51 protein-coding genes and 3 pseudogenes are annotated in these 52,459 nt (G+C 71.5%); 32 read left to right on the top strand and 22 right to left on the bottom strand.

All coding sequences use genetic code 11. The features are described from left to right. Positions 1-115: 115 nt before the first annotated feature. The 5 genes and pseudogenes from ACWC5O_RS39945 to ACWC5O_RS39925 all read right to left on the bottom strand — a co-directional run bounded on the left by ACWC5O_RS39945 (position 116) and on the right by ACWC5O_RS39925 (position 4,261). On the bottom strand, positions 116-616 hold the full coding sequence (locus ACWC5O_RS39945; protein ID WP_450581408.1) for a hypothetical protein: 501 nt from the start codon (positions 614-616) through the stop codon (positions 116-118). Positions 617-918: 302 nt separating this feature from the next. Continuing rightward, a complete protein-coding gene (gene gap, locus ACWC5O_RS39940; RefSeq protein WP_450581406.1) occupies positions 919-1,917 on the bottom strand; it encodes a type I glyceraldehyde-3-phosphate dehydrogenase in 999 nt (332 codons plus the stop codon). 103 nt (positions 1,918-2,020) lie between these two features. Next, positions 2,021-2,977, bottom strand: a complete 957-nt coding sequence (locus tag ACWC5O_RS39935; protein WP_450581404.1) for a GlxA family transcriptional regulator — start codon at positions 2,975-2,977, stop codon at positions 2,021-2,023. A 52-nt stretch (positions 2,978-3,029) separates the two neighbouring features. Continuing rightward, positions 3,030-3,472, bottom strand: a pseudogene (locus ACWC5O_RS39930) (NPP1 family protein). Between the two features lie 45 nt (positions 3,473-3,517). Further along, positions 3,518-4,261 (bottom strand): AraC family transcriptional regulator, encoded by a 744-nt coding sequence (locus ACWC5O_RS39925; RefSeq protein WP_450581402.1) that lies wholly within the window; start codon positions 4,259-4,261, stop codon positions 3,518-3,520. A 54-nt stretch (positions 4,262-4,315) separates the two neighbouring features. On the opposite strand from ACWC5O_RS39925, the gene ACWC5O_RS39920 reads away from it, so the two are divergent. Continuing rightward, positions 4,316-5,524 carry an MFS transporter gene (locus ACWC5O_RS39920; protein ID WP_450581400.1) on the top strand — a complete coding sequence of 403 codons (1,209 nt, stop codon included), beginning with the start codon at positions 4,316-4,318 and terminating at the stop codon, positions 5,522-5,524. Positions 5,525-5,572: 48 nt separating this feature from the next. After that, positions 5,573-6,190, top strand: coding sequence for a phosphotransferase-like protein (locus tag ACWC5O_RS39915; protein WP_450581399.1), 618 nt, complete (start codon positions 5,573-5,575; stop codon positions 6,188-6,190). A gap of 25 nt (positions 6,191-6,215) precedes the next feature. Here the strand turns inward: ACWC5O_RS39915 and ACWC5O_RS39910 are convergent, their stop codons facing one another. After that, positions 6,216-7,055, bottom strand: a complete 840-nt coding sequence (locus ACWC5O_RS39910) for a helix-turn-helix domain-containing protein (protein WP_450581397.1) — start codon at positions 7,053-7,055, stop codon at positions 6,216-6,218. Positions 7,056-7,157: 102 nt separating this feature from the next. On the opposite strand from ACWC5O_RS39910, the gene ACWC5O_RS39905 reads away from it, so the two are divergent. Next, entirely contained in the window at positions 7,158-7,751 is a 594-nt protein-coding gene (locus ACWC5O_RS39905) for an NADPH-dependent FMN reductase (protein WP_450581395.1), read from the top strand. A 4-nt stretch (positions 7,752-7,755) separates the two neighbouring features. Here ACWC5O_RS39905 and ACWC5O_RS39900 read toward each other — a convergent pair whose 3' ends face one another. After that, positions 7,756-8,223, bottom strand: coding sequence for a MarR family winged helix-turn-helix transcriptional regulator (locus tag ACWC5O_RS39900; protein ID WP_450581394.1), 468 nt, complete (start codon positions 8,221-8,223; stop codon positions 7,756-7,758). A gap of 115 nt (positions 8,224-8,338) precedes the next feature. On the opposite strand from ACWC5O_RS39900, the gene ACWC5O_RS39895 reads away from it, so the two are divergent. From ACWC5O_RS39895 to pqqB, 9 genes are all read left to right on the top strand, one after another. Next, the gene (locus ACWC5O_RS39895) at positions 8,339-9,421 is read left to right on the top strand and encodes a substrate-binding domain-containing protein (protein WP_450581392.1); all 1,083 of its coding nucleotides are present in this window, start codon (positions 8,339-8,341) and stop codon (positions 9,419-9,421) included. Positions 9,422-9,582: 161 nt separating this feature from the next. Continuing rightward, positions 9,583-11,301, top strand: coding sequence for a purine-cytosine permease family protein (locus ACWC5O_RS39890; protein WP_450581390.1), 1,719 nt, complete (start codon positions 9,583-9,585; stop codon positions 11,299-11,301). A 163-nt stretch (positions 11,302-11,464) separates the two neighbouring features. After that, positions 11,465-12,970: a purine-cytosine permease family protein gene (locus ACWC5O_RS39885; RefSeq protein ID WP_450581388.1), complete on the top strand. Its 1,506-nt coding sequence runs from the start codon at positions 11,465-11,467 to the stop codon at positions 12,968-12,970. Continuing rightward, positions 12,967-13,524 carry a cysteine hydrolase family protein gene (locus ACWC5O_RS39880; protein ID WP_450581386.1) on the top strand — a complete coding sequence of 186 codons (558 nt, stop codon included), beginning with the start codon at positions 12,967-12,969 and terminating at the stop codon, positions 13,522-13,524. The genes ACWC5O_RS39885 and ACWC5O_RS39880 overlap by 4 nt, the downstream gene beginning before the upstream one ends. Further along, positions 13,521-13,727: a GntR family transcriptional regulator gene (locus tag ACWC5O_RS39875; protein ID WP_450581384.1), complete on the top strand. Its 207-nt coding sequence runs from the start codon at positions 13,521-13,523 to the stop codon at positions 13,725-13,727. Before ACWC5O_RS39880 ends, ACWC5O_RS39875 begins: the two co-directional genes overlap by 4 nt. A gap of 153 nt (positions 13,728-13,880) precedes the next feature. Beyond that, on the top strand, positions 13,881-14,249 hold the full coding sequence (locus tag ACWC5O_RS39870) for a hypothetical protein (RefSeq protein ID WP_450581382.1): 369 nt from the start codon (positions 13,881-13,883) through the stop codon (positions 14,247-14,249). Then, on the top strand, positions 14,183-14,578 hold the full coding sequence (locus ACWC5O_RS39865) for an SseB family protein (RefSeq protein ID WP_450581380.1): 396 nt from the start codon (positions 14,183-14,185) through the stop codon (positions 14,576-14,578). Before ACWC5O_RS39870 ends, ACWC5O_RS39865 begins: the two co-directional genes overlap by 67 nt. A gap of 106 nt (positions 14,579-14,684) precedes the next feature. Continuing rightward, positions 14,685-15,797 (top strand): hypothetical protein, encoded by a 1,113-nt coding sequence (locus ACWC5O_RS39860; protein ID WP_450581378.1) that lies wholly within the window; start codon positions 14,685-14,687, stop codon positions 15,795-15,797. 65 nt (positions 15,798-15,862) lie between these two features. After that, positions 15,863-16,753: a pyrroloquinoline quinone biosynthesis protein PqqB gene (gene pqqB / locus ACWC5O_RS39855; protein WP_450781192.1), complete on the top strand. Its 891-nt coding sequence runs from the start codon at positions 15,863-15,865 to the stop codon at positions 16,751-16,753. On the opposite strand, the gene ACWC5O_RS39850 is transcribed toward pqqB, so the two are convergent. The 4 genes from ACWC5O_RS39850 to ACWC5O_RS39835 all read right to left on the bottom strand — a co-directional run bounded on the left by ACWC5O_RS39850 (position 16,750) and on the right by ACWC5O_RS39835 (position 20,714). Next, the gene (locus ACWC5O_RS39850; protein WP_450581374.1) at positions 16,750-17,148 is read right to left on the bottom strand and encodes a MarR family winged helix-turn-helix transcriptional regulator; all 399 of its coding nucleotides are present in this window, start codon (positions 17,146-17,148) and stop codon (positions 16,750-16,752) included. The two genes, pqqB and ACWC5O_RS39850, sit on opposite strands and share 4 nt — an antisense overlap. 73 nt (positions 17,149-17,221) lie before the next feature. Next, positions 17,222-17,572, bottom strand: a complete 351-nt coding sequence (locus tag ACWC5O_RS39845; protein ID WP_450581373.1) for a VOC family protein — start codon at positions 17,570-17,572, stop codon at positions 17,222-17,224. Between the two features lie 128 nt (positions 17,573-17,700). Beyond that, positions 17,701-20,010 (bottom strand): ABC transporter permease, encoded by a 2,310-nt coding sequence (locus tag ACWC5O_RS39840; protein ID WP_450581371.1) that lies wholly within the window; start codon positions 20,008-20,010, stop codon positions 17,701-17,703. Continuing rightward, positions 20,007-20,714 (bottom strand): ABC transporter ATP-binding protein, encoded by a 708-nt coding sequence (locus ACWC5O_RS39835; RefSeq protein ID WP_450581369.1) that lies wholly within the window; start codon positions 20,712-20,714, stop codon positions 20,007-20,009. The genes ACWC5O_RS39840 and ACWC5O_RS39835 overlap by 4 nt, the downstream gene beginning before the upstream one ends. Positions 20,715-20,853: 139 nt before the next feature. Here ACWC5O_RS39835 and ACWC5O_RS39830 point away from each other — a divergent pair, with 139 nt between their 5' ends. Beyond that, complete coding sequence (locus ACWC5O_RS39830) at positions 20,854-21,702, top strand: sensor histidine kinase (protein ID WP_450581367.1); 849 nt, start codon at positions 20,854-20,856, stop codon at positions 21,700-21,702. Then, positions 21,699-22,382, top strand: coding sequence for a response regulator (locus ACWC5O_RS39825; RefSeq protein WP_450581365.1), 684 nt, complete (start codon positions 21,699-21,701; stop codon positions 22,380-22,382). The genes ACWC5O_RS39830 and ACWC5O_RS39825 overlap by 4 nt, the downstream gene beginning before the upstream one ends. A gap of 95 nt (positions 22,383-22,477) precedes the next feature. Here the strand turns inward: ACWC5O_RS39825 and ACWC5O_RS39820 are convergent, their stop codons facing one another. Genes ACWC5O_RS39820 through ACWC5O_RS39805 form a run of 4 tightly spaced genes read right to left on the bottom strand, consistent with a single transcriptional unit; the run spans position 22,478 to position 26,710 of the window. Continuing rightward, positions 22,478-23,509, bottom strand: coding sequence for a LacI family DNA-binding transcriptional regulator (locus tag ACWC5O_RS39820; RefSeq protein ID WP_450581363.1), 1,032 nt, complete (start codon positions 23,507-23,509; stop codon positions 22,478-22,480). Further along, positions 23,506-24,411 (bottom strand): carbohydrate ABC transporter permease, encoded by a 906-nt coding sequence (locus tag ACWC5O_RS39815; RefSeq protein ID WP_450581361.1) that lies wholly within the window; start codon positions 24,409-24,411, stop codon positions 23,506-23,508. The genes ACWC5O_RS39820 and ACWC5O_RS39815 overlap by 4 nt, the downstream gene beginning before the upstream one ends. Further along, positions 24,408-25,397, bottom strand: coding sequence for a carbohydrate ABC transporter permease (locus ACWC5O_RS39810; protein WP_450581359.1), 990 nt, complete (start codon positions 25,395-25,397; stop codon positions 24,408-24,410). The genes ACWC5O_RS39815 and ACWC5O_RS39810 overlap by 4 nt, the downstream gene beginning before the upstream one ends. Further along, a complete protein-coding gene (locus ACWC5O_RS39805) occupies positions 25,394-26,710 on the bottom strand; it encodes an ABC transporter substrate-binding protein (RefSeq protein ID WP_450581357.1) in 1,317 nt (438 codons plus the stop codon). The genes ACWC5O_RS39810 and ACWC5O_RS39805 overlap by 4 nt, the downstream gene beginning before the upstream one ends. A 240-nt stretch (positions 26,711-26,950) precedes the next feature. On the opposite strand from ACWC5O_RS39805, the gene ACWC5O_RS39800 reads away from it, so the two are divergent. From ACWC5O_RS39800 to ACWC5O_RS39730, 15 genes and pseudogenes are all read left to right on the top strand, one after another. Beyond that, entirely contained in the window at positions 26,951-28,972 is a 2,022-nt protein-coding gene (locus ACWC5O_RS39800; protein ID WP_450581355.1) for a beta-galactosidase, read from the top strand. A gap of 114 nt (positions 28,973-29,086) precedes the next feature. Continuing rightward, positions 29,087-30,652, top strand: coding sequence for a glycoside hydrolase family 53 protein (locus tag ACWC5O_RS39795; RefSeq protein WP_450581353.1), 1,566 nt, complete (start codon positions 29,087-29,089; stop codon positions 30,650-30,652). Between the two features lie 184 nt (positions 30,653-30,836). Continuing rightward, a complete protein-coding gene (locus ACWC5O_RS39790) occupies positions 30,837-31,127 on the top strand; it encodes an ArsR family transcriptional regulator (protein WP_450581351.1) in 291 nt (96 codons plus the stop codon). Between the two features lie 100 nt (positions 31,128-31,227). Continuing rightward, positions 31,228-32,193 (top strand): SMP-30/gluconolactonase/LRE family protein, encoded by a 966-nt coding sequence (locus ACWC5O_RS39785; RefSeq protein ID WP_450581602.1) that lies wholly within the window; start codon positions 31,228-31,230, stop codon positions 32,191-32,193. 215 nt (positions 32,194-32,408) lie between these two features. Next, positions 32,409-32,870 (top strand): fluoride efflux transporter CrcB, encoded by a 462-nt coding sequence (gene crcB / locus ACWC5O_RS39780; protein WP_450581349.1) that lies wholly within the window; start codon positions 32,409-32,411, stop codon positions 32,868-32,870. Next, complete coding sequence (locus ACWC5O_RS39775) at positions 32,867-33,247, top strand: DUF190 domain-containing protein (RefSeq protein ID WP_450581347.1); 381 nt, start codon at positions 32,867-32,869, stop codon at positions 33,245-33,247. Before crcB (ACWC5O_RS39780) ends, ACWC5O_RS39775 begins: the two co-directional genes overlap by 4 nt. Further along, entirely contained in the window at positions 33,244-33,618 is a 375-nt protein-coding gene (crcB, locus tag ACWC5O_RS39770; protein WP_450581345.1) for a fluoride efflux transporter CrcB, read from the top strand. The genes ACWC5O_RS39775 and crcB (ACWC5O_RS39770) overlap by 4 nt, the downstream gene beginning before the upstream one ends. 75 nt (positions 33,619-33,693) lie before the next feature. Then, positions 33,694-34,530, top strand: a complete 837-nt coding sequence (locus tag ACWC5O_RS39765; RefSeq protein WP_450581344.1) for an undecaprenyl-diphosphate phosphatase — start codon at positions 33,694-33,696, stop codon at positions 34,528-34,530. Between the two features lie 170 nt (positions 34,531-34,700). Beyond that, positions 34,701-35,378, top strand: a complete 678-nt coding sequence (locus ACWC5O_RS39760) for a FadR/GntR family transcriptional regulator (protein WP_450581600.1) — start codon at positions 34,701-34,703, stop codon at positions 35,376-35,378. After that, entirely contained in the window at positions 35,375-36,817 is a 1,443-nt protein-coding gene (locus ACWC5O_RS39755; protein WP_450581342.1) for an amino acid permease, read from the top strand. The genes ACWC5O_RS39760 and ACWC5O_RS39755 overlap by 4 nt, the downstream gene beginning before the upstream one ends. Before the next feature lie 32 nt (positions 36,818-36,849). Beyond that, positions 36,850-37,866 (top strand): asparaginase, encoded by a 1,017-nt coding sequence (locus ACWC5O_RS39750; protein WP_450581340.1) that lies wholly within the window; start codon positions 36,850-36,852, stop codon positions 37,864-37,866. A gap of 72 nt (positions 37,867-37,938) precedes the next feature. Further along, positions 37,939-39,348 (top strand): aspartate ammonia-lyase, encoded by a 1,410-nt coding sequence (aspA, locus tag ACWC5O_RS39745; protein WP_450581338.1) that lies wholly within the window; start codon positions 37,939-37,941, stop codon positions 39,346-39,348. A 50-nt stretch (positions 39,349-39,398) separates the two neighbouring features. Continuing rightward, complete coding sequence (locus ACWC5O_RS39740) at positions 39,399-40,337, top strand: glutaminase (RefSeq protein ID WP_450581336.1); 939 nt, start codon at positions 39,399-39,401, stop codon at positions 40,335-40,337. Positions 40,338-40,468: 131 nt separating this feature from the next. Beyond that, the gene (gene mptB / locus ACWC5O_RS39735) at positions 40,469-41,863 is read left to right on the top strand and encodes a polyprenol phosphomannose-dependent alpha 1,6 mannosyltransferase MptB (protein WP_450581334.1); all 1,395 of its coding nucleotides are present in this window, start codon (positions 40,469-40,471) and stop codon (positions 41,861-41,863) included. Next, positions 41,860-42,696: pseudogene (locus tag ACWC5O_RS39730) on the top strand (glycosyltransferase family 87 protein); the annotation flags it as partial. The gene mptB and the pseudogene ACWC5O_RS39730, both read left to right, overlap by 4 nt. Positions 42,697-42,968: 272 nt before the next feature. Here ACWC5O_RS39730 and ACWC5O_RS39725 read toward each other — a convergent pair. Then, a complete protein-coding gene (locus ACWC5O_RS39725; protein ID WP_450581332.1) occupies positions 42,969-44,135 on the bottom strand; it encodes a D-alanyl-D-alanine carboxypeptidase family protein in 1,167 nt (388 codons plus the stop codon). 91 nt (positions 44,136-44,226) lie between these two features. Next, positions 44,227-45,375 (bottom strand): transcription termination factor Rho, encoded by a 1,149-nt coding sequence (rho, locus tag ACWC5O_RS39720; protein ID WP_450581330.1) that lies wholly within the window; start codon positions 45,373-45,375, stop codon positions 44,227-44,229. 361 nt (positions 45,376-45,736) lie between these two features. On the opposite strand from rho, the pseudogene ACWC5O_RS39715 reads away from it, so the two are divergent. Continuing rightward, positions 45,737-46,860, top strand: a pseudogene (locus tag ACWC5O_RS39715) (cytochrome P450 family protein). Positions 46,861-47,035: 175 nt separating this feature from the next. Then, positions 47,036-47,920 (top strand): hypothetical protein, encoded by an 885-nt coding sequence (locus ACWC5O_RS39710; protein ID WP_450581328.1) that lies wholly within the window; start codon positions 47,036-47,038, stop codon positions 47,918-47,920. A gap of 41 nt (positions 47,921-47,961) precedes the next feature. Here the strand turns inward: ACWC5O_RS39710 and ACWC5O_RS39705 are convergent, their stop codons facing one another. Next, positions 47,962-48,360 (bottom strand): nuclear transport factor 2 family protein, encoded by a 399-nt coding sequence (locus tag ACWC5O_RS39705; RefSeq protein ID WP_450581326.1) that lies wholly within the window; start codon positions 48,358-48,360, stop codon positions 47,962-47,964. A 99-nt stretch (positions 48,361-48,459) separates the two neighbouring features. Between ACWC5O_RS39705 and ACWC5O_RS39700 the strand changes: the two genes are divergently transcribed. Then, on the top strand, positions 48,460-49,230 hold the full coding sequence (locus ACWC5O_RS39700) for a class I SAM-dependent methyltransferase (RefSeq protein WP_450581324.1): 771 nt from the start codon (positions 48,460-48,462) through the stop codon (positions 49,228-49,230). Here the strand turns inward: ACWC5O_RS39700 and ACWC5O_RS39695 are convergent. The 4 genes from ACWC5O_RS39695 to ACWC5O_RS39680 form a co-directional block, all read right to left on the bottom strand. Further along, on the bottom strand, positions 49,208-49,951 hold the full coding sequence (locus ACWC5O_RS39695) for a GntR family transcriptional regulator (RefSeq protein ID WP_450581322.1): 744 nt from the start codon (positions 49,949-49,951) through the stop codon (positions 49,208-49,210). The genes ACWC5O_RS39700 and ACWC5O_RS39695 overlap by 23 nt on opposite strands. A 203-nt stretch (positions 49,952-50,154) precedes the next feature. Continuing rightward, positions 50,155-50,334: a hypothetical protein gene (locus ACWC5O_RS39690; RefSeq protein WP_450581320.1), complete on the bottom strand. Its 180-nt coding sequence runs from the start codon at positions 50,332-50,334 to the stop codon at positions 50,155-50,157. 23 nt (positions 50,335-50,357) lie between these two features. Further along, entirely contained in the window at positions 50,358-51,326 is a 969-nt protein-coding gene (locus ACWC5O_RS39685; protein WP_450581318.1) for an acetylxylan esterase, read from the bottom strand. Between the two features lie 212 nt (positions 51,327-51,538). After that, positions 51,539-52,123, bottom strand: coding sequence for an Rv1733c family protein (locus ACWC5O_RS39680; RefSeq protein WP_450581316.1), 585 nt, complete (start codon positions 52,121-52,123; stop codon positions 51,539-51,541). Between the last annotated feature and the right edge of the window lie 336 nt (positions 52,124-52,459).

Here is a 52,459-nt window from a genome sequence, read left to right as displayed (position 1 = left end):
GTGACCGGCGAGTGTCCCAAGGCCCTGTGGCACCACCCTGTGCCCTGACAACCGGCGCCCGTCGGAGACGGTCTCGAAGCAGTCCGCGCCCTCGGGCCGTGCATGTGGCAATTCGTCAGCGGGGCTTGCACACAAACCTGAGGTGTAGCTTGACGAGGATGGGGGAGTCATCGCCACCGCCCTCCGCGGTGCCGGAGCCCGTGGCGCAGTCGAATACTCCACTGCCCCCTGTGACGATGAGGGGTGTTGTCTGCTGGTTGTTGCCCGGCTGAGCGAACTGAACGCCCACCTGCCCTTGCCCATTGGACAGTCGAAAGGTGTAGATTCCTTCACCTGGCCCTGCGGTGAAGTTCGACATAATTCCGGTCACGGTTCCGATCGCGGCCCCGTTCTGAGACGCGTCCAGGCTCTGGATCGTTACCGAGCCGGTCTTCCCCGGAAGGGAATCTTCCTGTGCGGCCCGAAGCTCGAACTGCAGGAGGCAGTCCTGCTCATTCGACCGATTGGAAATATCGCAGGGGCGATCATTGTCCGGGTGACGTTGCGCGGCAGCCGCGGGGGTAGCGAGAGAGAAAGCGGCAGCCAGCGTGGCAGCCCAGACGACTGTCTTTCGCACCTTTGAGATCCTTTCCTGAGCGGCGAAATCATGCAGGATTACGTGATGCGGCATACCCGCTGCCGACCCGCCGCATCGGCCTCGGACAAGGAGTTCACCCGCACGTCGCTACTGCAGGCTGTTTCGTCGGTCGGAACTTTCGGAGCGGACCGGCCTGCCGAAGCCGACGGTGCAGCTGCCCTCCCGTATCGGCGGCAGCCTCCCGCTGACCTGCACCGGCGTGGGGCAAGGCCCTGCTGGCCTTCTCCGGCTCCGCACTGAAAAGGGGGCGGTCCCAGATGTGGGACCGCCCCGTGGCCGGGTCAGCGGGTGGCGAGCAGTTCGAGGGTGTCGATCACCCGGTTCGAGAAGCCCCACTCGTTGTCGTACCAGGCGACCACCTTGATGTGGCGGCCGTCGACGCGGGTGAGGGCCGAGTCGAAGATCGACGAGGCCGGGTTGCCCACGATGTCGGCCGACACCAGCGGGTCGTCCGAGTACTCGAGGACGCCGGCGAGCGGGCCCTCGGCCGCGGTGCGGTACGCCGCCAGCACGTCGTCGAGGGTCACGTCACGGGAGACCGTCGTGTTGAGCTCGACGATCGAGCCGACCGGAACCGGCACGCGGATCGAGTCGCCCGACAGCTTGCCGTCGAGGTTCGGCAGCACCAGGCCGATCGCCTTCGCGGCACCCGTCGTGGTCGGCACGATGTTGACCGCGGCGGCACGGGCACGGCGCGCGTCGCGGTGCGGACCGTCCTGCAGGTTCTGCTCCTGCGTGTAGGCGTGCACCGTGGTCATGAACCCGTGCTCGATGCCGGCGAGTACGTCGAGCACCGCGGCCAGCGGGGCGAGCGCGTTGGTCGTGCACGAGGCGTTCGAGACGATCGTGTGCAGGGCCGGGTCGTACGCGTCGGTGTTGACGCCGAACGCGAGCGTGACGTCGGCGCCGTCCGACGGCGCGCTGACGAGCACCTTCTTCGCGCCCGCGTCGAGGTGGGCGCGGGCGGCCTTCGCCGAGGTGAAACGGCCGGTCGACTCCAGGGCGATGTCGACACCGAGTTCGGCCCACGGCAGCCGACCCGGGTCGCGCTCGGCGAGCACCTTGATGCGACGGCCGTCCACGACGAGGGTGTCCCCGTCGACGGTCACCGGGCGGCCGAGCCGGCCGGCCGTCGTGTCGTAGGCGAGGAGCCGGGCGAGGGTGGCGGGCTCCGTGAGGTCGTTGACGGCGACGACCTCGAGATCGCTGTCGCGCTCCAGCAGCGCGCGCAGCACGTTGCGTCCGATGCGGCCGAATCCGTTGATGGCGATGCGAGTCATCAGTCATGTCCCTTCGGTTCGCCACCAGGGTCTCGGTACGCGGCCGACCGGGACAGCGGCGCGATCGCCATGGTTCGAAAGGATCGCGCCAGGTGGTGATCGACTACTCGCCCTTGGTGAAGGTGCGCCGGTACTCGCTCGGCGTGGTGCCGAGGATGCGCTGGAAGTGCAGCCGCAGATTCGCGCCGGTGCCGAGACCGACATCGGCGGCGATCTTCTCCACGCTCCGCTCCGAACGTTCCAGCAGCTCACGGGCCAGGTCGATCCGGGCGCGCATGACCCACTGCATGGGCGTGTACCCGGTGTCCTCGGCGAAGCGCCGGGAGAAGGTGCGCGGCGAGACCGCCGCGTGCCGGGCGAGCGCCTCCAGGGTGAGCGGCTCGGCGAGCCGGTGCAGCGCCCACTCGCGGGTGGCGGCGAACCGCTCGCCGAGGGGCTCGGGCACACTGCGCGGCACGTACTGCGCCTGACCGCCGCTGCGGTAGGGGGCCGCGACCAGGCGCCGGGCCGCGTGGTTCGAGGCGGCCACACCGAGGTCGCCGCGCAGCATGTGCAGGCACAGGTCGATCCCGGAGGCGGCCCCGGCCGACGTGAGTACGCTGCCCTCGTCGACGAACAGCACGTTCTCGTCGACCCGGACGAGCGGATGCCTCGCCGCGAGCGCCCGTGCGTAGTGCCAGTGCGTCGTGGCGCGCTTGCCGTCGAGCAGGCCCGTGGCGGCGAGCGCGAAGGCTCCCGTCGAGATGGCGGCGAGCCGCGCGCCGCGCTCGTGGGCGGCGATCAGCCCCTCGACGACCGTCCGCGGGGGGTCTTCGCGGTCCGGGAACCGGTAGCCGGGGATGAACACGATGTCGGCCCACCCGAGCGCGTCGAGGCCGTGGGCGGCGTGGTACGACAGACCGTCGCCGCCGGCCACCAGACCCGGCGCCGCGCCGCACACCCGCACCTCGTACGGCATGCTCGCGCGGGTCGTGAACACCTGCGCCGGAATGCCGACGTCGAGCGGCTTCGCACCCTCGAGGACGAGGACGGCGACGCGACGCAGGCGGGAGACAGGCACGATGACCAGGGTAATCGCTCGCGCGCCACCGGTTCCCGGAGCGAAGGAGTCGTCAGGCGTCGGGGGCGAAGGGGATTCCGGACGGCATGGAGTGCGCCAGCGCGTACGGGAAGTCGCCGTCCTTGATCTTGATGGTGGCGGTGCCGAAGTCGGCGCTCAATAGCTTGTCGCGGTAGCCCGCCGGGCGGGGGAGGAACCAGCCGCCGGTCACGTTCTCCGGAGGCTCGTCGCCGGTGTTGGCGAAGCGGAAGTCGTGGGTGGACGCTCCGTCCTTGTGGTAGACGATCTTCGGGTGCGTCGCCTGGTCCTTCTCGAAGTAGCTGGCGTACATCACCGCGCACCAGCCTTTGTTGCACTTCTCGCGTGAGTAGGTGTTGGCGTCGGCCAGTTGGGCGTAGGTCGTAGGCGGGGGAGAAGGTCTGTTCCAGGCCGTCGGCGTTCTGCGGCGCTCGCCGGCACCGCCACGACGAGCCTCAGCGCGCCGAGTGCGCCCACGCGAGTTGACGAACACTCGGCTGCGGCTGAGCCGGGACGTGTCCGTCAGCCCGTCGGGTGGGAACCCGGCGTGTGGCCGAACGTGCGCCGGAAGACGTCGATGAACGCGCTGGCCGACGACCAGCCGCACAGATGCGCCACCGTGGTCACCGGCGTCTTCTCGGCCAGCAGGACCAGCGCGTGGTGCAGCCGCAGCTGGGTGCGCCACTGCGGGAACGTCATGCCGAGGTCGCTGCGGAACAGCCGGGACAGGGTGCGGTCGCTCGCCCCGACCTCCCGCCCCAGCTCGGTGAGGGTGCGGCTGTCGGACGGGTCGGCGCGCAGAAGGTCGCAGAGCGTCCGCAGCACCGGCGAGGCCGGCGCCGGCAGGTGCAGCGGCTGCTGGGGCGAAGCGCGCAGCTGGTCGAGCAACACCGCGCGCAGCCGGGCCCGTTCGGGGCTGTCGTCGTCCGGGGTGCGGGTGTAGGCGACGATCAGTTCGCGCAGCAGCGGGCCCACGGCGAGCACGGTCGGGGTGTCCAGGGCGAGCGGGTTCTCGGTCGCGGGCAGTCCCACCAGGTGCAGTTCGAGTTCGCCGTGGGCCTGGTGGGCGTGCACGGTACCGGCCGGCACCCAGATGGCGCGGGTGCCCGGGGCGATCCAGGAACCGGCGCCGGTGGTGACGGCCAGTACTCCCCGTCCGGCGTAGACGATCTGGTGGTCGTCGTGCCGGTGGGCGTCTATGGCGGCGCCGGGCGCCAGCCGCCGGGTGCGGGTGGGGGCGATCGGCTCGTGGCGGATCTTCGTCATCGGTTGGCAGGTTATCGGAAGCCCGACACGGCACCGGTCGCGGATCCTGACTCGGTGCCAAGGAATGCATCGATCACTCTGCTGTCCGTCGGGCACGCCTGCGTCGACATCTACCAGGGCGCGGTGGCCTCCCTCGTCCCGTTCTTCGTCGCCGAGCGCGCCTACGGCTATGCCGCCGTCTCCGGCATCGTGTTGGCGGCGTCCCTGCTGTCGTCGGTGGCGCAGCCGCTGTTCGGTCTCCTCACCGACCGCTGGGCGGTGCCCTGGCTGCTGCCGGTCAGCACGCTGCTGGGCGGACTGGGCATCGCCGTGAGCGGACCGGTCGGCTCGTACGGGCTCACCCTGATGTTCATGGCGGTGTCCGGTATCGGCGTGGCCGCCTACCACCCCGAGTCCGCCCGCATCGCGCGGCTCGCGAGCCGGGGCAGCCACAGCGCCATGAGCTGGTTCTCGCTGGGCGGCAACCTCGGTTTCGCGCTGGCTCCGCTCCTGGTCTCCGCCGTCGTTGCCGCCGGCGGACTGCGTCTGACGCCGTTGCTGGTGCTGCCGGCACTCGTCGGCACCCTGCTGTGCCTGCCCGTGCTGCGCGCACTGCGGCAGCAGCCGTACGCCGGCACCGGTACGGCGCTCGCGGCCCGGGGTGACGACAGGGCGGCGTTCGTCAAGTTGTCCCTGGCTGTGGTGTGCCGCTCGATCGTCTTCGTCGGACTGAGCACCTTCATCTCGCTGTACGCCAAGGAGCGCCTGGGCGGCAGCACCGCGGCGGGCACCGCGGCGCTGTTCGTGCTCTACCTCGGCGGCGCGGTGGGCTCCGTGCTCGGCGGCGCGCTGGCCAACCGCTGGGGTCGGGTGACGGCCGCCCGCCGGTCGTACCTGGTCTCGGCCGCGGCGGTCGCGGGCGTGGTGTTCGTGCCGGGCCCGGCCCTGTACCTGTTCGTGGCGCTGACCTCGGCCGGCCTGTACGTACCGTTCTCGCTCCAGGTGACGCTCGGCCAGGACTACCTTCCCTCGCGGGTGGGCACCGCCAGCGGGATCACCCTCGGCCTGACGGTCAGCATCGGCGGCCTGGCCAGCCCCCTCATCGGCCACCTCGCCGATGCGACCTCCCTGCGGACCGCGCTGGCACCCCTGATCCTCATGCCGGCGCTGAGCTGGGTCCTGTTCCGCGCCCTGCCCGAACCCGACTCCGTGCCGCCCGGCCCAACCACCGCCGACCGGGGGCGACTTGCTCGCAGGGCACGACGGAGTGACCCCATGCGATGATCACGGAGCACACCGGCTGAGGATCCCTGCGTACGGAAGGAGCACATCATGGCGACCGAGGCGGCCCAGGCCACGGCCGACCCGGAGCACGCCCGCATCCCCGGCACCCCCGCCGGGGGCACGGTCATCCTGCTCAACGGCACGTCCAGCTCCGGCAAGTCCAGCATCGCCCGGGCGCTCCTCGACCTGCTCGACGGCACGTGGTTCCACATGCCCGTCGACGCGTTCCACTCCATGCGCTGCGACAAGCCCATAGCCGACGGGGACCTCCAGGCCGAGATCGACCGCACCGCCAAGGGCTTCCACCGTGCCGTCGCCGGGATGGCCGCGGGCGGCAACAACGTGGTCGTGGACCATCCGCTCTCCCGCCGCTGGCGGCTGCTCGACCTCCTCGATCTGCTGGTGCCCGAGGAGACCGTCCTGATCGGGGTCCGCTGCCCGCTGCCCGAACTGGAACGCCGCGAGCGCGAACGGGGCGACCGGCAGCCGGGGCTGGCCGCCATGCAGTACGACCAGGTGCACTCGCACGGCGTCCACGACCTCGACGTGGACACCAGCCTGCTCTCCCCGGAGGAATGCGCCCTGCGCATCCGCGACTTCCTGCCGGCCCGACCGCGGCCCACCGCCTTCGAGCAGCTCCGCACGACCCTGCGGGATCCGGCCTGACACGGGCCGGAGTCACGGCGGGGCGTCAGGAGATGGCCCGGAGCCGGCCGTGCGCCCGCTCGCGGAGGCGGTCGACGGCCTGGGTCGTCGCCTCGTCCGCGGGAAGGAAGACGACCAGTTGCTGTGCGTCCGAGGAGAGGTCGAGCGTCTCGCGGAACAGTCGGAGTGCGCACCCGGAGGGGTGGCGGAGCCGGAGGACCCCTCGTTCCGGGACCACGTGGCGGTTCAGCCGCCGGGTGAAGTCGGGGCCCGCGACGGGCGCGAGTTCCGCGGTGAGCCACTCGGTGGTCTCGATGCCCGGACCGAGCCACAGGTCGAAGGCCTGCTCGTCCGCGACGTCGTCCCAGTCCACGAAGAACGACCGGGCGCGGGAGTCGGTGAAGACGTAGCGGGTGAGGTTCGGCGCCTCGGCGTCGAGCAGCCCGCCCGCGCTCGTCACCGCCTCGAACGCGCTGGTGTGGGCGAGGATGTCGCCGAGCCGGTTGGTCACCATGGCGATGCCCGGCTCGAGCAGACGGAGCGTCTGAAGGACGGCCGCTCGTACGTCCCGGCACGCCGGAGCGGGCCGTAGGGCGTGGGCGGAGCACTCGCCGCCGGTGATCTTCGCGAGGTAGCGCAGGTGGCTGCGCTCGGCGGGGTCGAGGCTGAGGGCGTCGGCGAGAGCGTTCACCACCGCCACCGAGGGATTGCGGTCGCGGCCCTGCTCGATGCGGGTCAGGTACTCGACGCTGATCCCGGCCCGCGTGGCGAGATCCAGCCGCCGCAGCCCCGGTGACCTGCGGCGGCCGCGGTCCGGCAGCCCCAGTGACTCCGGTTGGATGCTGTCGCGCTTGGCCCGGACGAAGTCCCCCAGTGGCGTTCCCATGCCCCGAGGATAGGGCGCGCCCCGCTGCTCAGCGTGGCCCTGCGGGGGCCAGCCTGAGCAGGGTCTGGCTGCGGTGGTGAGGCCGGGCCGATCGTGGTGGGCATGGAGAACACACACAAGCTCGTGATCATCGTCGGCAGCGTCCGCGACGGACGCTTCGGTCCGGTCGCGGCGTCCTGGGTCGCCGAACAGGCGCGTCAGCACGGGGGTTTCGACGTGGACGTCGTCGATCTCGCCGAGATCGACATCCCGCTGTCCCTGCCCGCGGCATCGCCGAAGCACGCCGGCGACGACTACCCCCGTCCGGCCGGGATGGCGGCGCTCACCTCGGCGCTGGCGGACGCCGACGCGTTCCTCGTGGTCACGCCGGAGTACAACCACAGCTACCCCGCCTCGCTGAAGGCGGCCATCGACTGGCACTTCTCCCAGTGGACGGCCAAGCCCGTCGCCTTCGTCAGCTACGGCGGCGCGGCAGGCGGCCGGCACGCGGTCCTGCACCTGGAGAACGTCCTGACCGAGCTGCACGCGGTGACGATCCGCGACGGTCTCGCCTTCCCGAACTACTTCACCGCCTGGGAGGAGGGCCGTCCACTCGACCCCGAGGCCCCCGGGTACGCCAAGACGCTGCTCGACCAGCTGGCCTGGTGGGCGGGCGCGCTCCGGTCGGCACGCGAGGCGGCGCCCTACCCGGCGTGATACCTCAGCTCGTCACCTGGCGCTCCGTCATATTCACCTGTGCCACGACGCCTTGGTCCAGCGCGGCTGTGAGCCGGAACAGGGCGCCGGCGAGAGTTCCGTCGTCGTCGATGGCGGTGAGCAGGCGGGCCTCCTCCGTGGCGACCCGGTGGGCCGCGCGGTCATGAAGGATGCGACCGCGGGCCGAGAGGTGCAGCAGGACGCGCCGGCGGTCGGCCGGGTCGGGGCGGCGGTGGACGAGGTTGTCGGCGACCATACGATCCACAAGCTTGGTGAGGCTCGGGGCCGGCATGAGTGCGTGGTCGGCGATCTCCGTCATCGGGTGGCCCCGGCCGTCGGCCGTCAGGGACAGCACGCGCCACCGCTCCAGGGAACAGCCCTCCTCGGCGAGCAGGGCGGCCAGGCGCCGGGCCAGCCGCCGCTCGGCGTGGCTCAGCAGGTGGGCGAGGTCCGGCGACGGGTCCGAAGGCATTGCCGGTGTCCTTCCGGTCGGTCTACTGTGCGGGCAGATTACGGGCCTCCGCGAGGGTGCCGGGGCCGGGGGAGGCGATGTGCGTCCTCCACCAGCCCTCGGGGAGGTCGATGTCATGGGTTCCAGGCCGTCGTGGCGCACCGGGAGCGCGGAGGACACGCTCACCGTCTGCCTCGTCGTGCCGCTGCGCGGCCCCGCGGGCATCTTCGGGCCGTCGTGCGAGACGTCGGCGCTGCTGGCCGTCGACGAACTCAACGCGGCGGGCGGCATCCTGGGCCGGGAGGTTCGGCTCCTCGTGGTGGACGGCGGGGCACCGCCACGGCACGTGGCGGCCGAGGTCGAGGCGTTGGTGTCGCTGGGCGCGGTCGACGCGGTGGTGGGCTGGCACATCTCCGCGGTCCGCCGCGCACTCGCGCCCCGCATCGCCGACCGGGTCCCCTACGTCTACACCGCGCAGTACGAGGGCGGCGAGCACACGCCCGGGGTGTTCCTGACGGGGGAGACCGACACCGCCCAACTGCTGCCGTCCATGCGGCTGTTGGCCGAGGCGACGGGCGCGCGGCGCTGGTGCACCGTGGGCAACGACTACGTCTGGCCCCGGGTGACGGCGCGCGCGGCACGGCGCTGTGCCCGCGCCGTCGGAGGCCGGGTGCTCGCGGAGGCCTTCGTACCGCTGGGCACCGAGGAGTTCGGGCCGGTGCTGCGCCGCATCGAGCGGTGCGCGGCGGACGCGGTACTGATGCTGCTGGTCGGAGAGGACGCGGTGCGCTTCAGCCGGGCCTTCGCCTCCTACGGGCTTCCCGCCCGCTGCCAGCGGCTCAGCACGCACCTGGACGAGAACATGCTCCTGGCGGCGGGCGCCGACGCCACCGAGGGGCTGTGGGCGGCGGCCGGCTTCTTCGAGACGCTGGCCACCGCGGAGAGCCTGGACTTCGGGCGGCGCTACGCACGGCGGTTCGGGGTGGAGGCGCCGGTGGTCGGCAGCCTCGGCGAGTCGTGCTTCGAGGGGCTCCGACTGCTCGCCGCCCTGGCGGCACGGGCCCGGACGCTGGACGTACGGGCGATGCGCGCGGCAGCTGACGAGGTCGCCTACGAGGGCCCGCGCGGTCCCGTGCGGCTGCGCGGCAACCACCTCGAGCAGCGGCTCTACCTGGCCAGAGCGGACGCCTTCGCCTTCGACGTCGTCGCCCAACTCTGACTCCCCTCGGCTGTCCGTGGACACTACCCCGAGCAGAAATACTTTCGTCAGGAAGTATCAAGGCTTTTAAAGGCCTCGAAACTGGCGGGAAACACGTCGGCGCCAACCTTCCCTCGAACCGCCCCAGCGGAAGAACTGCCCCTGCGGAAGAGGGAAGAGCCGTGACGGAGACCATCGACAAGCAGGCACCACCAGCCCCGCCCGGCAGCCGTACCTACAACGGCTGGACCCAGAACGACACGCTCGAGGACTACTCGCTGCGCTACGCGCCCAAGTCCTTCCGCCGCTGGACGCCGTACGTGGTGGCCACGACAGCACTGGGCGGCATCGCCTATCTCGCGGACTTCGCCATCGGCGGCTCCATCGCCCTCTCCCACGGCTTCTCCAGCGCCATGGTGGCGATCCTGGCGGCGGCCGTGGTCATCTTCCTCACCGGCATACCGATCTCGTACTACTCGGCCAAGTACTCCATCGACATGGACCTGTTGACCCGCGGTGCGGGCTTCGGCTACCTGGGCTCGACCCTCACCTCGGTGATCTACGCCAGCTTCACCTTCATCTTCTTCGCCCTCGAAGGGTCGATCATGGCGCAGGCCCTGGAGCTGGGCCTGCACATCCCGCTGGCCGTCGGGTACGTCATCTGCTCGCTGATCATCCTGCCGCTGGTCGTCTACGGCATGACCGCGCTGTCCAGGATGCAGGTGTGGACCCAGCCGGTCTGGCTGGTGCTGATGGTCGCGCCGTTCGTGTCCATCGCGATCCAGGAGCCCGGAAAGTTCTCGGAGTTCACCCACTTCGCGGGCGACTCGCCCACCGGGTCGAGCATCAGCATGCTCGGTGTCGGGGCGGGTGCGGGTGTCGCGCTGTCGCTGATCGCGCAGATCGGTGAACAGGTCGACTACCTGCGCTTCATGCCCGACAAGACGCCTGAGAACGGCAAGCGGTGGTGGGCCGCGGTGCTGGGCGCCGGGCCCGGGTGGGTGGTCCTGGGCGCGCTGAAGCAGATCGGCGGCGCCTTCCTGGCCTTCTTCATCGCCGGCAGCGTCGGGCTGTCCAAGGCCAACGAGCCGATCCAGCAGTACGTCCACGGGTTCGGGACCTTCGCCGCTCCCGTCGCGCTGGGCCTGGCCACGTTCTTCGTCATCCTCTCCCAGATAAAGATCAACTCCACCAACGCTTACTCCGGTTCGCTGTCCTGGTCCAACTTCTTTTCCCGGCTGACGCACCGTCACCCGGGCCGCGTGGTCTACATCTTCCTCAACGTCGGCATCGCGCTGGCCCTCATGGAGGGCGGGGTCTTCGGCTTCCTCAACACCGTCCTCGGGTTCTACTCCAACGTGGCCATCGCCTGGATCGGCGCGGTCGTCGCCGACCTGGTGATCAACAAGCCGCTGAAGCTGAGTCCTTCGTACATCGAGTTCAAGCGGGCCCACCTCTACCACTTCAACCCGGTCGGCTTCGGCTCGATGCTGATCGCCTCCGCGGTGTCCATCGCCGCCTACTTCGAGGCGTTCGGCGCGTACGGCAAGGCGTTCTCGCCGTTCATCGCGCTGTTCCTGGCGATGGTGCTCTCGCCGTTGTTCGCGGTGCTCACGAAGGGGCGCTACTACATCGCCCGCGTCGACGACCTGGACGAACCGCTGCTGGGCGCCGACGGACTGCCCTCGGCGGCCACGCTGACCTGTTCGGTGTGCACGACCGAGTTCGAGCGGCCGGACATGGCGGGCTGCCCCTTCCACCAGGGCGCGATCTGCTCGCTGTGCTGCAGCCTGGAGAAGGACTGCCACGACTCCTGCAAGAGCGCGGGCCCGTCGGGACCGGTCGACCTGGCCATGCCCGCCGTGCGCTCGGGCAGCGGCAACGGTCCGTCTCCTGCATGAGGTCGATGAAGCCCCGGCACACCGTGGCCGCGCGTCGTGCGGTCGGTTCAACCGAACGGTTGAACCGGCCGTCCCGTCCCGCTGCGGCTTCCCTTGCGCCCCGCCACGCACCGACCTAGCCTCGACCGGACACGTCTGGACAGGCAGGACAGGTTGGTCGGCGATGACGCATCCGCAGGACTCCCTCGGCAGCAGATCCACCGGCCGGCAGATCCAGTTGGAGACGCACGGACTCGACGTGATCGGGGACGCGGAGCGCAAGGGCACCCCGCGCACGCTGTTCTGGCCCTGGTTCGGTGCGAACGTCTCGGTTCTGGGCCTCAGTTACGGTGCCTTCGCCCTCGGCTTCGGTATCTCCTTCTGGCAGGCCCTCGCCGCCGGCGTGCTCGGCATCGTCGTCTCGTTCCTGCTCTGCGGCTTCATCGCGGTCGCCGGCAAGCGTGGTTCGGCGCCCACGATGGTGCTCAGCCGGGCCGCCTACGGAGTGCGCGGCAACCGCCTGCCGTCCGTGATCTCCTGGATGCTCACCGTCGGCTGGGAGACCGTCCTCACCGCCCTCGCCACCATGGCCACCGCCACCGTCTTCAGCCGGCTGGGCTGGGGCGGCGGCACGGAGACCAAGGTGGTCGCCCTCGTCGTGGTGGCCGCGCTGACCGTGGTCGGCGGCGTCATGGGCTTCGACCTGATCATGCGTCTGCAGACCTGGATCACCGTGATCACGGGCGTGCTCACCGTCGTCTACGTCGGCCTGGTCGCCGACCACATCCACTGGAGCACGGTCAGCGCGATCCCGGCGGGCTCCGCCCAGGAGTTCATCGGCGCGCTGGTCTTCATGATGACCGGCTTCGGGCTCGGCTGGGTCAACGCCGCAGCGGACTACTCCCGCTATCTGCCCCGCGGTTCGTCCAGCCGGGGCGTGATCGGCTGGACCACCTTCGGCGCCTCCGCCGCCCCGCTGCTCCTGCTGGTCTTCGGCCTCCTGCTGGCCGGCTCGTCCGCCACGCTGAGCAAGGCGATCGCGGCCGACCCGATCGGCGCGCTGACCACGATCCTGCCGACCTGGTTCCTGGTGCCGTTCGCGGTGGTCGCCGTCCTCGGTCTGGTGGGCGGCGCCGTCCTCGACATCTACTCCTCCGGCCTGGCCCTGCTCTCCGCGGGCCTGCGCGTGCCCCGCTTTCTGGCCGCCCTCTTCGACGGCATCCTGATGATCGCCGGCTCCGTCTACGTCGTCTTCTTCGCCGACAGCTTCCTCGCCCAGTTCATGGGCTTCCTCACCACGCTCGGCGTGCCCATCGCCGCCTGGTGCGGCATCATGCTCGCCGACCTCGCGCTGCGCCGCCGCGACTACGGCGAGGGCGACCTGTACCGCCCGCACGGCCGCTACGGCGACATACCCCTGCTGCCGCTGCTGCTCACCCTCGGCGCCACCGCCGTCGGCTGGGGCCTGGTCACCAACACTTTCGCGAGCTGGCTGACCTGGCAGGGCTACCTCCTCGAGCCGCTCGGCCTGGGCGGCAGGACCGGCGCCTGGGCGTACGCCAACCTCGGCGTCCTGGTCGCCCTCGCGCTCGCCTTCCTCGGCACCCTGCTGCTGGGCCGGGACCGGGTGCGCGAGCAGGAGGCCCAGGCGCCGAGCCCGTCGCCGAACGAGGGGGTGTACAGCACATGACCTCCGCCCCCGGCCTGCTGGCCGTCATCGACATGCAGCGCGTCTTCGCCGACCCGGCCGGCCCCTGGGCCACCTCCCGTTTCGCCGACGCGGCCGCGGGCGTACGACGTCTGCTGCCGGCCTTCGGCGACCGTGTCGCCTTCACCCGCTTCCTGGCACCGGAGCAGCCCACCGGTGCCTGGCGCGCCTACTACGCCCGGTGGCCGTTCGCCCGCCAGCCGCCGGACGCCGAACTGTGGGAACTGGTGGACGAGTTCGCCGATCACGCCGGCCACATCGTGGACGCCACCACCTTCGGCAAGTGGACCCCGGAACTCGCCGAGCGCGTCGGCCCGGACGGCCGCCTGGTCCTGGCCGGCGTCAGCACCGACTGCTGCGTGCTGTCCACCGCCCTGGCCGCCGCCGACGCCGGCACGGAGGTCCTGGTGGTCGCGGACGCCTGCGCGGGCGTGGACGACGACTCCCACGTCAAGACCCTGCAGGTGCTGGACCTCTACCGGCCGCTGATCCGGGTCACCACCATCGACGACCTGCTCGCCGAGGCCCGGCCGTGACCGGCGTCCCGCTCAAGCACCAGCGGGTCAGCCGGATCCTCGCCCGGGAGATCCGCAGCGGCCGCCGCCCGCCGGGGGAGCAGCTGCCCGGCGAACACGCCCTCGCCCAACGGTTCGGCGCCAGCCGTACGACGGTCCGCGCGGCCCTCGCCGAACTGACGGAGGAGGGGCTGATCACCACGCGCAGCGGCAAGGGCTCCTAGGTCCTCCGCGACGGCCGCCCGCCGGACGACCGGCTCGGCCGGGCCCGCGCGTCGGCCCGCCAGGGCGTCGGGAGCCGGCTGTGCACCCTCGCCGTACACGAGACGCACGACAGCGGCCTCGCCGGGGAACTCGGCCTGGAGAAGAACGCGTTCGTGTGCGTGCAGCGGACCCGGGAGCTGGTCGCGGACGGCACCGTGGTGTCGTACGAGCGCAGCTACCTGCCACCCGTGTCCGTGATCCGGGAGCTGCCCGCCCGGGGGCGCGGCCAGGACTCGCTCACCGAGGAGCTGCTGCGCGCCGTGCTACGGCCCGACCACGGAGAGCGGCGGGTCTCCACCCGCCCTCCCCGGAATCCGCACGCATGCCCCGGGCCGCACGGGGTACGCGAGCGGAGCACGCCCGGGCGCCTGCCCGCACGCGTGGCCGTACGACCGCCGCTACCTGGGGATCTGCCATGGAAACACCCGCACACGACGACCTTCCGACGCCGGCCCAGCAGGCGCTGGACGCGCTGGCCGTGAACGCCGAGGACCAAGCCGCCCTGGACACCCTCGCCCACAGCGACGTGCTCGTCCCCGTGCCGGACGACGCGGTGGACGGCGAGGACAACGACTCGACGATCGCCCTGCCCGTCATGGAACAGGCCGGGGGCGATCCCGTCGTCCCCGTGTTCACCTCGGAGGGAACGATGGCCGCCCTGCTGCCCTTCGTCTCCCGCTACCACCTGGTACCGCTCGGCACACTGGCCGCCCATTGGCCCGACGACGGCCTCTCCCTGGCCATAGACGGCAATTCGACCCACGGCCTGACCCTCACGTCACAGGGAGTACGGACGCTTCTGGCACGGTGAAACACAAGCAACACAAGGGGCGCGGGGATCCGCGCGACAAGCCACGAAGCACCCGCAGGCGCGCACGCACCCTGGGGCCCGCCCTCTCGCGCGCCAGAATAACCGCATGCAATGGATCTCCGGAGCAGCAGGCGGCCTGGTACTGGTGCTGGTCCTGACCAGCATCCTCCGCACCCTCGTGGTCCCCCGAGGCCTCTACTCCGCGCTGGTGTTCCGCCTGTGGTGGCTGCTGCGCAGGCTCCTCAGGCTCACCGCCCCGCGTGGCGGCTACCACGCCATCGATCGCGCCCAGACCTGGCTCGCCCCGCTGATGCTGATCGGCATGCTCGTCACCTGGCTCGGCGGGGCCCTGCTCGGCTTCGGCCTCCTGCTGTACGCGGCGTCCCCGCTGTCCTGGACGACCGCTTTCCGCGAGGCGGGATCCAGCCTGTTCACGCTCGGCTTCGCGAGCGACGCCCGGCTGAGACTGTCCGTGCTCGACTTCGTCGCCGCGGCCACCGGACCCGTCCTGATCGCCCTCCAGATCGCCTACCTGCCGACCCTCTACGCCGCCTACAACCGCCGCGAACTGGAGGTCACCCTGCTCCAGGCGCGGGCCGGCGAGCCCGCCTGGGGACCGGAGATCCTCGCCCGGCAGTGGCTGGTCGAGACCGAGACCGCGCTGCCCGCGCTGTACCGATCCTGGGAGCGCCTCGCCTCGGACATGGGTGAGAGCCACTCCACGTATCCGATCCTGCTGACCTTCCGCTCCCCGCGCCCGCACCGCAGCTGGCTGGTCGGGCTTGTCGCCGTCATGGACGCGGCGGCCCTGCAGCTCGCGCTGGACCCGCGGCTCGCCCCGCCGGAGGCCCGTCTGGTGCTGCGCGCCGGGTTCACCGCCCTACGCGACATCGCCCGGGTGGTGCGCATCCCCTTCGATCCGGATCCCTCGCCGGGCAGTCCGATCCGGCTGGCCTTCGAGGAGTTCGCCGAGGCGGTGGCCATGCTGGGGGCGGCCGGTTTCCGCGCGGAACGCAGCCCGAAGGAGGCCTGGCCGCACTTCCAGGGCTGGCGGGTCAACTACGAGACGGTCGCGTACGAGCTGTGCCGCCGCTGCGACGCGGTGCCGGGCCTGTGGACCGGCCCCCGCGACTTCTCCGGCGGGCCCATCCCGCCGCAGCGCCCGGTGGATCGGCGGCCCGGCGCAGGACGGCCGGAACTGCCCCCCGTCTCCGAGTAGTCACCCCGCCCTCCGGCGGGAAGATCCCACCGGAAGGCCTGCCGCACGCGAAGGAGCCGATGGTCGTGAGGGTCGTCCTGCTGGGTACCGCCGCCGGAGGCGGCTTCCCGCAGTGGAACTGCGCCTGCGCGCTGTGCGCGGCCGCCCGGGACGGGAAACTGCCCTCCCGGACCCAGGAGTGCGCCGCCGTCACCGGCAACGGCCGGGACTGGTGGCTGCTCAACGCGTCGCCCGATCTGCGCACCCAGCTCACCGCCGCCCCAGCCCTCCGGCCCGGTCCCGGGCCCCGGGACACCCCGCTGCGCGGGGTCCTGCTCACCGACGCGGAGGTGGACCACGTCACCGGTCTGACCGAGCTGCGCGGAGCGGCGGGCCTGAAGGTCTACGCGGCCCCGCCGGTCCGCGCCGTCCTCACTCCCGCCCGCGCCGCCCTGGACCGCTACGCCTCCTGGGAGTGGACCGACAGCCTGGCCGACGGCGGCTTCGTGCTGTCCGGCGGACTGGTCGTCACGGCCCATCCGGTGGGCACCAAGATCCCGAAGTACGTACCGGCACAGGCGCCCGAGACCGGCGGGCCCTGGGTGACGGCGTACCGCGTCGAGGACCTGGCCAGCGGGGGAGTGCTGGTGTACGCGCCCTGCGTCGGCGCCTGGAGCCCCGTCCTGGACGAGCTGTGCGCGTCGGCCGACTGCGTGCTGCTGGACGGCACCTTCTTCGCGGCCGACGAGATGGGCAGCGCGGTGCGGACCGGTGCCGGGCAGGCCGCCATGGGACACCTGCCGGTCACGGGTCCGCACGGCTCACTGGAGGCACTGGCCCGCCACCCCGGCCCGCGCCGGATCTACACCCACCTGAACAACACCAACCCGCTGCTCGACCCCGCCTCACGGGCACGCGCGCGCGTGGCCGAGCAGGGGGTCGAGGTCCTGCCGGACGGGGCGGAACTGACGCTCTAGCCGGCCCGTTCGGCCAGCATCCGCTCCAGCACGGCCCGCTGCAGTGGCAGTACCTCGGCGTACAGGGCGCGGCCCTTGTCCGTGAGCGCGACCCACACCCCGCGCCGGTCCTCCGCGCACACCGAGCGCTCGACCAGGCCCTCCTTCTCCAGGCGGCCGATCAGCCGGGACAGCGCGCTCTGGCTGAGATGGACCCGTCCGACCAGGTTCTGCACCCGGCACTGGTCGCCCTCCTCGGGCGCCGCGGTGGCGAGGATGTCCAGCACCTCGAAGTCGCTCGCGCCCAGCCCGTGCGGGTGCAGGGCACGGTCGATCTCGCACATCGTGTGCGCGTGGAGCGTGAGGATGTCCCGCCACCGCTCCTCGAGGCGGGCATCGGCCGTCTTGACTGCCATACCCGCACCGTAGCACCCATTCGGCCAATTATTGAGTGTGCAACTAGTGCGGGTGCAAGCACTCCTACGGGCCTCAGGCGGCCGGGTCCTGGAGGAGCCCCACCAGATTGCCGTCGGGGTCCTTCACCGAGGCGACCAGCCTGCCGTTGCCGACGTCCCGCACGTCCTGGAGCAGTTCCGCGCCCGCCGCCAGCAGCGCGGCGAGCCGCTCCCGGAGATCGGTGACATGCCAGAACGGCACCGGTCCGGTCAGCCCCTGCGCGTGCCCGTTCGGGTCGAGGCCGACGTCCTGTCCGGCGGCCTTGAATCCGACGTAGTAGGGCTCGTCGGCGAACGGCTCGACGCCCAGCAGGGCGGTGAACAGGGCCTTGGACCGGTCCTTGTCCTTGACGGGGTAGATGATCGTCTGCAGGCCGGCGGTCATGGAACTCACTCCTTCGAGGTGCGTGGGCCGACGGGCTTCCGTCGGTGCTCTCACGCTAGGGCGGGGGAGCCCGGCGCCGCTTCTCCGATCCTGACCGGTTGCGGCGGCGGGCTCCCCGGGCCGGGTGGTCACTCGCTGTGCAGCACCTCCGCGACGGTCAGGCGGGCGGCCCGCCGGGCCGGGACGAACGCGCCCAGGACCGCGATCACGAGCCCCGCCAGGGCCAGACCGGCCAACGTCGGGGTGTGCCAGACGTCCGTCATGTACGAGGGCAGGGTGATGTCGACTCCCGCCGCCATCCGCGGGATCACCAGCTCGTAGCTGACGATCCCCAGCGGGATCCCGAGCAGGGAGCCCACCGCGCCGAGCACGGCCATGGAGGTCATCGTCATCACCGTGACCTGGCGCGGGGTCATGCCGATCGACTTGAGCATGCCGAGGTCGCGGCGCCGGTCGTGGGTGTTGAGGACGGCCGTGTTGAACACGCCGAGCGAGGAGACCAGGGCCAGCATCAGGGTGAGCGCGGTCGCGGAGCCGACGATGGTGCGGGTGACGTTGTTCGGACCGCTCAGCTGGAGGGACAGACCCGGGTCGGCCGCCCGCGCCGCGCGCGCGTACGCCTGCTGATCGGCGCCCTCGCGGAGTCTGACGTGGTAGGCGATGGGTTTCACGTCCGGCATCAGGGCTGTGACCGTCGGCCAGGCGCCGACGACCAGCCGGTCGTCGTCCAGCATGGTCTCGCCGACGATGGTCAACCGCTCCTCGCGGCCGCCCTTGCGCAGTCGCAGGTGATCTCCGACGTGCGTGCCGGTCCGGTGCAGGAACGCCGTGCCGGCCACGACCTCCCCGGTGCGGTGCGTCCAGCGGCCCCGGATGAGGGTGCTGTCCAGGGGCACGTCCCCGCGTCGGCCCTCGAACATGACGACCTGGGTGGAGCCGACGAGTAGCGCCTCTTCGTCCGACCGCGCCGTGACCCGGGTCGCTCCCGGCAACGACTCCAGCATCGCCTGGAGCTGCCGGTCGCTGTGCACCGGCCGCACCTCCTTGCCGTGCCGGTGGTTGCCGACATACACGGTGACGTCGAACGCGCGCTGCCCCGCATGCCCGAAGTCGGTCAGCGTCGCCGCCAGACCGGTCGCGAACGTCACCGTCGTCACGCCGAGGGCCACGGCTGACAGCGTGAGCGCGCTGCGCGCCGGCCGGGCGAACGACAGCCCCACGCCCAGGCTCACCGACCGGGGCAACCGGGCACCCGCCAGGCGCCGTTGGATGCCCAGCGCCCGTCCGGCACGTGGCGCACTTCCCGCACTGATCGCCCGCGACGCCGACATCCGGCGCGCCCGCAGCGAGGGTCCCAGGGCCGCGAGCACGCACACGAGCGGCATGCCGAGCAGGGCGAGCGCGTTCACCCAGGGCTCGATACCGACGCTGTCGTGCAGCACCCCCGAGTTCGGCCCGGAGAACACGAACTGGAAGAAGGGGTGCGCCAGCAGGTTGCCGGCGAGTGTGCCGAGCGCACAGCCCAGGACGGACGGTACGGAGATCATCACGAGGTAGACGCCCAGCACCTGCCCCGGCGTGAACCCCAGCGCCTTGAGGATGCCGATGTGCCGGAACCCGGAGACCACCGCCCCGCCGACCACGTTGGCGACGATCAGCACCGCCACCAGGATGCCCAGGACACCGAACGCCATCAGGTACGGCGCGTACGCGCGCGCGGTGCTGCCGACTCGGTGCTTCAGTGCCAGATACGTCTCCGATCCGGCGAGGGCGCCCTTCGGCAGGTCCTCGGTCACGTCGGCCATTGCCGCGCGCAGCGCGCGCTCCGACGACGCGTCCCGGAACCGGAACAGCATCTGGGTGCCGGTCGGGTGCAGGGCAGTGATCTGGTCCGGGACGACCCAGGCGTCCGCCGTGTGACTCAGGTCGAAGGCGAACCCGACGATCGTGAGCGTGGGGCCCGACGGCACGCGGAACTTCTTGCCCATGTCGTCGGCGGTCCAGTCGGACTGCCGGTTCAGGACGATCTCCCCCGGCCGGGTGGGCCACCGGCCCGCCCACAGGTTCACCCGGTCCACCGGGCCACCGGGACCGGGCCTGCCTACGACCGTGATCTCGCCGCCGAGACCGAAGTCCCCCGCACCGCGCGGCAGGTCCACCGAGGCCTGCCGGAACGGTCCGGCCACCGCCTCGACCCCGGGCTGCCGGGCCGCGTGCGCCAGTTGGGCGTCCGACACCTCGGCCGAGTCGAACGCGGCGATGACATGCGGCCCGCGCTGTTTCCCGAAGACGTGGTCGAAGGGCGCGGACGCCCCGTCGACCAGGCCCAACGCGACCACCAGCGACCCCGTCGACACCAGCGTGACCAGCCAGATGACCAGCGTCTGAAGTCTGCGCCGGCGTACGGCCGCCCGCGCGGCCTTCCACACCGCCCTCATGCGGACGGCTCCAGGGTGTGCTCGCCGGTCACCCGGCCGTCGGCGACCTCCACCAGTCGGCTCGCGCAGCGCCGCGCGAGATGCTGGTCGTGCGTCACGATGACCAGGGTCTGGCCGATCTGGTTCAGGTCCAGCAGCAGATCCATCACCTGCTCCCCGGCCCTGCTGTCCAGCGCGCCGGTCGGCTCGTCGGCCAGCAGCAGCGCGGGACGGTTCATCAACGCCCTTGCCACGGCGACCCGTTGCCGCTCACCGCCGCTGAGCACCGCGGGGTAGGCGTTGCGGCGGTCGGCGATGCCGAGTTCCCCGAACAGCTCCAGCGCCCGCCGCCGGGCCTGCCGGGCCGGTGTCCCGGTCAACTGGGCGGCCAGGGCCACGTTGTCGAGCGCCGACAAATCGTCGATGAGGTTGAAGAACTGGAAGATCATGCCGATCCGGCGCCGCCGGTACAGCGCGAGCCCCTTCTCGCTCAACTCCCCGACGCTCTCGCCGTGTACGACGACCGTGCCGGCCGACGGCCGGTCGAGACCGGCGATCATGTTGAGCAGCGTGGACTTGCCGCATCCCGAGGGCCCCATCACCGCGACCGCCTCCCCGGCCCGGATCTCCAGCGAGACCCCGTCGAGGGCGACCGTCTCGCCGTACTCCTTGCGCACCCCGTCGAGCCGTACGACGGTGTCTCCCGTTCTCACCTCAGTGACCATGGACAGGACGCTAGAGGGCCGACGGGGACCTGGGCATCCCTCCCCGGATCGCACCCCGCGGCGGGACTCATCCCACAGATGCAGGGCGCTGAATCCACAGGTCGATGCGGATGTCAGTGCCGTCTGCGAGAGTTGGGCCATGGGGGAGTACGACGTGTTGGCGGCGGCGCTCGCGGTGGCGTGCGCGGCCGTCGTGATGCTGACGGTCGCATGGGCGCGCACTCGGCGCCGGTGGCAGGCCGCGGTCGGGGAGCGGGGCTGGCTGCTGGAGCGGGAGCGGGAGAGCGCCGCCGAGGCCGCGATCGCGGCCGAACGCGACCGGATCGCCCGCGAGTTGCACGACATCGTCAGCCACAACGTCAGCCTCATGGTCGTCCAGGCGAGCGCCGCCCGCGAGGTGCTCGGCACCATGCCCGACGAGGCCGCGACCGCCCTGCGCGCCGTCGAGGACGCCGGGCGGGGCGCCATGACCGACCTCAGACACCTGCTGGGGCTGCTGGCGCCCGCGCAGAACGGCGAGGACACCGACCCGGGCCCGGCCCGCGCCGACGTCCCCGGCACGCCCCTCGCCCCGCAGCCCGGCCTCGACCGGCTCGGTCATCTGGTGGACCGGATATCGTTCGCCGGCCTGCCGGTCGAGGTCCACATCTCGGGCGAGCCGCGCCCGCTGCCCCAGGGAGTCGACGTGACCGCCTACCGCATCATCCAGGAGGCCCTGACCAACGCGCTCCGGCACGGCGACGGCGGTAAGGCGGACGTGACCGTGCGCTACGCCGACCACGCCCTGCGCGTCGAGGTGCTCAACACCGGCCCCAGCGTGCTGACCGGCACCGGCCCGGCCGCACCGAAACCGCACGCGGCGGGCACCGGGCGCGGTCTGCTCGGACTGCGCGAGCGGGTCGCCGTCTACGGCGGGGACCTGGACGCCCGGCGCAGACTCGGCGGGGGCTACCGCGTCCGCGCCCGCATACCCCTGGACCGCCCGTGACGGCGCCGTCGCCCGAAGGGGCGCCCCGCGTCCTGATCGCCGACGACCAGACGCTCATCCGGACCGGCTTCCGGCTGATCCTCACGGCCCGGGGCATCGAGGTGGTGGGCGAGGCCGCCGACGGCGTCGAGGCGGTCGCCGCCGCCCGTGAACTCTCGCCGGACGTCGTGCTCATGGACATCCGGATGCCGACCATGGACGGCCTGGAGGCCACCTGGCGCATCCTGGAGCAGACCCCGGACTGCCGGGTGCTGATGCTGACCACCTTCGACCTGGACCGGTACGTGTACACGGCCCTGTCGCTCGGGGCCAGCGGCTTCCTGCTGAAGGACGTCACGCCGGAGCACCTGGCAGCGGCCGTACGACTCGTCGGCACCGGCGACGCCCTGCTGGCGCCGCAGATCACCCGGCGCCTGGTGGAGCGGTACGCGGCCGAGGCCGAGCGGACGGCCCAGGCCGTCCCCACCGACCTGGCCGCCCTCACACCCCGCGAACGGGAGGTGCTGGCCCTGATGGGACGCGGCCTGTCCAACACCGAACTGGCCGCCGAGCTGACCCTCAGCGAGGCCACGGTCAAGTCCCATGTGGCCCGGATCTTCGCCAAGCTGGGGCTGCGCGACCGCGCCCAGGCGGTCGTTCTCGCCTATGAGACGGGGCTGGTCAGACCCGGGAAGCGGTAGCGCTCCGCCGGAAGTGCCGGGATGCGCCGCTGGTCGGCCGCAGCGCCGTCGTGGCTGGTCGCGCAGTTCCCCGCGCCCCTTCGGGGCGCGGGGGCTCACGTCGACTCGCGGCGCACCAGTTCCGTCGGGAGGATCACCGCGGCCGGGTCCTCGCCGCCTATCTGGGCGAGCAGCACCCGCACCATCTCGGAGCTGATCCGGTCCCACGGCTGGCGGATGGTGGTGAGTGCCGGGGTGACGGCGGTCGCCGCGGGGGAGTCGTCGAAACCGCCGACAGCGATGTCCTCCGGCACCCGCCTGCCCGCCCGCTGCAGCACCGCCAGCACGCCCTGCGCCATCAGGTCGGAGGCGACGAACACGGCGTCCATGTCCGGGGCCTGCGCGAGCAGCCGCTCCGCGCCCGCCTCGCCGCTGGCCCGGCTGTAGTCGCCGGAGACGATCAGCCGCTCGTCCACCTCGACGCCCGCCTCGGCGAGCACCTCCTTGTACCCGGCGAGCCGCTCCACCCCGCCCGGGGTGTCCAGCGGGCCGGTGACCACACCGATCCGGCGGCGGCCCAGCGACAGCAGGTGCCGGACCATGTCCCGGGCGCCGTCGCGGTCGTCGGCGGCCACATAACTGACCTTCGAGCCGAGGCCGATCGGCTTGCCGCAGGCGACCAGAGGCACACCCGCCTCCCGCAGCTCCTCCGCGACCGGATCGCCGGAGTGGCTGGAGACCAGCAGCACCCCGTCGACGTGCCCGGCCGTGATGTAGCGCGCTATGCGCCGCCGTTCGTCCTTCGTGCCCGCCAGCATCAGCAGCAGCGGGATGTCGTGCGCGGCCAGCGCCTGGGTGCAACCGCTCAGCAGCACGTTGAAGTTGGGATCTTCGAAGAACCGCTCCTGCGGCTCGGTCAGCAGGAAGCCGACCGAGTCGGAGCGTCCCGTGATCAACGAGCGGGCGTGCCGGTTCACGACGTACCCGGTCCTGCGGATGGCGGCGTTGACCGCCTCCTGCGCGGCGGGACTGACGTAGTGCCCGCCGTTGAGCACGCGCGAGACGGTGCCCCGTGAGACCCCTGCCTCGCGCGCCACGTCGTGGATCGTCGGCGGTTTGCGCCGGCCCCCCGAATTGCTCATGGTCATGACTTTACGGCTCCGGAGAGGAGATCAAGGCTCCAGAACCGCTGGATGACCAGGAACAGCGCGATCAGCGGGAGGACCGCGAGGAACGCGCCCGTGATCACCAGCGTGTACAGCGCCGGGGTGTTGGAGCCCTGCTCCAGCAACGTGTACAGACCCAGCGTGAGCGGGAACCGCTCGTCGTCGCTGAGCATGATGAACGGCAGCAGGAAGTTGTTCCACACGGCCACGAACTGGAACAGGAACACCGTGACCATGCCGGGGATCATCATCGGCAGCGCGATCCGGGTGAAGATCCGCCACTCGCTCGCCCCGTCCATCCGCCCGGCCTCCACCACGTCGGCGGGGACGGCGGCGGCCGCGTAGATCCGGGACAGGTAGACGCCGTACGGGGAGAGGATCTGCGGCAGCAGCACGGACAGGTAGGAGTCCGTGAGGTTGGCCTTCGCCAGCAGCAGGTACTGCGGGATGGCGAGGATCACCGGCGGCATCAGGACGCCCGCGAGCAGGACGTTGAAGATCGTCTCCCGGCCCCGGAAGCGGTAGGTCGCGAGCGCGTAGCCGCTGAACGCCGAGACGACGGTCGACAGCAGGGCGCCGAGACCGGAGTACAGGGCGGAGTTGGCCATCCACTGCCAGTAGATGCCGCCGCGGTAGGCGTTGAGGTCGTTGATGTTGCCGGTGAAACCGGTGCCGGGCAGGAAGGTGAAGGTGGAGAACAGCTCGTGCCCGGACTTGGTGGACGCGATCACCACCCAGGCCACCGGCAACAGCGTGTACACCGCGCCGAACAGGAGCGTGACCGTCGGTATCAGCGCGATCCGGCGGCGCAGCGGCGGGCCCGAGGCCGAACCCGGAGTGACGCCCGCGGCCGGCTCCGTCTTGCTGAGGGCAAGAGAACTCATCGTGCGGCTCCTTGACTGGCGTCCCGCTTGTTCCGGCGGTTCGCCGCCCGCAGGAACCCGAAGGAGAGCACCAGGGTGGCGAGCGCGATCAGGGTCGCCTCGGCGGCGGCCGAGTAGATGTCGCCGCGGTGGAAGGCGTCCTGGTACACCTTCATCAGCGGGCTCCAGCTCGTGTTGACGGAGTTGGTCAGCGGCTTCAGGGTGGTCGGCTCGTTGAACACCTGGAGCGTCGCGATGATCGAGAAGAAGAAGGTCAGCACCAGCGAGGGCGCCACCATCGGGATCTTGATCCGCAGCGCGGTCTGCAGCGGGGTGGCGCCGTCCAGCTTCGCCGCCTCGTACACCTCGGCCGGGATGGACCGCAGCGAGGTGTAGATGACGATCATGTTGAAGCCGGTGCCGCCCCAGACCGCGATGTTCGACAGGGCGAGGTACAGCGGGCCGCCGTCGAGCAGGTCCGGCTGGGGCAGGCCCAGCTTGTCGAGCACGTAGTAGAACGGGCTGACGTCCGGCAGGTACAGGAAGCCCCACATCAGCGCGGCCACCACGCCGGGGACGGCGTACGGCAGGAAGATCGCGAGCCGGGTGAACGGGGCGAGCCGCACCCGGTCGGTGTCCAGCATCAGCGCGAACAGCAGCGCGAGGCCGAGCATCACCGGGACGACGATGCAGCCGTAGCCGAGCACGCGCAGCGCGCCGTGCAGCAGCTCGCTGTCCTGGAAGGCCTCGGTGTAGTTCTCGAAGCCGGCCCAGACCTCGTTGCGGGCGCCCGGGCCCAGGCCGAGGCCCGAGACGTGCACCTTGCGGAAGCTGAGCCAGACCGCGTAGCCGATGGGCAGCGCGAAGAAGAGCGCGAAGAGGATCGTGGCGGGGAGAAGGAAGACATAGGGGGCGCTTCGCGCTCGTTCGAGGGTGGTGGCGGGAGACGGGAGGGCGTACGGGGCCCCCTCGACCCCGTACGACTTCCGGCTTGCGGTGCTGGTCACTGAGAAACCCCGAAGCCCTGCTTCTTCATGTCGGCGACAGTGGCGTCCTGCATCTTGTCCAGGGCGGCGCCGAAGCCCGACTTGTTCTTCGCGGCGGCACCGAACGCGTCGTTGAAGGTCGCGTAGGCGACGTTCACGTTCGGGCCCCACGCAGACGGCGCCGTGGTCTTCGCGATGGCGGCGGCCTTGGTGTAGAAGTCCGGCTGGTTGGAGAAGAACGCCGGCGGGTTGGAGAAGGCGCCGCTGAGCTGGGCGGACGTGGAGGCCGGGTAGATGCCGCCCTGCTTCGCCAGCGCGTTCAGGGCGTCACCGTCGGTGTTCAGCCAGGCGGCGAACTTCGCGGCGGCGGCCTGGTGCTGGGAGTCGGTGGTGACGGCGGTGGAGGAGCCGCCCCAGCTGCCGGTGACGTCCTGGTCGAGCGACCACTGGGGGAGCGGGGCCATGGCCCACTTGCCCTTGGTGTCCGGCGCGGCCGTGGTCAGCGTGCCCGGCGCCCACACGGCGCTGACCCAGGCGATCTCCTTGCCGGTGTTGAGCGCCTTGTTCCAGGCCGGCTGGTACATCGGCTGGTTGTCGATGACACCTTCCTTGACCAGCCCACCCCAGAACTTGGCGACCTTCTGGGTGGCCGCGTCGTTGATGGCGACCTTCCACTTGTCGCCGGAAGTGGTCCACCACTTGGCGCCGGCCTGCTGGGCGAGACCGGCGAAGAGGCCGGAGTCGTTGGCGGAGAAGGTGGTCAGGGACTTGTCCGGCGCCTTCTTCTTCAGCGCGCGGGCAGTCTCGGCGAACTGCTCCCAGGTGGTGGGGACCTGGAGGCCGTACTTCTTGAACAGGTCCTCGCGGTAGTAGAACATCATCGGGCCGATGTCCTGCGGCACCGCGTACACCGCGTCCGTGCCCAGAGTGGTCTGCTGCCAGACGCCGTCGGCGAACTTGCTCCTGGCGTCGCCGACCTCCTTGGATATGTCGGCCAGCGCGTCGTTGCTGACCAAGGTCGGCAGCGCCTGGTACTCGGCCTGCACCAGGTCGGGCGCCTTCTTCGCCTTGTGCGCGGTGAGGATCTTGGTGACCAGGGTGTCGCCGGACGCCTGCTTCCTCACCGTGACGGTGATCTTGTCCTTCTTGCCCGGCCCCTTGTTCCACAGGTCGACGACCTTGTCCATGCCGGGTGTCCAGGTCCAGTACGTCAGTGAAACCGGGCCGGACTCGGCCTGGCTGTCGTCCCCGGAGCCGCAGGCGGTGAGGGCGGTGGCGCCCAGCGCGACGGCGACGGCGGATGTCACGAGGCGAAGGCGCTTCGTGTGCGGCATGGATCTCTCCCCTGACCTGGGTCCCCGCCTGCTGCGGGGACCTGCCATGCAGATGTGCACGTTCACATGACACGGGGTTGTTCGCATGCCGCAAACCCCCTGCCATGCTTCTGTGAGCGTTCACAGTAGAGAAACATCCCAGACACTTGTCAATGGTTGTTGCTGTGCGGTTATGTTGGGCTCGCACTACCGCCGCTGTGTGTGCACGTTCCCAAATGGTCGATTTCACGGGAGAGATCTATGCCGGACACCAGCCCCAGGGGCCTCACCGGGCTCGCCTTCGGTGGGGATTACAACCCCGAGCAGTGGCCGGAAAGCGTCTGGCAGGAGGACGTCCGGCTGATGCGTGAGGCCGGCGTCACGATGGTCAGCGTCGGGATCTTCTCCTGGGCCCTGCTGGAGCCCTCACCCGGTGAGTACGACTTCGGCTGGCTGGACCGGGTCATCGGCCTGCTGCACGACAACGGCATCCGCGTCGACCTGGGCACGCCCACCGTGGTGCCGCCCGCCTGGTTCTACCGGGAGCACCTTGAGGCGCTGCCGGTGACCGCGGAGGGCGTGCGCTACGAGTTCGGCTCGCGCGGCGCGATCTGCCACAGCAACGCCGCCTACCGCTCCGCCGCGGCGAGCATCACCACGAAGCTCGCCGAGCGCTACGGCGACCACCCCGCGCTCGCCCTGTGGCACGTGCACAACGAGTACGGCGTCCCCGTCTCGGCCTGTTACTGCGACTCCTGCGCCGCCCACTTCCGCCGCTGGCTCGCGGACACCTACGGGACCGTCGAGGGCGTCAACGAGGCCTGGGGCGCCGCCTTCTGGGGCCAGTGCTACGCGAGCTTCGAGCAGATCAACCCGCCGCGCGCGACACCGACCGTCGGCAACCCGGGTCAGGCGCTGGACTACAGGCGGTTCGCCGATGCCACCATCCGCGAGAACTTCCGCGCCGAGCGGGACATCCTGCACCGCCTCTCGCCGGGCGTCCCGGTGACCACCAACTTCATGACCGCCCTCAGCCAGTGCGACTCCATGGACTACTGGGCCTGGGGCCGCGAGGTCGACCTCGTCACCAACGACCACTACCTGATCACCGACGGTCGCCGCACCCACGTCAACCTCGCCATGGCGGCGGACATCACCCGCTCCGTGGCCGGCGGCACCCCCTGGCTGCTGCTCGAACACTCCACCTCAGGCGTCAACTGGCAGCCTCGCAACCCCGCCAAGGCCCCCGGCCAGATGGCCCGCAACTCCCTCGCCCACGTGGCCCGCGGCTCCGACGGAGCGATGTTCTTCCAGTGGCGCCAGTCCCGGCGCGGCGCCGAGAAGTTCCACTCGGCGATGCTCCCGCACGGCGGCACGCAGACGCGCGTGTGGCGCGAGGTGGTCGAACTCGGCGCGTCCGTGGACTCGTTGAGCACCGTACGCGGTACCCGCACCGAGGCCGACGTGGCCATGCTGTGGGACTGGCAGTCCTGGTGGGCGCAGAACCTCTCCTGGCGGCCCAGCGAGGACCACGACCCGCGCGAACGCGCCGACTCCTTCTACGAGGCCCTGTACGACCGCCACCTCACGGTCGACTTCGTCCACCCGGAAGCCGACTTGTCGAGGTATCCCCTTGTCGTCGTACCGGCCCTGTACCTGATGACGGAGGCGGCCGGGAACAACGTCCGGGACCACGTCGAGAACGGCGGCACGCTCGTGGTGTCGTACTTCTCCGGCATCGTCGACGAGCACGACGCCGTGCACGACGGCGCCTACCCGGGCGCGCTGCGCGACGTCCTCGGCCTGACCGTGGAGGAGTTCTCGCCGCTGCTGCGCGACGAGCGGGTGCGCCTGACCGGGCCCGACGGCTCCGAGCTGACCGGGGACGTGTGGACGGAGTTCGTGGTGCCGCGCGGCGCCGACCCCGTGTGGACGTATGCCGACGGGCTCACCGCCGGCCGCCCGGCCGTGACCCGGCACCGGCTCGGCGAGGGCACCGCCTGGTACGTCTCCACCCGCCTCGACACCCACGGCCTGGACGCGCTCATCGGCTGGGCCGCCGACGACGCCGGGCTCGCCCCGCGCGCCGACCTGCCCCGCGACGTCGAGGTCGTGCGCCGCAGCGGGGAGTCGGGGACCTACCTCTTCGCGATCAACCACACCGCCGGCGACGCCAAGGTGCCGCTGGACACGCCCGGCACCGAGCTGCTGACGGGCGAGCGCGCAGCGGGCCGGCTGGCGGTCCCGGCGGGGGCCGTGCGGGTCGTACGACTCGACGGCTGAGCAGGCTCCCCTCCGTCCGCGTGTGCCACGAGAGCCGCGGGCGGAGGGGCTGTCCTCCGGCCCCCACCGGAGGACACCCCCAACCCAGTTACGTCGAAGGGACGACGGACGACGATGTTCCATCCCAGACGCACCATCAGGGTCCTGCTGCTGCCGCTCGCGGCCGGGCTCGCCCTCACCGCCCTGCCCGCCCAGAGTGCCCAGGCCGCGAGCTCCCTGACCAACGGCGGCCTCGAGTCCGACGGTTCCGGCGTGGCCGTGCCCACCGGCTGGTCCGAGTACGGCGACACGGGCGCCTCGTACACCGAGTCCGGCGGCCACGGCGGGAGTTACCGCCTGACCCACTACTCGTCCTCCGCGTACAAGGTGGAGACGTACCAGTACCTTTCCGGGCTGACCAACGGCAACTACACACTGACCGCGTGGGTCCGCTCCAGCGGCGGGCAGAACTCGGCCTACATAGCGCTCAAGAACTGCGGGAGCGCCGAGCAGCGCACTGATCTGCCGATCTCGTCCAGTGGGTGGATCCGTATCGTCACGCCGATCAATGTGACCAGCAACCAGTGCACCATCAGCATCAACAGTGACGCGAACGCGGGCAACTGGATCAATGTCGACGACCTGACCTTCACGTCCGGCACCACGAGGACGTCCATCCATGGCGCCGACATCTCCTCCCTCTCCCTCGCCAAGAGCGAGGCCAAGGGCGGGGTGTACAGGACCAGCTCCGGCACCACCGGCGACGCCGTCACCATCCTGAAGAACGCCGGCATGAACTACGCGCGGCTGAAGGTCTGGGTGAACCCGGCCGACGGCTTCAACGACAGGGCTCATGTCCTGGCCATGGCCAAGCGCGTCAAGGCGGCCGGCATGAAGCTGCTGGTCGACTTCCACTACTCGGACACCTGGGCCGACCCGGGCGCCCAGACCAAGCCGGCCGCCTGGGCGGGGCACTCGTACAGCCAGCTCAAGACGGACGTGTACAACCACACGTACGACGTGTTGAACGCGTTGAAGGCCCAGGGCACCACCGCCGACATGGTCCAGGTGGGCAACGAGATCAACGGCGGCATGCTGTGGTCCGAGGGATCGACGGACAACTGGAGCCGGCTCGCAGGGTTGATCAACTCGGGCTACGACGCCGTCAAGGCGGTCAACTCGTCAACGGTCGTGGCGCTGCACCTGGCCAAGGGCGGTGACAAGGCCGGAACGGAGTGGTGGTTCGACAACGCGGTCGCGGGCGGCGTGAAGTTCGACGCGATCGGCCTGTCGTACTACGGCTACTGGCACGGCCCGCTCTCCGACTTCCAGACCACTCTGGACGACGCGGCCTCCCGCTACGGCAAGCCGGTGTTCGTCGCCGAGACGGCCTACCCCTTCCGGCTGGACAGTGACGACTCGCTGGTCAACCAGATCGACACCACCGGCGAGCTGGTCTCCGGCTACCCCGCGACCGTGGCCGGCCAGACCAAGTGGATGAACGACGTGGCGAGCATCGTGGAGGCCGTCCCGAACGGCCGCGGCCTCGGCGTCTTCTACTGGGAGGCGACCTGGACCGCGGTCACCGGCAACGGCTGGGACCCGACCGACGCCACCTCCGGCAACGGCTGGGAGAACCAGGCCCTGTTCGGCTACGACGACAAGGCGCTCTCCTCCGTGTCGTGGTTCAGCCACCGCTGAACCACCCCTGACGGGGGCCCGGTCGTAAGGGGACGGCCGGGCCCCTTCCCGTTTCCTCGAACAGGTCTGTCGGGAACGGTCGTTCGATTCCGGACAAGGGTGGCGGAGTCCCGTACGGGACGGCTTCGGCTGCGCGACAGTGGGAACACGGCGCACGGGGAGGCCGGGAACGGAGGCGAGACGGATGATGAGGAACCCTTCGGGCGGCATGCGGCAGGACATCCTGGACTGGCTCAAGGACCCGGCCGCCCACTTCCCGTCAGGGCGCCACCACGGCGACCTCGCCGAGACCGGTGTCACCGCGCGGGCGGTGGCCGCCAAGCTCGGTGTCTCCCGCCGGACCGCCGCCGCCCACCTCGACCTCCTCAGCAGCATCGGCCTGCTCCGCACCCGCCGGATCCGCTGCCGCACCCACTACCGCCGCGACGAGATCCGCATCGCCGAGGTGGCCAGGATGTTCGAGAAGGGCTGGTGAACCGGGGGCGACGTCGTAGGCGGTGATTTCGCCGACAGCCCCCGGCATGCGGCAGACGCTGGGACGATGGAGCACCGTCGACCTCGAAGGGCAGGCGCCCATGACCTCTCCCACTCCTCTGGTCGTCCACCGGTACGTCGCCGTCGGCGGCGAGGGTCCCGAGGACGTCGTCGCCGACTCCCGCGGCCGGGTGCTCACCGGCGTGGCGGACGGCCGGATCCTGCGCATCGACGGCATCGCGGACCCCACGGCCACCCGTGTCGAGGTGCTCGCCGAGACCGGCGGGCGGCCGCTGGGCCTCGAACTCCTGCCGGACGGGACCCTCTTGGTGTGCGACGCCGACCGCGGACTGCTGCGCGTGGGCCTGGACGACGGCCGCGTCCAGGTGCTCGCCGAGGCGGCCGCGGGGGAGCGGCTGCGGTTCTGCAGCAACGCCGTCGCCCTGTCCGACGGCAGCGTGTACTTCACCGTCTCCAGCCGCCGCTACCCGCTGGAACAGTGGATCGGGGACGTGGTCGAACACACCGGCACCGGCCGCCTGTTGCGCCTCGCGCCGGGCAGCGACCGGCCCGAAGTACTGCTGGACGGGCTCCAGTTCGCCAACGGCCTCGTACCCGCCGCCGACGAGTCCTTCCTGGTCGTCGCCGAGACCAGCGCATACCGGCTGACCCGCTACTGGCTGACCGGGCCGAAGTCCGGGCGGCGCGACCCCTTCGCCGACGACCTGCCCGGCATGCCCGACAACCTCTGGCGCGCCGGCCGGGCCGGCCCGATCCGGGTGGCCCTGGCCGGCCCGCGCGTACCCCCGCTCGACCTGCTGCACCGCGGCCCCGCGGCGCTGCGCCGCGCCGCCGCCCGAGCAGCCGTCCGCGCGCCCTACCGGCCCGCCGGTACCGTCGGCGTCCTCGCCGTCGACGACGACGGCCGCGTCCTGGAGCACCTCACCCGTCGCCGCTCCGGCTACCGCATGGCCACCAGCGTCTGCGAGGCCTCCGGTCACCTGATCCTGGGCAGCGTGTGGGAGCGGGGCATCGCGGTCTGCGCCCTGCCCGAGCCCGCACACTGAGTCACTCCGAGGTGCTCGGCGGCCGCCCGCCGCGGCCGCGTGTGCGGTCGGGGCGCCGCCGGCGTTACCCTGGTCCGCGGCCGCGATCATCCTGCGCGGCGCGGCGGTGGGGCCCGCCGTACCCGAACCGCGGTGAAGGCGCCGCCAACGGTCCCTACTTGCGACGGCATGGCGCCCGTGTGCCCCGGGCCCCGGCGAGTAGGAGAAGCACGAGCATGACAGCCCCGGAAGCCGAGAGCCTGCAGGCCCGCCCCGCACCCGCGCGGCGGTCGCAGTGGCGTACCCAGGCCCCCGTCGTCGCCGTGGTCGCCGTGGGCGGTGCCCTCGGTGCGACGGCCCGCTACGCGCTGACCCTGGCCTGGCCCACGCCCCTGGGCGGATTCCCCTGGGCGACCTTCTGGACCAACGTCATCGGCTGCGCCGTGATCGGCGTGTTCATGGTGCTGATCACCGACGTGTGGGCCGCCCACCGTCTCGTACGCCCCTTCTTCGGTACCGGCGTGCTCGGCGGCTTCACCACCTTCTCCACCTACGCCGCCGACATCCGCAGACTGGTCGACGCCGGCCACCCCCGCACGGGGCTGGCCTATCTCGCCGCGACCCTGTTCGCGGCCCTCGCGGCGGTGTGGCTGGCCTCGGTCGCCGCCCGCCTGGTGCTCACCCGGAGGCAGCGATGACCTCACTCACCGGCCGGGCCGTACGGCTGACCGTCTACATCGGCGAGGACGACACCTGGCACCACAAGCCCCTCTACTCCGAGATCGTGCACCGCGCCCACGCCGCCGGGCTGGCCGGGGCCAGTGTCTTCCGGGGGATCGAGGGGTTCGGCGCCTCCTCCCGCATCCACACCACCCGGCTGCTGTCCCTGAGCGAGGACCTGCCCGTGGCGATCGTCGTGGTGGACACCGAGGAGCGGGTCAGGGCCTTCCTGCCGCAGCTGGACGAGCTGGTCGGCGAAGGTCTCGTGACCCTGGAGGAGTGCGAGGTCGTCCGGTACGTGGGGCGCGGGCCCGGCCCGGACGGACCGGAGTCGAAGGGTAAGAAGTCGTTGTGAACTGGCTGCTGGTCGTCCTGGGGGCCGTGGTCGGCGCGCCCCTGCGCTATCTCACCGACCGGGCCGTCCAGGCCAGGCACGACTCACTCTTCCCCTGGGGCACCTTCGTGGTGAACGTCACCGGCTGTCTGATCCTGGGCCTGCTCACGGGCGCCGTGTCCGCCGGAGCCGCAGGTCCGCACCTGCAGCTGCTGATCGGCACCGGGCTGTGCGGGGCGCTGACGACGTACTCGACCTTCTCCTACGAGACCCTGCGGCTGACCGAGGCCGGTGCGGGGCTCTACGCTGCCGCCAATGCCGTCGCGAGCGTGGCGGCGGGGCTCGCAGCGGCCTTCGCGGGTGTCTCCCTCGCCGAGGCTCTGTGGGCCTAGGCGCTTGGCGTACGGCCGGGCATAGTAAGTACTGTCTACAGCACTGTCGACCAACTCTCCTCAGAACTGGATCCCATGAGCGCCATCTCCGTCGGTCAGGCCGTCGTCCTCGGAGTAGTCGAGGGGGTGACCGAGTTCCTCCCCGTGTCCTCCACCGGCCACCTCAAGATCGCCGAGGGGCTCATGGACATCCCGGTCGACGACAAGTCCGTCGTCGGGTTCTCCGCCGTCATCCAGGTCGGCGCCATCGCCGCCGTGCTCGTGTACTTCTTCAAGGACATCAAGCGGATCGTCTCCGCCTGGTTCCGCGGCCTGGCCAAGCCCGAGGAGCGCTACCACCACGACTACAAGTTCGCCTGGTGGGTGATCGCCGCCACCGTCCCGATCGTTGCCGTGGGCCTGGCCGCGAAGCCGCTGATCGACGGCCCGCTCGCCTCGCTCTGGGTGGTCGCCGGCTCCCTGATCGTCGGCTCCGGTGTGATGTGGGCCGCGGACCAGATGGGCCGCCACAAGCGCGGTGAGGACGACACCTCCTTCAAGGACGCGATGCTGGTCGGCTGCTCCCAGATCCTCGCCCTGCTCTTCCCCGGCTTCTCCCGCTCCGGCGCCACCATGTCCACCGCGCTCATCCTCGACCTGGACCGCGTCGCCGCCACCCGCCTCTCCTTCTTCCTCGGCATCCCGGCCCTCACCGGCGCCGGCATCTACGAGCTCAAGGACGCGCTCGGCGCGGGCGTCGGCGCCGCCCCGCTGGCCGTCGGCACGATCGTGTCCTTCGTGGTCGCCTACGCCTCCATCGCCTGGCTGCTGAAGTTCGTCGCCAAGCACTCCTTCAACGCCTTCGTGATCTACCGGGTCGTCATCGGCGTCGCCCTCCTCGGCCTGCTCGCCACCGGCACGCTGAGCAGCTGAGCGACCCTCGCACCGCCCACGGGGCGCGGATGCCTGCATTCAGGCGCCGCGCCCCGTGAATGTTTTCTTGCGCGACGCCTTGACAGTTCCCTTCGGCAACCCGCAGGATCGCTCCCGTGAACCTGTCAGACAGCCAGACAGGTGGCCCGGTTCCGCGGCGCGTCAGCGCCATGGAAGCCGTCCTCGGTCACCTCCGCGGCGCCATCGAACGCGGCGAGTACGCCATCGGCGACAAGCTCCCCTCCGAGGCCGAGCTGTGCCGCACCCTCGAGGTGTCCCGGCCCGTGCTCCGCGAGGCGCTGCGCGCCCTGCAGACGATGGGCCTGACGGTCTCCCGGACCGGCAAGGGCACCTTCGTCGTCGCGAACGCCGTCGAGGACCCCACCTTCGGTGACTACGCGGCCAGCGACCTGCTCGAGGTGCGCCGCCACATCGAGATCCCGGTCGCCGGGTACGCGGCCCTGCGCCGCACCCCGGAGAACCTGGACCACATGGCCCACCTCCTGGACCGCATGGAGCGGGAGACGGACACCACCGCGTGGGTCGCGATGGACAGCCTCTTCCACCTCGCCGTGGCCGAGGCCGCCCAGAACCCGGTCTTCCGCCGGGTCATCGAGGAGATCCGTGACGCACTGGCGCGTCAGTCGGCCTTCCTCAACGAGCTGGGCGGGCGCCGCGAGCAGTCCAACCGCGAGCACCGGGCGATCGTCGAGGCACTGATCGACGGTTCCGAGCACGACGCCGTCGAGGCCATGAGCCATCACCTCGACCGCGTCGAGACGACCCTCACCCACATCGTGCGCCCCGGGCGCACGGACCTCCCTACGGAAGGCGGACCCGAGGCGTGAGCGAGCAGCACCTCAAAGACGAGACGCGCCCCTCGTCCACCCATGTCGACGCCGGAGACGCGGGCTACAGCAAGAGCCTGAAGCACCGGCACGTCAACATGATCGCGATCGGCGGTGCCATCGGCACCGGCCTCTTCCTCGGCGCGGGCGGCCGGCTCGCCGACGCCGGACCCTCCCTGTTCGTCGCGTACGCCGTCTGCGGCGTCTTCGCCTTCCTCGTCGTGCGCGCGCTCGGCGAACTCGTGCTGTACCGCCCGTCCTCCGGCGCCTTCGTGTCGTACGCCCGGGAGTTCCTGGGCGAGAAGGGTGCCTACACCGCGGGCTGGATGTACTTCCTCAACTGGGCGACCACCGGCATCGCCGACATCACGGCGGTGGCCACCTACACCCACTACTGGGGCATGTTCTCCGACATACCGCAGTGGGTGATCGCGCTGATAGCCCTGGCCGTGGTCCTCACGGTGAACCTGATCTCGGTGAAGATCTTCGGCGAACTGGAGTTCTGGTTCGCGATCGTGAAGGTCAGCGCGCTGGTCGTCTTCATGTGCATCGGTATCTTCCTGCTGGTCACCCAGCACCCCGTGGACGGCGGCACCCCGGGCCCGTCCCTGATCACCGACAACGGCGGCGTCTTCCCGAACGGCCTGCTGCCCATGCTGCTGATCATCCAGGGTGTCGTCTTCGCCTACGCCTCCGTCGAGCTGGTCGGCGTCGCCGCCGGTGAGACCGAGAACCCCGAGAAGATCATGCCCAAGGCGATCAACTCGATCATGTGGCGCGTGGGCCTGTTCTACGTCGGCTCGGTCGTCCTGCTCTCGATGCTCCTTCCCTGGAACAAGTACAGCGCCGGCGAGAGCCCCTTCGTGACCGTCCTGTCCCACATCGGCGTCCCGGCGGCGGGCGACGTGATGAACCTGGTCGTGCTCACCGCGGCCATGTCCTCGCTCAACTCCGGCCTGTACTCCACCGGCCGCATCCTGCGCTCCATGGCGGTGAGCGGCTCGGCCCCGAAGTTCACCGCGAAGATGAGCCGCAGCCAGGTCCCGTACGGCGGGATCCTGCTCACCAGCGGTATCTGCGTCCTCGGGGTCGGCCTGAACTACGTCGTCCCGGCGAACGCCTTCGAGATCGTCCTGAACTTCGCGGCGATCGGCATCCTCGCCACCTGGGGCATGATCATGCTCTGTCACCTGCTCTTCTGGCAGAAGACCCAGAGGGGCGAACTGGCCCGGCCCTCCTACCGGCTGCCGGGTTCCCCCTGGACCGAACTGGTGACGCTGGCGTTCCTCGCCTCCGTCCTGGTCCTCATGTACGCCGACGGCGGCGCCGGACGCACCACCGTGCTGTGCCTGCCGCTGATCGTCGCAGCGCTGGTCGCGGGCTGGTACGCCATCCGCGGGCGCATATCCCGCAAGTCCCCCTCCGGAGCCGATGCGTGACCCACGCGGCGCTCCCTGACAAGCAGGCAGTGATGTACAGCAGTTCCCCTGCGGACCCACCCCTCGTCCGCGAGCCCCTCCACGCCCCCGTCGCCCACCTCATCCGCGGCGGGGTCGTCGAGGGCATCCACTACGGCTCCGTCGTCGTCCTCGGCACCGACGGCCAGGTCCAGTTCCAGCTCGGCGACATCGAGGCCGCGTTCTACCCGCGCTCGGCCCTCAAGCCCGTCCAGGCCGTGGCCATGCTGCGGGCCGGGCTGCCGCTCGACGGCGACCTGCTCTCGCTGGCCGCCGCGAGCCACTCCGGCGAGGAGCGCCACCTCGCCGGCACCCGGCGGATCCTCGAACTCGCCGGTCTCACCGAGGACGATCTGCGCAACGTGCCCGACATGCCGTACGGCCCGGCCGTGCGGGACGCCTGGGTCCGCGAGGGCCGGCTGCCCTCCCGCCTCGCCCAGAACTGCTCCGGCAAGCACGCGGCGATGCTGTGGACCGCCAAACTCAACGGCTGGTCCCTGGAGGACTGTCTGGACCCGGCCCACCCCCTGCAGCAGGCCATCGCCGAGATCGTCGAGGACCTGACCGGGCAGCGGGTGGCCCAGGTGACGGTGGACGGCTGCGGCGCGCCGCTGTTCTCCATCTCCCTGCACGGCCTCGCCCGCGCCGTCGCCCGCATCACCACCGCCGCTCCGGGCACGCCCGAGGCCCGCGTCGCCGACGCGATGCGCGAGCACCCGGAGATGGCCTCCGGCTCCGGCCGCGATGTCGCCGCGCTGATGCGGGCCGTGCCCGGACTGCTCGCCAAGGACGGCTTCGAGGGCGTCCAGGTGGCCGCGCTGCCCGACGGCCGTACGATCGCCGTCAAGATCTCCGACGGGGCGAACCGGGCGCGTGTTCCGGTCGCCGCGGCGGCGCTCGCTCGCGCGGGCGTGGACCCCGAGCTGCTGACCGCGTTCGCCGGAGAGCCGCTGCTGGGTGGCGGGGAGCCGGTGGGCTGCGTGCGGCCGGTACGTGCGCTGGACCCGGTACCGCTCACCGCTTGCGCGTAGCGCTTCGCAGTTCCCCGCGCCCCTTTCCGGGGCGCCATCACCTCTGTACCTCAGAAAGAGGACCCGTACCTCATGACCGCGCCCACCCGAAGCGAACACGATCTGCTCGGCGACCGCGACGTACCCGCCGATGCGTACTGGGGTGTCCACACCCTGCGCGCGACGGAGAACTTCCCCATCACCGGCACCCCGATCTCCACCTACCCGCACCTGATCGACGCCCTCGCCGCCGTCAAGGAGGCCGCCGCCCTCGCCAACGAGGAGCTGGGCCTCCTGGCGCCCGAGAAGGCCGCCGCGATCGTCGCCGCCTGCCGTGAGATCCGTGACGGCAAGCTGCACGACCAGTTCGTCGTGGACGTCATCCAGGGCGGCGCGGGCACGTCCACCAACATGAACGCCAACGAGGTCGTGGCGAACCGCGCGCTGGAGCTGCTCGGGCAGGCGAAGGGGCAGTACCAGTACCTGCACCCCAACGAGGACGTCAACCTCGGCCAGTCCACCAACGACGTCTACCCGACCGCCGTCAAGATCGCGACGGTGTTCGCGGTCCGTGGCCTGCTCAAGGCGATGTCCGTACTCCAGGACTCCTTCGCCCGTAAGGCGGTCGAGTTCCGTGACGTGCTCAAGATGGGCCGTACTCAGCTGCAGGACGCGGTGCCGATGACGCTCGGCCAGGAGTTCTCCGCGTTCGCCGTCATGATCGAGGAGGACCGGAGCCGTCTTGCCGAGGCCGTCGAGCTGATCCATGAGATCAACCTGGGCGCCACGGCCATCGGTACCGGCCTCAACGCTCCCGCCGGATACGCCGAGGCCGCCCGCCGGCACCTCGCCGCCATCACCGGGCTGCCCCTGGTCACCGCGGCCAACCTGGTCGAGGCCACCCAGGACTGCGGCGCCTTCGTCCAGATGTCCGGGGTGCTCAAGCGGATCGCGGTCAAGCTCTCCAAGAGCTGCAACGACCTGCGCCTGCTCTCCTCCGGTCCGCGCGCGGGCCTCGGCGAGATCAACCTGCCGCCCGTGCAGGCCGGTTCGTCGATCATGCCGGGCAAGGTCAACCCGGTGATCCCCGAGGTCGTCAACCAGGTCGCCTTCGAGGTGATCGGCAACGACGTCGCCATCACCATGGCGGCGGAGGCCGGACAGCTCCAGCTCAACGCCTTCGAGCCGATCATCCTGCACTCCCTGTCGGAGAGCATCACGCACCTGCGGCGCGCCTGCCTCACCCTGGCCGAGCGCTGCGTGGACGGCACCACCGCCAACACCGAGGTGCTGCGCGCGACCGTCGAGAACTCCATCGGCCTGGTCACCGCGCTCAACCCGCACATCGGGTACACGGCCGCCACCGACATCGCCAAGGAGGCCCTCGCCACCGGCCGGGGCGTGGCCGAACTCGTGCTGGAGAAGGGCCTGTTGCCGGCCGAGCGGCTGGCCGACCTGCTTCGCCCCGAGATCGTCGCGGGCAGCGGGGCACCTGCCGCCTGACCTGCGGCTACGTTTCAGCGACTACGCACCTGGACCGGCCGGGAGGCACAATGGTGATCATGACAACGACGTCGTCCCTCACCTTCCTGCCGGTCCTGGAGCGCATCGCCGAGGAGATAGGGCGCACGCCCGGCCGCGGGCGTCCCGCCGACTACATCCCGGCCCTCGCGGCCCGCGATCCGCGCAGCTTCGGCATGGCGGTCGCCGAGCTGGACGGCACGGTGTACGGGGTGGGGGAGTGGCGGCAGCCGTTCTCCACGCAGTCCATCACCAAGGTCTTCACGCTCGCCCTGGAGCTGGCCCGCGAGGGCGACGAACTCTGGGAGCACGTGGGCCGCGAGCCCTCCGGCAACCCGTTCAACTCCCTGGTGCAGCTGGAGTACGAGAACGGCATCCCGCGGAATCCTTTCATCAACGCGGGCGCGCTCGTCGTCACCGACCGCCTCCAGACCCGTACCGCCGACGCGGCCGCGACCCTGCTCGCCTTCCTGCGCGCCGAGAGCGGCAACCCGGACCTGGACTTCGACAAGCAGATCGCCGCCTCCGAGACCGCGCACGGCGACCGCAACGCGGCGCTGGCGCACTTCATGAAGTCGTACGGCAACATCGAGAACGCCGTGCCGACCCTGCTCTTCGAGTACTTCCGCCAGTGCTCGATCGCCGCCTCCTGCGCCGACCTGGCCCTCGCCACCACCTTCCTGGCCCGCCACGGCATCTGCGCCGACGGCACCCGGCTGCTCACCCGCAGCCAGGCCAAGCAGATCAACGCGATCATGCTGACCTGCGGGACGTACGACGCGGCCGGTGACTTCGCCTACCGCGTCGGCCTGCCCGGCAAGAGCGGCGTCGGCGGCGGCATCATCGCGGTCGTCCCGGGCCGCTGCACCCTGTGTGTGTGGAGCCCGGGGCTGGACGAGCGCGGCAACTCGGTGGCGGGCGTGGCGGCCCTGGACAGGTTCACGACGCTGACCGGACTGTCCGTGTTCTGAGTGTCCGCCCGGCCACCGCGCACCGTACTGAGCAGCACGTCTCACGCGCCGGTCATGTGCAGGCCGCCGGTTGGTGAGTGGAGTGTCTCCTTCCGGCCACCCCGCGTTGACACGCTGAACCAGTGTTGGCCATGGCTTTCCCCGTCGATCTCCGCCGCTGCCAGGTGCTGGGCCTGGCCGGCACCGCCTTCCTCGCGTTGGGCGGTGAGACGTCCGGTGCCCTGCCCGTTCGGGACCTGCTCGCCCCGGCATCCGCGCGGGCCGCGCTCGGGCTGGTCGGGGTCTACTTCGGTGTCGTCCTGCTGATAGCGGCCTGGGTGCTCCTCGGCCGCCTGGTGCGCGGTCCGCAACCACCCACCCAGCGGGCCCTGCTGGTGGTCCTGGCCGTCTGGGCGGCCCCGCTGCTGCTCGCGCCCCCGCTGTTCAGCCGGGACGTCTACAGCTACCTCGCGCAGGGCGCCATGGTCGACGCCCACATGGACGTGTACGCCCAGGGCCCCGCCCGGCTCGGCGGCCCGCTGGCGGACGAGGTGGCCCCGGTGTGGCAGCACACGGCGGCCCCGTACGGCCCCGCCTTCCTGTGGCTGGCGTCCGCGCTGTCCGGCCTGACCCGCGGCGAACTGCCCGCGGGCCTGATCGGCATGCGCCTGGTCGCCGTGCTCGGGGTGGCCCTCATGGCGGCGGCGCTGCCCCGCCTGGCCCGGCACAGCGGCGCCGACCCGGCCGCCGCGCTGTGGCTCGGCGCCCTCAACCCGCTGGTCCTGCTGCACCTGGTCGCGGGCGCCCACAACGACGCGCTCATGCTCGGGCTGCTGGGGCTCGGCCTGGTCGCCGCCCGCGGCCGGTGGCCCGTCCTCGGGGCGGTGCTCGTCACGCTGGCCGCCCTGGTCAAAGCGCCCGCCGCGCTGGGCCTGCTCGCGGTCGTGGTCCTGCAGATCCGCATCCGCCGCACCCCGCTGTGGGCCACCCTGACGACGGCGGCCGCAGCGGCGGCCACCACGGTCGCCGCGACCGCCGTGGCCGGCACTGGGTACGGCTGGATCCGCGCCCTGGACACGCCCGTCTCCCCGCACAACTGGGCGCTCACCAGCCTGCTGGGCCGCGCCACCGGAGCCCTGCTCGACCGCCTCGGCAGCGACCTGGCCCCGCTCGCCGTACCGGCCTGGCATGTGCTCGGCCTCGCGGCCACCGCCGCGGCCATAGTCCTGATATGGCTCCGGCTGCGCCTGCGACCGGTGTACGCCCTCGGCCTGAGTCTGCTGGCGGTGGCCGTCTTCGGCCCGGCGATCCGCCCCTGGTACGTGCTGTGGGGCCTGTTCCTCATCGCGGCCGCCGCACCCAGCACCTCGGTACGGCACCGGGTCGCCGCCCTCGCCGGTGTCCTGGCCCTCGCCGTGCTGCCCAGCGGCGGCCCGGCCGACCTCGGCCAGCTGGTCCTCGCCGTCTCGGGCGGGCTGCTCGGCGTGGTCGTCCTGTGGCAGGCCCACCAGGCGGCCCAGGCCCCGGCGACGGGACGTACGGCATGACGGGGCCGACGCTGCCACGCACGGACCGGGGCCGCGCGCTGCTCGTGCTGGCCCTGGCCACCGCGGTGACCGCGTTCACGGCGACCGTGCCGCTGCTGCGGGACTTCTTCGACCTGCGCGTCTACTACGGCGCGGTGCACACCTGGGTCCACCACGGAGGCCGGATCTACGACTACCGGGTGCCTGGGACGACGTACGGCTTCACCTATCCGCCGTTCGCCGCGCTCGCCATGCTGCCGCTGGCCCCGATGGGACGGCACACCGCGATCGTGGCCTCCCTGCTGGTGAACCTGGCCGCGCTGGCGGTGGTCCTGCGGATCCTGGCCGGGCCCGGCCGGCGACGGCACGGCTGGTACCGCTGGTCGCTGGCCCTGTGTGTGCTCGCGCTGTTCGAGCCGCTGCGGGACACCTTCAGCTTCGGCCAGGTGAACCTGGTCCTGCTGGCTCTGGTGCTGGGCGACGCCCGGCTGCTGACGACCGGGCGGGACCGCTGGGCGGGCGTCGGGATCGGGCTCGCCGCCGCCGTGAAACTCACGCCCGCCCTGTTCATCGGCCTGCTCCTGCTCGCCCGGCGGTGGCGCGCGGCCGGGGTGGCCACGGCCGTGGCCCTCGCGGCGACCGGGCTGGCCGCCTGGGCGGACCCCGACGCGTCCCGTTTCTACTGGACCGAGGCGCTCTGGGACACCAGCCGGGTCGGTCGCCTCGACTACGTCTCGAACCAGTCGCTGCAGGGCGTCCTGGCCCGGCTCGGTGATCCGGACCGCGCGCTGTGGACCGCGGTGGTCCTGCTGGTGCTGTGCGTGTGGGGGTGGCGGGCGAGCCGGGCGGTGGCGGCCGGCGACTGGACGGCGGCCTTCGCCCTCACCGGTGCCGCGGCCTGCCTGGTCAGCCCGATCACCTGGGTGCACCACCTGGTGTGGCTGCTGCCGTGCTTCGCGGTGCTGGCGCGCGCCGGGCACCCGCGTCCGGCGGGCGCCCTGTACGCGGTGCTGTGCACCAGCGTGGTGTGGCTCTGGTTCGAGGACTCCTCCGGCATCGACGGCTTCCTCGGCAGCAACATCTACACCTGGGTCACGCTGGGCCTGCTGCTGGGCCTGCCGACCGGTCAGCCGCGCTCGGCCCGGTCGCCCTTGGCCCGCAGCCCCAGCCACACCGCCCCCGCGCCGAGCCCGGCGAGACCGGCGACGGCGGCGGGCGACCAGTCCGCGTCGTCGTCCGGCTCCGGGGACGTGGCCGCCGCGACCGTGGTCGAGGCCGGTCTCGACCCGACGCGCAGCCCGTCCAGTGAGCCCACCGGATCCACCTGACCGGCGGCCGTGAAGCCCCAGTCGAGCAGGGCGCGGGCCTCCTCGTACACGGCGAGGCCACCGCCCTCCTGAGGATTCATCACCGTCACCACGAGGGTGCGCCCGGCCCGGCGGGCCGCGGCGACGAGGGTGTTGCCCGCGTTGCTGGTGTAGCCGTTCTTGACGCCGATCAGGCCCGGGTAACGTGCCACGCCGTCCTCGCCGGTCAGCAGGCGGTTGGTGTTCTCGATCGCGTAGGGAGTCCCGTCGCCGGGGAACTGGGCCTCGGCGGTGGAGCAGTAGCGGGCGAAGTCGGGGTTGCGCAGCCCCTCCCGGCCGAAGACCGCGAGGTCGAACGCCGAGGACACCTGGCCGGGGGTGTCGTAGCCGTCGGGGGAGACGACATGGGTGTCCAGGGCACCGAGGGCGCGGGCCCTGGTCTGCATCCGGGTGGCCGTGGCGTGCCAGCCGCCGCCCAGGGCGGCGAGTACGTGCACGGCGTCGTTGCCCGAGCTGAGGAAGACCCCGCGCCACAGGTCGGACACCCGGTAGCTGTGCCCCTCCTCGACGCCCACGAGGCTGCTGCCCTCGCCGACGTCCTCCAGTTCCTCGTACCGGACCGTGTGCTGCATGGTGGCGGGCAGCCGCGGCAGCACGGTGAGCGCGAACAGGGTCTTCAGGGTGCTGGCGGGCGGCAGCCTGCGGTGGGCGTCGCCCGCGGCCAGCACCTCGCCGGTGCCGGCGTCGGCGACCAGCCAGGACAGCGCGGAGACGTCCGGCAGCTCGGGCGCACCGCGGTGCGGTCTGACCTGGGTGCCGGAGCGGTAGAGCAGGGACGGCTTCGGCACCGCCGCCCGCGGCCCGGGCGGTGCGGGATCCCCCGCGCGGTGTGCGGTGGCGGCGGCGGCCGGCGCGAGGGCCAGCACGCCCGCGACGCACAGGGCGCAGGCCGACGACACCGCCCGACAAGAGAATCCGGTGATCATATGATCAACGTAGGAAGTGGAGGGTCGCCGGGCGCGCTGCCGGGGCCGGACGGGCCACCGGAGCACCCGGATGCCGCATTCCGGGACGTCCTCAGGCCGTGGGCAGGGTCGGCTGGACGCGGCGCAGGAAGGTTGCGTTGTCGGGGGTGTCCCGCAGCCGCTCCAGCAGGGTCTCCAGATTGGCCGGCCCGCCGTCCCGGGAGCGCAGCGCCCGGCGCAGGCCCCGAGTGGCCGTCAACTCGGCCGGGGTGAGCAGGAGTTCCTCGCGGCGGGTGCCCGTGGGGTCGATGTCCACGGCCGGGAAGAGGCGGCGGGAGGCGAGTTCCCGGTCGAGCCGCAGCTCCATGTTGCCCGTGCTCTTCAGCTCCTCGAAGAAGTACCCGTCGGCGCGGGAACCGGTGTCCACCAGCACGGTGGCGAGGATGGTGAGCGAGCCGCCCTCCCCGACCTGGCGGGCGGCGCCGAAGAACCGCTTGGGGCCGAGCAGGGCGCCCGCGTCGACACCACCGCTCAGGGTGCGTCCGCCGGCGGCGGAGGCGTTGTTGTGGGCCCGGCACAGCCGGGTCAGGGAGTCCAGCAGGATGACGACGTCCTCGCCGTCCTCGACGAGCCGCTTGGCCCGCTCGACGACCAGTTCCGCGAGCGCGATGTGTTCCTTGGCCGCCCGGTCGAACGTGGAGGCGTAGACCTCGCCGCGCACCGAGCGGCGCATCTCGGTGACCTCCTCGGGACGCTCGTCCAGCAGGACGACCATCAGGCGGCACTCCGGGTGGTTGCCGGCGACGGCGGCGGCGAGCTGCTGGAGCAGCACGGTCTTGCCGGTCTTCGGTGGGGCCACGATCAGCCCGCGCTGGCCCTTGCCGACCGGTGCGAACAGGTCGGTGACCCGTCCGGCGAGACCGGCCGCCGGGTGTTCCAGGCGGATGCGCTCGTGCGGGTGGAGCGGGGTGAGGTCCCGGAAGTGGCGGCGGCCCCGGAGTCCGCCCGGGTCGCGGCCGTTGACGTGCGTGACCTCGGTGAGCGCGCGCTGTGCCCCGCGGACGCCCTCGACGAGGTCGCCCTTGCGCAGCCCGTGCCTGCGGACCAGCGCGGCGGGGACCTGCGGATCGGCGGGGGAGGACAGGCAGTTCACGGCCCGCAGGTGCCCCTTTCCGTGCGGGTCGATGTCGAGGACACCGGTGACGGTCCGGGCGGGCGGGGCCTGCTGCTCCACGTGAGGGGGTTCGAGTGTGGTGGTCATGGGTGGTCCTTTCACGGACGGAAGACATGAGGAAGGGGGAGGAAGCCGCAGGACGGGAGGGCGTACGTGCCTCCGGGCGGCGGAAACGACACCTCGGTCCGAGGTGGTGCTGAGAAGCTGACGCGCCTGGACCGGGAAACGGCGGACGGATCAGCGCGGAGAGGAAAACTGGCACCGGCGCCCACAAGGGGGCGTACACAGGTGCTGACTGCACGGTACCACTCGATGGCGCGGTACGGCTGCGATGTGCTCAACACGTCGATGGCGCGAGCTATTCCCGCCGGCGCGGACCCTGGGGGAAGATCGGGTTCGTTCCCGTCCTACGGCCACAAGGAGAGCGCTGCCGGGCGAGATCGAGGGGATGGCCGTACTCGGGCACGAGGCGCTCAGGGAGTTCCTGCAGCACCCCGATGTGGCCAAGGACGCAGCGCACTTCACGGCGCTGCGAGAGGGCCGGGTCGGCCCGGGCTGGCCGTTGCTGACGTTCGCCACCGTGCAGGGCATGACCACCGCCGACGGGGGCGACCACCGCAGGCTGCGGTCGCTGGTGAGCCGGGCGTTCACACCTCGCCGGGTGGAGGAACGGAACTCCGGGCCCGGGTCGAGGTGTTGACGGCCTCGCTGCTCGACGACCTGGCCCGCGCGGCTCGGGCGGGCGGCGGGGTCGCCGATCTGCGGGCCCACTTCGCGCTGCCCCTGCCCATGGGCGTCATCAGCGAACTCCTCGGCGCGGAAGCCGAGTTCCGTGACCGGCTGCACCACCCGTCCAGCCAGGTCGTGGCCACCGACATCGAACCGGACGAGGCGGTCGCCGCCAACCGGGAACTGGTCGCCGTCCTGGCCGGGACAGCCGCCGGCAAGGCCGGACACCCCGGCGACGATCTCACCAGCGCCCTCATCGCCGCCCGCGACGATGACGGCGACCGGCTCAGCCGGCAGGAGCTCATCGGCATCCTGGTCCTGATGATCATCGCCGGCCACGAAACCGCGCTCACCTGATCACCAACGCAGTACGTGCCCTGTGCCGTCACCGCGACCAACTGGAGCTGGTGCGCGCGGGAAAGGCGAGCTGGGCCGACGTGGCCGAGGAGACCCTGCGCTGGGACGCCTCCGGTCAGCTACTTCCCGTTCCGCTACCCGGTGCGGGACCTCACCGTCGACGGCACGCTCATACCCGCCGGCACCCCGGTCCTGGCCGGCTACTGCGCCGCCTGCCGCGACGCGGCCGCACACGGCCCGGACGCCGAACGCTTCGACGTCACCCGGCCCGCCCGCCCCGACGCCGTACGCCATCTCTCCCTCGGCCACGGCGTCCACTACTGCCTGGGTGCCCCGCTGGCCCGGCTGGAGGCGACCGTCGCCTTGGAGCGGCTGTTCACCCGCTTCCCGGAACTGGACCTCGCGGTGCCCGAGAGCGAGCTGTCCCGCCACTCCAGCTTCGTCGGCAACAGCGTCCGTGCACTTCCCGTGCGCCTGGGCGGCTGAGCCGCATGTCCAGCATGCGCTCCCTTGCCGCCGTCGGCCTGTCCGCCGGGTGGCTGCCCCGAACCTGAACTCGACAGCGCACGCAGAAGCGCGGAACCCACACCAGATGTCCCCACACCGTAACGATCCCGGACGTCAGGGGACTTGACCGTCAACCATGCCCTATCGTCACGACATGTCCACGCCACCGCAGCCCCCGCAGCCGGCCGACCAGCCCGCGCCGCAGCCCGGACAGCCCGCCCCGCAGCCGGCGATCCCGCCACAGCCGACGGCCTACCCCTACCCGAACCCGCAGTCTCCCCCGCCGGGGAACTTCTACGCGCAGCCCACGCTGGTCGGACAGCCGGCCCCGCCCCAGGCGGGGGCGCCGGGCAACCCCTACGCACAGCCGCCTCGGTACGGCCCCGTACCAGCACCGGCGTCCGGTGGCGGCGGGGGTGCCGGGCGGGCCGTGCTGTGGCTCGCCGTCGGCGCGGCCGTCGCCTCCGCCGCGTGGGCGGCCGGTGTGTTCCTGCTCGGCGGCACGGGCGACAGCGCGGACCTGCGCGGCTACTCGGCGCCCTCCGACATGTGCTCGGGCGCGGACTACTCGTCCTTCAAGGACGAGTACCCCGAGAACGACTCCTCCCCGACGCACAACTCCCTCAAGGACAAGGCGCTGGACGAGAGTTACTGCAGCCTGGGTCTGAAGAAGACCGGCTCCAGCTACGCGGACGCCTACCTCTCCCTACAGGTGGACCTGCACCGGAAGACCGACCCCGGGCCGGAGTTCACCGCAACCTGGAAGAACTACGGGGACAGTCACACGGGTTACGACGTCAGCCCGGTCAAGGGCATCGGTGACGAGGCCTACCTGGTCAGCCAGGACACCACCAGTGGCTCCACCAGTGGTTCCCGCTACGCCACCCTCGCCGTACGCGACGGCTGGGTGACGTACACGATGAGCTACAGCGCCTACCTCAGCTCGTACGACCAGGACAAGAACCCGCCCGCGCTCACCGACGTGTCCGACTGGCTGAAGACGGACACCAAGGCAACGCTGGAGCAGTTGAAGGGCTGACCCTCGGGTCGCCTGAACCGCCAGGGGCGGAGCCGCACCGCTCAGGCGGACCGCGCCTCCGCCTCCTTCACGATCTGGTCGAACCGCGCGCCCATGGCTTCGGCGAGGGCCTGGGCGCCCGACAGCGGCCGGACCATGACCATGAAGTCGTCGATCAGCCCGTCCTCGTTCACATGCAGGAAGTCGCAGCCGGTCAGCTCCCGGTCGCCCACCCGGGCAGTGAAGACCAGCGCGTGGTCGGGGGCGTCCGGGGCGCCGATCTCACGGACGTACCGGAAGTCCTCGAACACCTGGAAGACCCCGCGCAGGATCGCCGCGGTGATGGCCTTACCCGGGTACGGCTTGAAGACGACCGGGCTCGTGAAGACGACGTCGTCGGCCAGCAGCGCCTCAACGGCCTCCAGGTCTCCCGCCTCGACCGCCTCGCGGAACGCGCGCATCGGCTCACCTCGCATAGTCAATTAGATGAATAGCTGCGGATGAGAGTAGTCAGCGGCAGGATGCGTGTCCACAGGCGCGTGAGCGCCTAGGCTGACGGGATGTTCAGCCCCGAAGGCCCCACGCTCCGCGAGCTAGCCGTCCAGGCGCTGTCGTCCGTCGAGCACGGCTACGACCTGTTGGCCCCGAAGTTCGACCACACCCCCTTCCGGACCCCCGACGCGGTGCTGGACTCGGTCGCGAAGGCGCTGGGCCCGCTCGGCCCGTTCGAGGACGGCCTCGACCTGTGCTGCGGCACCGGCGCCGGAATGGACGTCCTGGCCGGGCTGTGCCGGCGCAGCGTCACCGGCGTCGACTTCAGCGCCGGCATGCTCGACGTCGCCCGGCGCCGGGCCACGTGCACGGGGCTCTCGACGGGGGGCGAGGGCCCGGGCGTCGCCTGGGTGCGAGCCGACGCCCGGGCCCTGCCGTTCACCGCCGCCTTCGACCTCGTGGTCAGCTTCGGGGCGTTCGGGCACTTCCTGCCCCGCGAGTTGCCCGGCCTGTTCAGCCAGGTCCACTCGGTGCTGCGGCCGGGCGGCCGGTTCGCCTTCCCGGTCCTCGCCCCGCCCCGTCCGGCCGGCCCCGCGTTCTGGATGCTGCTCGGCTTCGACGCGGTGATGCGGGTGCGCAACGCCCTGTGGCGACCGCCGTTCGTCATGTACTACCGGGCCTTCCGACTCGGCGACGTCCTGGGTAAGTTGACGCGCACGGGCTTCACGGTCGAGCTGCAGGCGCTGCCCGAGTTCGGTCGGCGCGGTGACGGCAGCCCCCGCGTCCGGCTGGTGTCGGCGCGCAGGGCCGACGGCGCTACCCCGCCGCCGGCAGCGTGAACTCGTAGACCAGAGCGTCCTGTTCGGCGTTCACCACCAGGTCGGTGATCTCCAGCGGGCGGGCGTACTGGTCGTGCACGCGCCGGGTCACCCGGACCGAGGCGATGCCGCCGAGCTGGGTGATGGCGTCCCGGTGGTGCAGGGTCAGACCGGCCTTGCGCATCCAGTCGTAGGCCCGGCGCAACTGCGCGGGAGTGGCCCCGTCGGCCCGGCCGCGGTAGCGGCCCAGCTCCGCGACCTCGGCCAGCGCCACGGCAGAGAACGACGTCACCGCCGTACGCAGCGACCGGCCGTCGGGCGCGGCCGACCGGTAGCGGTGCACCAGCGTCGGCCGGTGCGGGGCCAGGCCCAGTGCCTCGGCGTGCTCCGCCGGTGGCGCCTCCCAGGTCACCGTCGCCCGGTCCACCGCGCCCAGGTCCGCCGGGCGGGCGCCGACCGGGAAGGTGAGCGAGACCGGGTCCTCGACCGGGCGGCCGGGCAGCGTGGCATGGCTGCCCCGCCGGTCGGTGGCGACCAGACCGCCGCGGCGCAGCACCTCGAGCGCCTGCCGGACGGTCTCCCGGCTGACCCCGAAGTGCTGGGCCAGATGCCGCTCGCCCGGCAGTCGCTCGCCGGGCGGAATGGTGCCGTCGTGCAGTTCGTCGAGCAGCAGCGACGCGATCTGCCAGTACAGGGGCCTGGCGTCGGTCTGCGGGGGGTCGTGCGGGGTGGTGCGGGCCATGCCGCGCCTCCTGTTTGGTGACAAGACGTAGCCGTGCGGGCTCATTGCGCGACCAGATCTAGCATTGGTCTAAACCACGAGGGAAGAGTGTCCTGCCGGTTAGGCCGAAACCCACCCGCGTGATCCCGGTGTCACGGGGATCACGGCGAGCGGCGACTGGCTGAAAAGGGCGAGGAGCGGAGACCGGGGGAGGAGAGCCGGGATCATGGGAGGAGCGGACATCGGAGGAAGAACAGTCGGCTCGCCGGCTCCTGGTGATCCTCGGCGGTGTGCCAGTGGTCGCGGGTCTTGGCGACCCGCCCCTCCTCGTCGAACCTGAACCGTACGCCGGTCACCCGCTCCCAGACCCGGACGAACCGCTCTGCGGCTTCCTGTGTGTCCATCCCCGCCCCTTCCGCCGGTCTCCTCAGGCGTACGACCGCAGCCAGTGCAGCTTGCGCTCCTCCTGGAACGGCCCGCCGCCCTCATGGTCGTTGAAGTCGTACACCTCGATCGCCTTGTCCTCGTGCGCCCAGGCGTTGAAGGCGGCGAACACGGTCGACGGCGGGCAGGTCTGGTCCTCCAGGGCCGCCGAGAAGAGGGCCGGGGCCCGGCCGCGGGCCGCGAAGTGCACGCCGTCGAAGTAGGAGAGGGTGCGCAGCACGTCGGTCGCGCGGCCCCGGTGTGTCTTGAGGAACAGGCCTATCTCGCGGTACGGGTGACGCTCCGTCAGTGTCGTCGCACGCGGGAAGTCGCACAGGAACGGCACGTCCGGGGCGACCGCGACCAGGTCGGGCAGCAGCCCGCCGACGGCCAGGGCGATGCCGCCGCCCTGGCTCTCACCGATCGCCACGGTCCGCGCCGCGTCGGTCAGCGGATGCGAACGGGCGGCCTCCACCGCGCGCACGGCGTCCGTGAACACGCGCCGGTAGTAGTAGTTCTCGGGGGCGTCGATGCCCCGCGTCATGAACCCGGGATAGGCGGGCGCGGCGCCCACCGGGTCCGCCGTGCCGCCACCGCCGCCCCACGCGCTGCCCTGCCCGCGGGTGTCCATCACGAAGTGCGCCCGGCCCGTCGACGCCCACAGCAGCTTCTCGTGGGCGAGGCCGCGTCCGCCGCCGTAGCCGATGAACTCCACCACCAGCGGCAGGGGTTCGGCGGCGCCGGACGGCAGCCGCAGCCAGCCCTTGACAGGGTGACCGCCGAACCCGGCGAACGTCACGTCGTAAACCTGCACCGTGGACAGCCCGGTGTCCACCGGCTCGAAGCGGGCGTCTAGAGCGTGCTCGCGCGCCTCCTGGAGCGTCTTGCCCCAGAAGGCGTCGAAGTCCTCGGGTGCCCCGGACTCGCTGCGGTACGCGCGGAGTTCGTCGATCGGAAGGTCGAACAGGGCCATCGGCAACCGCCTTTGCGGAGGGAGCGTGAAGGGAGACTGGGCGCTCTCACCGTACGTGGGTGATCGGATGACTCGCCAGGCCCATGCCAGGTACGGACACGGTCGGCGGCTCCTCGCTCGCGGTCGCCGCGCTGGCCAAAGAGGCGAAAACGCTTGCTGCGGGCATCGGGTGGGGTGATCGTCGGGGGTCAGGTGGTCGGGTCACCTGCCGGTCAGGTCCTCGGCTGGGTCCACTTCGGTCCCGTGCGCGCCCATTCCCGTTCCCACTCGGCCAGCCGGTGGCGCAGCGCGATCCGGCGCTCCGCCGCGTGCCCGAGGAGGACCACGGCCGCCGCACCGCCCGTCGCGCACACGCCGACGGTGATCGTGTGCTGCCAGACCGCGAACTCGTCCGGCGGTGGGGCCACGCTGCGACCCTGGGCGTCGAACCACACGGTCACCGGGTCACCGGCCCGGGTCCCCGCCGGGACGCGGGCCAGCGCGGTGCGCGTCCCCTTGCCCGGCTCGCTCCATCGGACCTGGGCGCGGTAGGGATGATCACGGTCGCCCTGCTCCGTGGGCAGCCGTTCGGGCGTGTTGCCGATCACCACGGCCTGCACCTGATGCCGCTCGGCCCGCTGCGACGCCGCGACCGAGCGCGCCTGCTCATGGGCGCGCAGGCCCGCCGCCACCCCGGCCAGGGGTGTGACCACGAACAGCAGGACGGCGACCACCAGTACGGTCCATGCCTCGATGACGTCCGAGCGGCGCCGCAGCGGATTGCGCCGCCAGCGCCAGCCGCGCACCCGGGTACTCATGTCCACCTCCCTGCCGGAGCCGGAGGGCCGGGCGAGCCGGGTCACCGGTCGTCCGTTCCCGCCGCCGCACACGAGCGTCCACACCGGTCTCGTACCCCGTACGGCGCACCTCGCTCACGCCGCCTACCGCGACTTCAAGCCCTCATGGAGCACGGCATGCGGCACGCGCCCCAAGGCAGCGCGAGCGGCCGAACACGAGACCCGCGCGCCCAGGGCGGGCTTTCGCCGACGCGTTCGATCCCTAGTGCCCCGGCAGGCAACGTTCGCCCCGTCGCGACGCCCGGCACGCACTCTCGCCGCACCGGCCGAAAGCCCAAGTACGTCCAGTACGAGGAC

It is taken from the genome of Streptomyces sp. NPDC001450, from assembly GCF_053597295.1.
Note: the sequence above shows the minus strand (reverse complement) of the source record. Positions and strands in the feature narration are given on the sequence as shown.

Coding starts and splice junctions, on each gene's coding strand:
- ACWC5O_RS39685 (WP_450581318.1), bottom strand. CDS start 51,326: ATGGCCCTGTTCGACCTTCCGATCGACGAACTCCGCGCGTACCGCAGC.
- gap (WP_450581406.1), bottom strand. CDS start 1,917: ATGACTCGCATCGCCATCAACGGATTCGGCCGCATCGGACGCAACGTG.
- ACWC5O_RS39785 (WP_450581602.1), top strand. CDS start 31,228: ATGACCTCTCCCACTCCTCTGGTCGTCCACCGGTACGTCGCCGTCGGC.
- ACWC5O_RS39690 (WP_450581320.1), bottom strand. CDS start 50,334: ATGGACACACAGGAAGCCGCAGAGCGGTTCGTCCGGGTCTGGGAGCGG.
- ACWC5O_RS39850 (WP_450581374.1), bottom strand. CDS start 17,148: ATGGCAGTCAAGACGGCCGATGCCCGCCTCGAGGAGCGGTGGCGGGAC.
- ACWC5O_RS39910 (WP_450581397.1), bottom strand. CDS start 7,055: ATGGGAACGCCACTGGGGGACTTCGTCCGGGCCAAGCGCGACAGCATC.
- ACWC5O_RS39775 (WP_450581347.1), top strand. CDS start 32,867: ATGACCTCACTCACCGGCCGGGCCGTACGGCTGACCGTCTACATCGGC.
- ACWC5O_RS39905 (WP_450581395.1), top strand. CDS start 7,158: ATGGAGAACACACACAAGCTCGTGATCATCGTCGGCAGCGTCCGCGAC.
- mptB (WP_450581334.1), top strand. CDS start 40,469: ATGGCTTTCCCCGTCGATCTCCGCCGCTGCCAGGTGCTGGGCCTGGCC.
- aspA (WP_450581338.1), top strand. CDS start 37,939: ATGACCGCGCCCACCCGAAGCGAACACGATCTGCTCGGCGACCGCGAC.
- ACWC5O_RS39820 (WP_450581363.1), bottom strand. CDS start 23,509: ATGACCATGAGCAATTCGGGGGGCCGGCGCAAACCGCCGACGATCCAC.
- ACWC5O_RS39885 (WP_450581388.1), top strand. CDS start 11,465: ATGACGCATCCGCAGGACTCCCTCGGCAGCAGATCCACCGGCCGGCAG.
- ACWC5O_RS39845 (WP_450581373.1), bottom strand. CDS start 17,572: ATGACCGCCGGCCTGCAGACGATCATCTACCCCGTCAAGGACAAGGAC.
- ACWC5O_RS39790 (WP_450581351.1), top strand. CDS start 30,837: ATGATGAGGAACCCTTCGGGCGGCATGCGGCAGGACATCCTGGACTGG.
- ACWC5O_RS39895 (WP_450581392.1), top strand. CDS start 8,339: ATGGGTTCCAGGCCGTCGTGGCGCACCGGGAGCGCGGAGGACACGCTC.
- ACWC5O_RS39900 (WP_450581394.1), bottom strand. CDS start 8,223: ATGCCTTCGGACCCGTCGCCGGACCTCGCCCACCTGCTGAGCCACGCC.
- ACWC5O_RS39860 (WP_450581378.1), top strand. CDS start 14,685: ATGCAATGGATCTCCGGAGCAGCAGGCGGCCTGGTACTGGTGCTGGTC.
- ACWC5O_RS39725 (WP_450581332.1), bottom strand. CDS start 44,135: ATGATCACCGGATTCTCTTGTCGGGCGGTGTCGTCGGCCTGCGCCCTG.
- ACWC5O_RS39925 (WP_450581402.1), bottom strand. CDS start 4,261: ATGACGAAGATCCGCCACGAGCCGATCGCCCCCACCCGCACCCGGCGG.
- ACWC5O_RS39700 (WP_450581324.1), top strand. CDS start 48,460: ATGTTCAGCCCCGAAGGCCCCACGCTCCGCGAGCTAGCCGTCCAGGCG.
- ACWC5O_RS39710 (WP_450581328.1), top strand. CDS start 47,036: ATGTCCACGCCACCGCAGCCCCCGCAGCCGGCCGACCAGCCCGCGCCG.
- ACWC5O_RS39750 (WP_450581340.1), top strand. CDS start 36,850: ATGTACAGCAGTTCCCCTGCGGACCCACCCCTCGTCCGCGAGCCCCTC.
- ACWC5O_RS39840 (WP_450581371.1), bottom strand. CDS start 20,010: ATGAGGGCGGTGTGGAAGGCCGCGCGGGCGGCCGTACGCCGGCGCAGA.
- ACWC5O_RS39705 (WP_450581326.1), bottom strand. CDS start 48,360: ATGCGCGCGTTCCGCGAGGCGGTCGAGGCGGGAGACCTGGAGGCCGTT.
- ACWC5O_RS39880 (WP_450581386.1), top strand. CDS start 12,967: ATGACCTCCGCCCCCGGCCTGCTGGCCGTCATCGACATGCAGCGCGTC.
- ACWC5O_RS39765 (WP_450581344.1), top strand. CDS start 33,694: ATGAGCGCCATCTCCGTCGGTCAGGCCGTCGTCCTCGGAGTAGTCGAG.
- ACWC5O_RS39795 (WP_450581353.1), top strand. CDS start 29,087: ATGTTCCATCCCAGACGCACCATCAGGGTCCTGCTGCTGCCGCTCGCG.
- ACWC5O_RS39740 (WP_450581336.1), top strand. CDS start 39,399: ATGGTGATCATGACAACGACGTCGTCCCTCACCTTCCTGCCGGTCCTG.
- ACWC5O_RS39695 (WP_450581322.1), bottom strand. CDS start 49,951: ATGGCCCGCACCACCCCGCACGACCCCCCGCAGACCGACGCCAGGCCC.
- ACWC5O_RS39865 (WP_450581380.1), top strand. CDS start 14,183: ATGGAAACACCCGCACACGACGACCTTCCGACGCCGGCCCAGCAGGCG.
- ACWC5O_RS39680 (WP_450581316.1), bottom strand. CDS start 52,123: ATGAGTACCCGGGTGCGCGGCTGGCGCTGGCGGCGCAATCCGCTGCGG.
- ACWC5O_RS39815 (WP_450581361.1), bottom strand. CDS start 24,411: ATGAGTTCTCTTGCCCTCAGCAAGACGGAGCCGGCCGCGGGCGTCACT.
- ACWC5O_RS39830 (WP_450581367.1), top strand. CDS start 20,854: ATGGGGGAGTACGACGTGTTGGCGGCGGCGCTCGCGGTGGCGTGCGCG.
- ACWC5O_RS39800 (WP_450581355.1), top strand. CDS start 26,951: ATGCCGGACACCAGCCCCAGGGGCCTCACCGGGCTCGCCTTCGGTGGG.
- ACWC5O_RS39835 (WP_450581369.1), bottom strand. CDS start 20,714: ATGGTCACTGAGGTGAGAACGGGAGACACCGTCGTACGGCTCGACGGG.
- ACWC5O_RS39915 (WP_450581399.1), top strand. CDS start 5,573: ATGGCGACCGAGGCGGCCCAGGCCACGGCCGACCCGGAGCACGCCCGC.
- ACWC5O_RS39760 (WP_450581600.1), top strand. CDS start 34,701: ATGGAAGCCGTCCTCGGTCACCTCCGCGGCGCCATCGAACGCGGCGAG.
- crcB (WP_450581349.1), top strand. CDS start 32,409: ATGACAGCCCCGGAAGCCGAGAGCCTGCAGGCCCGCCCCGCACCCGCG.
- rho (WP_450581330.1), bottom strand. CDS start 45,375: ATGACCACCACACTCGAACCCCCTCACGTGGAGCAGCAGGCCCCGCCC.
- ACWC5O_RS39805 (WP_450581357.1), bottom strand. CDS start 26,710: ATGCCGCACACGAAGCGCCTTCGCCTCGTGACATCCGCCGTCGCCGTC.